Below are 57,671 nucleotides of genomic sequence, written 5' to 3'. Positions count from 1 at the left end.
GTTTTCCATTTGTGGGCTATTATTGATGCTGCTAAGTATACGCCGCCTAGGTATTAACGGTTATACCAAAAAGTATAACCAACCAGTCAGGCTGATCATACTCAGCACAGTAGACAGCACAACGGTAGCCGCAAGCGTTGCTTGTTGGCTGTCAAGCTGTCTAGCAACAAGATAGGCATTAACGCCTAAAGGAGAGGCACTCATTAAAGTCACCACCTGAACTTGTTGAGCTGCCAACCCTAAATAAGTAGCAAAGAGATAAACCAATCCCGGTAGTAGTATCAGTTTTACTGCACTTAGCCATATTGCCCCCTGTAACTTTCCCCGCACGCCATACTGTACCAAGCTTGCACCCAGAATAAATAGCGCCCCTGGAATGGAGGGTTTTGCCAACCAACTAAAGCTTTCAAGTATTAAGCTTGGTAGTTTTAACCCAGCAACGTTTAATATCAAACCACTCGTAATACTTATCACTATTGGGTTTAACAGCAGGGGTTTCACAATATCCACCTTATTTTTGTGTCTTGCTGCCAGTAAAAATGTCATAAAAAACAGCATCGCACTATGGAATGTAATAATCATAAATACCATGGCAGCGGCTTGCTCACCGAGTGCCATTAAGATAATCGGTAATCCGACTAACACGGTATTAGAGTAGGTGCCACTTAATGCCAATGCTGCGCTGTCTGCTTTTGAACGATGTTGTGCCTTGAAAAGAAATAGGTATAAGCTTACATAAGTCAGAGCGACTGGAAGATAAAAGGATAATAACAATGAGCCCGCCGCGAGGCTTTCCAGATCTGCTTGCAGCATACTGCTAAATAACAGCACAGGAATACATAAATTAAAGATAAAAGTACGCAAGCCATCAAGCTGATTGATGGCAATAAAGCCTATCTTTGCACTCAAAAACCCAGAAATAACGATAAAAATGAGAGGAAATAAGATCTCAACAGGCGACATGCGTTGACCAACAATCGAGTGGTTAAAAGGTAATTCTATCAATGAATGCTTAGCGGACGCTACTTAGGTATAATAAAACAAGGTGATTTAGTTAAGAAGTAAAGATGGAATACCAGTTTATTCGTGACCCACTGTCTGGGTTTCGAGCTCGCTTAAATGACGAGCACGCGTTGATAGGTCGGTGGCTGAGTGAGGAGCTTGCACATGAGCATATTGTCAGTCTGCTGACACAGCTTGAAAACCTGCCAAATCAAAAAGAAGAGCTTGTGTTGGCTGGTAAAGAGATCCGCGCCACATTCACGCCGCAAGAAGCATTATTTGAAAGCCACGCTCTGTTTCATGAAAGTGATGACATAGCGCAGTACCAAGAAGACGCACTGGCTTTAGATGAGTCGGGTATGATGGCGGTGTGTGGCTATGAAGACTTTTTACCAATGCTGGTAGAGTGGGCTGAATTTACCAAAGCTAAATAACCTGAGCTGCGGATAATTAATGCCTTTCTAGCAGCCAGTTTTAGCGCTAACTGCGTTGAATTCACTTCCAATAGCCAGCTATTGGAAGTGAATTCGCCTTGCCTACAAGGATGTAGGTACCTGGGCGGTAGCAGGACGCGAGAGCGGAGTTATCCCCAAAACTCTCTGGCTAGATAAGAAGATAGTTTAAGGTGATTAAAAAAAACAGTGAGTTAGCCCATTCCTTATCCAAGCCTCAGGTTAAATAAGTTCTGTGGGGGCTATTGATCTTACATGCTTGAGTTCAACAGCCCCTGAATTATAGAGATAGCTTATTTGGGCGTTCCATAGAGTTGCTCTGCTCTATTAAATAACACCCATGAAGTGAGTATATACTTATCATTAGAAACTGGAATGTTGCCTCTATGTGTATGTGTAAAATACCCTGGTGCTATCACCATAGAGCCTTTTACTGGGGCAATTTTACGCTGCTGATAATAAAACTCAGTCTCGCCACCTTCCTTGACATCGTTAAGGTAGAACATAAATAACAGCACTCGGTGTAAAGCTTCATTATGGTCATGTTGAGGGTAGACTTCGCTATGCCAATAGGGATAGCCGCCTTTATTTATCTGATAACGTTGAGCTTGGATAGCACCCAAGCGAAACAGCTGCTGAGCAAGGACCGGGAGTTGTGGCTTGCCGACTTCTTCAAAGTTATCCACAGTGAGGTCGACAGGCCCACCAGTTTTGGGGTGATACACTTTAAGTCCAAATGCACCGATGATCATAAAGAAATGTTCTTCAAGGTATTCAAATAAGTGCTTTGCCGTAACTTGTTGAATGTGCTGTAACTGTTTGGCATAGTCAGGGTAGGAATTTAAATAAAGGTCGTGACTGACTTTTTTACTCAAGTCGACACCACCAGACGTAGTCCCCTGTTTTAAATGTGGGCTTTGATCGAAGGTCTTTACGAATTCATCGCAAAAGTCTGAACTGAGTGCGTTATCGTAAACGCGAATAAAATCACTCATGTTTTTCCCTAGTTTTTATTGGAGTTATTATGCTGTCTGAAAAGCTTATGCCGCGTTTTTGTGATACAGACGTGCTTGGACATATCAACAATACCGTACTCCCAGTGTGGTTTGAAGCCGCGCGCACACCTATTTTCAAAATATTTACACCAGATTTAAATCCAAAAGAGTGGAAATTGATTGTTGCCAAAGTCGAAGTCACCTTTAAAGGGGAGCTGTTTTATGGTCAGGAAGTCGAAATAAAAACGGCTGTTGAACATATTGGCAACAGCTCATTTGTCATTTTGCAGCAGGCTTGGCAGCATGGAGAGTGCTGTGCTGAAGGTAAAACTATTATGGTGCGATATGACTTTGCGGTTAAGCAATCTCAACCGCTGAGTCAGCAAGAGCACGATGCGCTAGGTACTTTTATGGTTTCTGCGGTTTAAACTGATGACCAATTGCCGCTGAAATACAAGGTTTTACTGTATAAGTGAAACCATATTCTGCGGTGTTATCCGGCATGATCTCCAAGATCTCATAATCGTTTAATTCAACAATATTACTGCCTTCGCTGTGCTCGCAACGTGAGTTTCCGTCAGATTCAAAGCGAAAGATAAAGTAAGCTAATATTTGGTTAAGCACATCGTTATAGTTTTTGCCTTGCTCATGCAAATCTGGATTGGGATCGTTATTAATAGATACCGTTAACGACTCCGGCTCATCTGTGGTGGACTGCACTTCATCTTGTTGTGGAGTATCACCACTCATGTCGGCCACTTGTGGTTGAGTTTCCGATGCTCCTTCGTTTTTTTCTTCGGAGTCTGCTGAGCGTGATTCTTTCGCGTTGGCATGGAAAGAAATTCCGTCCTCATCTATTTTGAAATCAGAAGAAAACTCAGTAAATGCGGTTGAAGCACCTGATTTAGCGATGCCAAGCACCAAGAAAGCCAATAAAACAAAGCACATGATCAACCTGATGATTGCTGTTGTTGCCGGATAACGATAGTGATTCTGATGCCAAAAAGGCTTTATTCGTAATGGTTTAAGTAGGAAAAGTACAACGACATAGCATGTCATAAAGAGTTGCGCGAGAACTAACAAGAAGGTGCTGGTAATAAAAAACCAAGTAGGTAACGACAGCAACACACTCAAATTATGTGTGTAAGGGAAATTATCTGTGCTGACCCCAGTTAAATCATTGATACGGCCATCAGCTTGCACTAACACAAAGTTAGCAATAAAGGCGTAAAATAATAGTATTAGTGCTTTGCCTGGCACACTTTCCCAAAAGGTCATGATCCTTGGCCAGAATTCATAACATAGCGCCGTTACTGTGGTTATTAAGATCAAAAAAGCGGTGAAATTATCATCTTCAGTTTCACTCAAGCTGAACATAAAAATGATAAAACTGACTAAATAATAGCGTTGAGCCAGTGTTAGGCTTTGCCAAAATTGGCCGATGGAAAAGCGCAGCCTTGCTAGGTATGCGGTTAAGTTTTTTGGCGCGAGAAGTTGGTGCATAATAAGTGAATTTGTAATTATTATGCACCAATAATAGAGACTTTTAGAAATTAAGACAATAAGGGCTTAAGGTACTTACCCGTATGCGAAGCCGCAAAGTCAGCCACCGTTTCAGGTGTACCTGAGACGAGTATTTGACCACCTCCTGCTCCTCCCTCTGGGCCTAAGTCCACAATCCAGTCCGCGGTTTTGATGACATCCAGGTTATGCTCGATAACCAGCACCGTATTACCATGATCGCGTAGACGATGTAACACCGCGAGTAGCTGCTGAATATCATGGAAGTGCAGACCTGTGGTTGGCTCATCGAGAATGTAGAGTGTTTTGCCGGTATCTCGTTTTGATAGTTCACGAGCGAGCTTAACACGCTGTGCTTCACCACCGGACAAAGTCGTGGCGGCTTGCCCTAAACGAATGTAGGAGAGGCCAACGTCCATTAAAGTTTGTAGTTTGCGATTGATTGCGGGAATCTTATCAAAAAATTCTCGGGCGTCCTCAACTGTCATTTCCAACACTTCGTGGATATTTTTACCTTTATACAGTACTTCCAGTGTTTCACGGTTATAGCGCTTACCAGTACAGACATCACAAGGAACATAGACATCCGGCAGGAAGTGCATCTCTACCTTGATAACTCCATCGCCTTGACAGGCCTCACAGCGACCCCCTTTAACATTAAAACTAAAGCGGCCAACCTTATAACCGCGTGAACGCGATTCTTGTGTTCCTGCAAATAATTCGCGGATAGCGGTAAAGATCCCGGTATAAGTTGCTGGGTTCGAACGTGGTGTGCGGCCGATTGGGCTTTGATCAATATCGATAACTTTATCGAAGTGATCTAGCCCATGAATTGACTCATACGGTGCAGCTTCTTGCGTTGTTGCACCGTTTAATTCCTGATGAGCAAGTTTGAATAGGGTGTCATTAATGAGGGTAGATTTACCCGAACCAGATACCCCAGTTACGCAGGTCATGAGACCTACAGGCACTTTTAAATCGACACTTTTTAGATTGTTGCCCGTCGCGCCTTTCAGCTCAAGCCACTTGTCATCACATTGATGACGTTGTGCTGGAACTTCAATGCGTTTTTCGCCACTGAGATATTGACCCGTTAATGAGTCTTTACTTTGCATTATCTCATCGCGAGTTCCCTCAGCGACGACATAGCCGCCGTGTACGCCAGCGCCTGGACCGATATCTATGATGTGATCGGCTGCACGAATGGCATCTTCGTCGTGCTCTACCACAATCACGGTGTTGCCAAGATCTCTTAAGTGCGTGAGTGTTTTAAGTAAACGGTCGTTATCGCGCTGATGTAGACCAATTGAAGGCTCATCCAATACGTACATTACCCCCACGAGGCCGGCACCAATTTGGCTTGCAAGACGGATCCGCTGAGCTTCACCGCCAGATAAAGTATCAGCGCTACGCTCCAAAGAGAGATAGTTTAGGCCAACATTGATCAAGAAAGATAAACGGTCGCGGATCTCTTTGAGTATTTTGTCCGCAATTTGTGCTTTTTGGCCTGTGAGTGCTAAGTCGATAAAAAATTGACTGGCTTCGCCGATACTCATCGTTGTTACAGTTGGCAGGTTGGTCGAGCCGATAAACACATGGCGAGCTTCTTCGCGCAGTCGTGAGCCATGGCAACTTGGGCACGCTTGGCTGGTTTGATATTTGGTGAGCTCTTCTCTTACTGAACTGGACTCCGTTTCCCGATAACGGCGATTCATGTTGTTTAACACGCCTTCGAACTCGTGATTGCGGGTGATAAGATCGCCTCTGTCATTACGATACTTAAACGCGATTTTAGTTTTGCCTGAGCCTTCTAAAACCACTTTTTGAAATTTACTCGGCAGATCCTGAAATGGCGTTTCTAAATCAAATCCATATTGCTCGGCAACCGAGCTTAGCATCTGAAAATAGTAAAAACTGCGTTTATCCCATCCTTTGATTGCACCGCCAGACAAGCTTAGTTCTGGGTTTTGCACCACACGTTTGGGATCAAAATACTGCATTACCCCTAAACCATCACAGCTTTGGCACGCACCTGCTGGGTTATTGAAAGAAAACAATCGTGGTTCAAGTTCGCTCATGGCATAGCCACAAGTTGGACAGGCAAAGTTGGCCGAAAAGATCAGTTCGTCTGCGTCGCTATCATCCATATAGGCGATTTGCGCAATGCCATCAGCCAAATCAAGCGCGGTTTCAAAAGATTCGGCTAACCGTTGCTCAAGTCCTGCTTTGACTTTAAAACGATCCACCACGACTTCTATGGTATGTTTTTTCTGTAACTCTAGCGTCGGTGGATCTGAGAGATCGCATACCTCGCCATCAATACGCGCACGAATAAAACCTTGGCTCGCAAGCTCTTCTAACAGTTTTACGTGCTCACCTTTACGGTTTTTCACCACCGGTGCAAGTAGCATGAGTTTGCTACCCTCAGGTAGCGCCAATACAGTATCAACCATTTGGCTGATAGTTTGTGCGGCTAACGGTAAATCATGCGTAGGGCATCTTGGTTCACCCACTCGGGCAAAGAGTAATCTTAAATAGTCGTATATTTCGGTAATGGTTCCCACGGTTGAGCGTGGGTTATGAGAAGTCGACTTCTGTTCAATGGAAATCGCGGGAGACAAGCCCTCAATGTGATCCACATCTGGTTTTTCCATCAGCGATAAAAATTGCCTCGCGTACGCAGATAAAGACTCAACATAACGACGCTGGCCTTCTGCGTACAAGGTGTCAAATGCTAAAGACGACTTCCCTGAGCCAGAAAGACCCGTGATCACTATCAACTTGTCTCTTGGAATAGTGAGTGAAATGTCTTTTAAATTGTGGGTGCGGGCACCCCTAACTTCTATTTTATCCATACGACCCTTGTGTTTTTTCGTGCGCTGTACTGAGTACGCGATACTAATCCACTAAATTGAAACTTGGATCAGCCAAAGCATGATGTGAAGTGACAGATTACCGCATCCCGAATACAAAATTAAGTTATCTCTGCTAAACGAACTAAACTTATTAGACCGATCAACTTGGGATATTGATTTTGTATCGACTTTTATTGCTTTTGACGCTGCTTTGCCAAAACGTCTTCGCTTGTGAGCTGGTGGTGCGGTTTGAGAATTATGCTGCGCAGTCTAAGTTAAATGACGACCTTGTTTGGCATGGTATGGACGTTGATTTTGCAAAAGCCTTGTTAGATGAAGCTGGGTGTAGTTATCGTTTCGTAAGTATTCCTTGGGGTCGGGCGCTGAAGCTATTAGAGGAAGGTGATATCGATCTTATTTTGAGCGTTACAAAAACACCAATACGTGAACAGTTTGCGTATTTTATTGGTCCTCAACGAATGGAAACCATTGTTTTTGCAATGAGCTCAGGAGAGCCTTATCAGCTTGACTCACTTGAGTCGCTATTCCATCTGTCAAAGCCCATCGCTATTCAGCGTAATGCTTATTACGGTGAGGCGTTCACAGCTCGCCTCGAGCGTCGTACTGAAAATGAAACGCAATTTATTTATGTACCCGACAATCAGGTAAAATTGAATTTGCTCAAAAAAGGACGGATCGCAGGATTTTTAGAAGAAAAATTCAACATCCTGTATCAGAGTAAAAATAACCCTGATTTTGAAAAGTTTGCGATTAGTCCGTTGGTTATTAACGAAAATCCAGTATATTTTGCCTTTAGCAAGGCACGCACTACGAGCGAGCGTTTGCAGCGTTTGAGTCAAGCATTTGAACGGGTAAAACGTAGCGGAAAATTAGATCAGATCACGGCCAAGTACGGCGTCAACTAGCGCTTTTTTCTCTCGAAGTGAGCCGCTCAAATTCATGATGGTAACAATCGCATTGCAAAGATCTGTTCGCGCTAGTGTAAGTTAAGAAAAGAGTTTGTTAAACTTGCGCGTGATTTTCGATAGTGATGAATACCGCCTTATGTCTAATGACTCTTTAAACCCAACAGAAAAGCGCGCCGCGATTTCTCTTGCTGGTGTTTTCGCTTTCCGCATGCTCGGTTTGTTCATGCTAATGCCTGTGTTGGCTATTTATGGCCAATCTTTACAGGATGTTTCACCATTGTGGATTGGTTTGGCGATTGGTGCTTATGGTTTGACTCAAGCTATATTGCAGATACCTATGGGTTGGTTATCTGATAAGTTCGGTCGTAAGCCAATCATTATAGGTGGGTTATTAGTGTTTGCCTTGGGGTCTGTTATTGCAGCCTTAGCGGATTCAATCTATTGGGTGACGTTTGGTAGAGCCCTGCAGGGAATGGGCGCGATTGCAAGTGCTCTACTTGCGCTTGCTGCGGATTTGAGCCGTGACGAGCAGCGTCCGAAGGTAATGGCGGTCATTGGCATGTGTATTGGTATGAGCTTTGCTGTAGCCATGTTATTAGGACCAATGATTGCGGCGTCTTTTGGTATCGCTGGGATCTTCTGGCTGACGGCGGTATTGGCAATTGTAGGTATCGCTATCATTATTTTTATGGTGCCAAATGCGGTAAATAAAGCCCCAAAAGGCGACACAATTGCAAGCTTTGCAGATATTTGTCGTTTGGTGCAAAACCCGCAGCTACTGAGGCTTGATCTTGGGGTGTTGCTATTACATTTGACGCTGACTACAATTTTTGTAGCCTTGCCCGGTCAGCTGATCCGTGACGGCCTTGCTGCAGATAGCCACTGGCAACTCTATATTCCGGTATTTTTACTCGCCTTCATTTTGATGGCACCGATGATGATAGTGGCGATCCGCAAACAAAAAGAAAAGCAGGCATTCTTGCTGTCTATTGCAATGTTGGTGGTAAGCTCAGTTACTTTGTATTGCTTTATAGATTCCCTCTGGGTGATAGCAGGTGCAATGCTGGTCTATTTTATAGCCTTTAATTTTCTCGAAGCAACTATGCCTGCGTTGGTTTCTCGCATCGCTCCAGCAAACCAAAAGGGATCGGCGATGGGAGTATTTTCATCTGGTCAGTTTCTAGGTGCATTTATAGGCGGTGCTTTGGGTGGTATTTTGGCGCAAAATTTTGCGGTCGATACGGTATTTGCCGCAACGGCTATTATTGGGGTAATATGGTTTGTTATCGCATGGGGTATGCAAGTGCCACCTAAGAGCAAAGCGATCAGCTTAGTTTCTGCTGTAGAAAATGAGCAACAAGCGACGGAATTGGCAGACCAATTGGTTTCATTACCAGGGGTACTCGAGGCCACGGTAGTAAGCGATGAAAATCGCAGCTACCTAAAAGTAGATGATAAAATTTTTGATTTGAAGCAAGCCAAGCAAGTGCTGGGCTTGTCATAGTGTGAGGAGACAATGCCATGGCACGTGGTGTTAATAAAGTAATTTTGGTAGGTAATCTGGGCCAAGATCCTGAAGTTCGCTATATGCCAAACGGTAACGGCGTGGCTAACATCAGCATTGCAACTACGGATAGCTGGAAAGATAAAAACACCGGTCAATTGCAAGAGCGCACAGAATGGCACCGTGTGGTGTTGTTTGGCAAACTTGCGGAAGTGGCGGGTGAGTATTTAAGAAAAGGCTCGCAGGTTTACATTGAAGGTCGTCTACAGACTCGTAAGTGGACCGATCAAAGCGGCCAAGAAAAGTACACAACGGAAATCGTGGTGGACATGGGTGGCCAAATGCAAATGCTAGGTGGTCGTGGCGAGCAGCAGGGTCAAGGTGGCGGCCAGTACCAAGGTGGTCAACAGCAGCAAAATAATTATGGCCAGCAAAGCTATAATCAAGCGCCTCAGCAGCAATATTCGCAGCCACAGCAAAGCCAGTCAAACCAACAGCAAGGTGGATTCGCACCACAGCAATCGCAACAGAATTCTCAGCAGTCTTCTGGATTCGGTGGCCAGTCTCAAGGTGGCTTTGCACCACAACAGAACCAAAACAATGGTCAATCAGGTGGTAGTTCAAATCCTATGGAGCCACCAATTGACTTTGATGATGACATTCCGTTCTAATTTCTGGTGTAGCATCTAAGAAAACCCCAGCATCATGCTGGGGTTTTTGTTTTTAGTGGTATAAATATTTCTAAGAGAATAGTGAAGGGTAAGTTTAGATAAAGCTTGCTCTCTTGTACGATTAATAAACTTAACGCATTTCTAGTTTTGGCTCAGTTGCTTATCCTTTCTGTACAATTAAAAGCCGCATCTCGCTTGAGTTTTGCACTATTTTGAACAACACTTCAGTTATCTTTCCACCCAATAAAAACATTATGCCAATTCAGCTGTTAGATGGATTTAGTCGTCAGTATCAAAAAAAGCTAGTCGCGGTAAGTTTGGCGGTGTTGTTGTGTCTAAATTTCCTTCTTAATCATTTATTGCACCTTCAGGTTCACACGCAAGGCGAAGAAGCCGCAGCTGAAATTTCTCAGCTATCAGCTGAAGCTTTTGCTACGGGAGTAAGTGATATAGCTACCAAGTATGGTTTTTCGTTGTTACCAGTGGCGAATGCAGAAGAACATCAATTTGTTGTCAGTGACCAAACTGTTACCTTGTACCATGAATCCATATGGATAAGTCATGGATATATATTGATATTTTTCAATTTGTTGTCGATTGGGCTGGTGTTATTCGTACATCGATGGTGGTTTTTATACGGCAAGGCAGAGTCTATCTCAAATGCGCAGAAGCCTGTGGCTTTACCGGCCCCCGCTCCAGAAGGGCAGTATGCATTATTTGCGTTAATCCATTGGCAGTGCAGCACGCCTAAAGAAGTTGATCTGCAGTTACATTTTCAGCTAGCGCTGGTTAAAGGCGTTGGAGAGTTTGGGACGGTGGCTGTTAAATATCTAGCTTCTGGGGCATTAGCCGTGACAGTAAAGCAGATAGGGGCGACTAAAGGTATGGATTTGGTAAAGCAAATGCACGAAATCGTTTATCGAGTGCTGTTAGAGTTTCGGGGGGATTTATCTCGCAGCAAAGTGAAGCTTGGCGCTTGCTTTTATCAGGAAAATAAACAACAAACACAGGTTTATCAGAGCGCAAAATCAGCGCTCTCAATTGCGCAAAATCAAGTGTGGCAACATACTCATCTAGTGCATCTCACAGAGTTATTGGCAAAACGCCTTAACGAAGACGGTGAAGCTTTGCTGAGTTATTTGAAAGCCGGACAGTTTTCCTTATTCTTCCAGCCGTTGTTCGACTTTTTAGCCGAAGACGTAATTGTAAGCGAAGCGCTACTAAGAGTGACTCACAAAGAAATGGGGCGAATTTCGGCCAAGCAGGTGATGCAACACCTTTATACTCCAGAGCAATTTCAGTTTCTAGATAGAGCGATAGTGAAGCAGGTGTTGTCTGTTTATGAGCAGGAAAGGAGTTTTGGTAAGGTAAGCATTAACTTACACATCTCGAGCTGGGTGGATAGCCAGTTTATTGATTGGCTAGAGGGACAGCTCATTGCGTCTCATAGCGGGGCGGCAATTGGGTTTGAACTTAGCATAGAAGAGGTCTATCAACATGGAGAGCGGTTATTAGCGGCTTTTGATAGGTTGAATCGACTTGGGTGCGATATTTATTTGGATAACGTTACGCAGGCTCTGACGCTAGGGCGCTCACCGCTTGCCGAGTTGGTAAAAGCTATCAAACTCAGCTATGAGCTGGTACACGGCATTGAAAAATCTGCGTATCGTAAACGAACAGTAAAGCAAATAGTCGCTCAAGCGAGAAGCTTGGGTATTCCCGTGTATGCAGTGGGGGTTGAAACCGTTGCTGAATTGAGTTGCATCAAAGGGCTTGGGGTGAAAGGGGCCCAAGGGCATTATTTTTCCGCACCATTACAACAACTCGCTGATATTCACTAAAACGCTAACTGCATGAGCTGATTAGGCCGATTTTTTATTATCCAGATATCTCAAACCATCTAATCCTTGTAAACCGCCGGTATGGATTGCGGTGATCACACTGCCTCTTTTGAAGTATCCTTGTTTAGCCAAAGTGAAAATAGCGTAAAACAGTTTACCAGTGTAAATAGGCTCTAGAGGCAAACGATATTTCACCTTCATTTCATGACAAAATCTCAGCAATTCAGGTGTAGTCTTGGCGTAACCTCCGTGATGAAAATCATGGAGTAGCTGCCATGTCGCGCAGCGCTGAACAGTGATTAATTCATGTATTTCCTGTGCTAGGTATTCAGCACCTTTTAGTACCGTAACACCTAAAACCTGCGTGTGATTAGGCAATCCCGAGATTAGTCCTGCCACTGTGCCGCCACTGCCCACAGCCGTCATGACATAATCACTTTGAGGCAAGGAATGCGCTAACTCTTCAACACCTTGCAGTGCAAGTGCATTAGTGCCGCCTTCTGGTATGAGATAAGCATTATTAAACTTGGCTTGCAGAGTTTGAATGTATTCGGGTTGATTTCTTTGCCGGTATTCGGCTCGACTCACTGGGTGAAGTGCTAGCCCGCAAGCGCTTGCCATTTTTAGCGTTGGGTTGTGCCGGTCAACCTCTGGGCCTCTAACAATTAAGTGACCTTTGATTGCGAAAAGTTTGCACGCCATGCTGGTGGCATATAAGTGATTGGAAAATGCTCCGCCAAAAGTGACTAACTCTTCAAGGCCTGCTTGCTTTAGGTGGAGGATGTTGTACTTTAGCTTACGCCATTTGTTTCCTTGGATCACAGGATGAAGCAAATCATCACGCTTAACCTGCAAAGTTAAACCGTATTTATCCAATGTCGGGTGGTGAATAGTTTGGATTGGTGACTCGGCGATATTTGTGATGGTTTGCATAATGAAATTAGTCTGATATTTTGCGCACTATAATAAATAACCCGAGCGCTTCACTCCAGAAGTTATCATACATCCTTAATTGTCTAACCACTATTTTGGACTCGAATTAGTAACATATCGCGATGTTAGAGAAAAATAGACAAAATCTCAGCTAAAAACTGGCAAGACGCTGGTTAATAGTTGTAAACTCAGATATTAATTGTGCAAAGCTTGTGTTTTACTTTGTAAGTACATAGCATAGAGCCCTAACTATAAGAAATAACAAGACCAAACAATTGCCGCTGTTGGGAATGGAACATATGCGAATTGCTCCTTTAACTTTTATTGTCTCGGCCTCGATCCTGGCCATGGGTACTGTTGCTCAAAGCGCTATGGCGCAAGATACTGCAACAGTCACTGCCATCGAGTCAGAATTATCTAATAAGCAAAGCGAATTAGACAGATACTCGGTCGTTTTAGAGAAACACCTAGCAGAGGAAACGCGTCTGCAGTCTCAACTTGAGTTATTGAGAAAACGTTCAGGTGAGTTAGACAAAGAAAAAAACCAGGCCTTAGATGCAATGAATGAGTTGTATCGTCGGCTAATTGATGATCCTTCCATTGATATTTCTTCTGCGCAAACGCGTTATCAACAAGCAGTGGCAGATCACAAACAGAATAAAGAAGACATTGCGATGCAAATTGCGGCGATTGCATCACAGCGTAAAGATATTGAGCAAGTCCGTGTAACTAAGCACACCTTAGTAAATACGCTTGAAAATTTAAAAGATCAGCTTGGTACAGCACGAGTAGAGCGACTACGTAATGAGTTTACTCGTGAAGGTACGCTAGAGGTAGACCACACGATTAACTGTAAGCGCACAGAAACCTTGGCAGCTTGTGAACAGCGTGGTCAGCAAATGGGGCTTCAAAAAGCAACCAAGCGTTTTATTGATCAGATTTTTGCAAACCTAACTGAGAACCGTGTTGTCGAGCCAAAACGCAATATGGCTGGCGCACAGGTTCAAGTGGTTAGCAGCCATGTTGTAAATAGTGGATTTAGTGGACAAGGCAACTACAACGTTAATCTCAGCGTGACGATGCGTGGTGACGTAAATAGCAGTCGCTTATGTAACTTGCTGAGCTTAGACAATCGTTATTGCGCTGAATATGGCACACCGCTTGCCGTAAATTATCAGTCGAACTACTCAACAGTCTACAGTGATAATCAACTGACTTTTTCGGACACGCAAAGTGAGCCGGTTGAAGTTGCGACTATTACTAAGCAACCCGTCGTGGAGACCCCTCTTGTAAAAAAGTCACAAACGGCTGATAAAACAGTCGAGTTAACTTTAAGATCAAATGTTTACGACGACGAAGTATTCATTAATGGAGTCAGTTACGGCGCGACAAAAACGACAGTAGCAATTCCTGCTGGATTTTATGATGTTGAGATCCGTAAATTAGGTTATGAACCTTATAAAGCACGTATTAACCTACGAGCTGCGCAAACCATTAATGCGAAATTGGTGAAGAAACGCCAATCGGTAACGTCTGTTGTAACGAAAAAGCCTGAGCCTGAAGCGCAACAAATGCAGGTAGTCGCCGTAGCAGCCACTAAGAATGAACTGGCTATTATCCCTGCTGGCACTTTCAAAATGGGCGACCTGACGGGTAATGGTTTACCAAATGAGCGTCCGGTTGTTGAAAAAGTGTTGAGTCATTCATATGCCATGCAGAGCACAGAAGTTACAGTCGAAGCTTTTCGCCGTTTTGCACAAAGCACTGGATATAAAACCTTAGCTGAGCAAGGTAAAGGCTGCGCATACTATAAAAATGGCGAACCAGTTTGGGAGCTTGAATATAATTGGGAAAACCCAGGTTACGAGCAATCAGATAACTTTCCCGTTGTGTGTGTGGCCTATGACGATGCCAAAGCGTATGCCAACTGGTTATCTGGCGAAAAAGGACAGCAATTTAGATTACCCAATGAAGTAGAATGGGAATATGCGGCGCGTGCAGGCACTGCATCTGAGTATCCTTGGGGTAATGAAATCGGAAGAAACCTAGCTAATTGTGGTTGGTGTGGCAGTGAGTGGTCTAATAAAAGTCCTTCACCAGTTGCCCAATTTTCACCAAATAGCTATGGCTTATATGATACTGTAGGAAACGTTTGGGAGTGGACGCAAAAGCGTGCTTCTCAGAGCGATGTTACAGTGCGTGGCGGTGCATGGAACTTCGCACCGAGTTTGGCTCGAGTGTCAACTCGCTTAGCGTTAGCGCCAGATTTTAGAGCGAATTATATAGGTTTTCGACTTGTTCGAGAGCGATAAGTAGTAAATTAAGAGCAGCAGGTGATGCTGCTTTGTTTGACAGAATTCTGAAAGGTCACCCAGCCTCATGTTTAAAAAATTACGCGGATTATTTTCTAACGATCTCTCTATCGATTTAGGGACGGCAAACACACTTATTTATGTAAAAGAAGAAGGCATCGTACTGAATGAGCCATCGGTAGTGGCAATTCGTCAGGAGCGAGCTGGTGGCCCAAAAAGCGTTGCATCAGTGGGTACTGCGGCCAAGCAAATGTTAGGTCGAACGCCGGGTAACATCAAAGCTATTCGCCCGATGAAAGATGGGGTGATTGCAGACTTCTATGTAACAGAAAAAATGTTACAGCACTTTATTAAACAGGTGCACAATAATAACTTTATGCGTCCAAGCCCTCGTGTACTTATTTGCGTACCTTGTGGTGCAACACAAGTTGAAAAGCGCGCAATCCGTGAATCTGCAATGGGTGCCGGTGCGCGTGAAGTGTACTTAATTGAAGAGCCAATGGCGGCTGCAATTGGTGCTGGCCTACCAGTATCTGAAGCGACGGGTTCAATGGTTGTTGATATTGGTGGTGGTACGACGGAAGTGGCGATTATCTCACTGAATGGTGTTGTTTACTCGTCTTCGGTACGTATCGGTGGTGATAAGTTTGATGAAGCGATTATCAACTATGTACGTCGTAACTTCGGAAGCCTAATTGGTGAAGCGACGGCTGAGCATATCAAACATGAAATAGGCTCTGCATTTAAGAGTGAAACGCCGATTGAGATTGAGGTTCGCGGCCGTAATTTAGCTGAAGGGGTACCACGCTCTTTCACACTCAACTCACATGAAATCTTAGAAGCGTTACAAGAACCTTTGATGGGAATTGTAAGTGCAGTAATGGTTGCGCTAGAGCAGTCGCCACCAGAGCTTGCCTCTGATATTTCTGCCCACGGCATGGTATTAACAGGTGGTGGCGCATTACTCAAAGACTTAGACCGTTTGTTGATGGAAGAAACTGGTATTCCAGTGGTGGTTGCCGATGACCCATTAACTTGTGTGGCAAGAGGTGGTGGTAAGGCGTTAGAGATGATAGACATGCACGGTGGTGACGTATTTAGTTACGACTGATGAATTTATTATTTGGCCGAACCGTTCCTTTACAACTGCGACTTACTGTCGCAGTTGTGCTTAGTATTATTCTGATCATTGGTGACCGCTACACGGTTGGTGGGACTATGGTGCGAACCAGTTTAAACACTTTGGTTAGCCCGCTACTGTACGTTGCTAACATTCCTTATGAAGCGTTCAACTTGGGCCTGAAAAGTCTCAATACCAGAGAAAAGCTGCAACAAGAAAACCAAGCACTCAGAGAAAAACAATTAATACAGAGTGAGCAATTACAGCAACTTCAGTTTTTGCAAAAAGAAAATCAAGAATTGCGCGCCTTATTAGGTGCTTCGGCTAGGGAAACCAATCAACGTTTAATATCTCAAGTGTTGTCTGTTCATTCGAACCCTTATAGTCATCAGGTGGTGATCAATCGCGGTACTATTGATGGGATCAGCGAAGGACAGGCTGTTATTGACGAAATGGGTATTGTTGGGCAGTTAACTCAAGTCGGTACAACGACCTCAAGAGTGCTGTTGATGACAGATACCACCCATGCGACACCGGTCAGAATATTGCGTAATGACGTTCGCACTGTGGTAGAGGGGACGGGTAAAATCAATAATGTTCGCCTTGCCCATGTACCGCATAGCATGGATATTCGTATTGGTGATGTGTTGGTCACTTCCGGGCTTGGTGGTACTTTCCCTGAAGGCTATCCGGTGGCTGTAGTTACTGAGATAGACAGAGACGAAGGCCTACCGTTTGCACAAGTACAGGCAGAGCCGATTGCACAACTAGATCGCATTCGCTTACTCGTGGTGTTAGGTAAACGTAGCCAAGAGGCAATTAATCATGAGTAAACATAGCAACTTATTGATTGCATTGAGTGTCTTTGTTGCGTTAATCATGGCACTTATGCCATTGCCTTTTTCACTTGAACCATTTCGTCCTGACTGGGTATTATTGGTGTTGATGTACTGGTCTTTGGCCGTTCCTCACCGTGTGAATATTGGCTGGGCTTGGATGACTGGCCTGATAATAGATTTAGCGATGGGCGCGCCACTTGGGGTGAACTCGTTGACCTATTCCATTTGTATTTATATTACCGCCAGCAACTTTCAGAAAATTCGTAATTTCTCCATCTGGCAGCAAGCAGTGCTGATCGGGCTATTTCTCGCGCTCTATCATTTGTTACAATTTTGGCTTAATCATTTCTTGCTTGATATCTACTTTAACCCGCATTATCTGTGGCCTGCGGTTACGGGCATGGTGTGCTGGCTGTGGATATTCCCACTGCTGAGAAAATATCGTAGACAGTTTAGGATCAGATAATGTCTATCTCTTTATATTTAGCTTCGGCTTCTCCGCGTCGCAAAGCGCTACTCTCTCAGCTTGGCTATTCGTTCGAGCAATTTAGTGTTGATGCAGATGAAAGTCCACTAGACGATGAAAGCGCATTACAGCTTGTGGAGCGTTTAGCGTGTTTAAAAGCACAATCAGGTGTGGCGCTAGGGTATACCGACAAGCCGGTTCTTGGCAGTGACACTGTGGTTGTCATTGACGGAGAAGCGCTTGGTAAGCCTCGTGATAAAGCGGATTTCAAAGCGATGATGCAGCGCCTTTCTGGTCATACGCATCAGGTGATGACGGCGATTGCACTTGCTGATACAAGCAAAGTATTGAGCAATGTGATTGTGACCAATGTGACTTTTAAAACGCTTAGCGAAACTGAAATTGATGCCTACTGGGACACCAATGAGCCACAAGATAAAGCGGGTGGCTATGGGATCCAAGGGGTAGGTGGACGCTTTGTAACTGAGATCCAAGGTAGCTATTTTGCAGTTGTCGGCTTACCTTTATATGAGACAGACGAATTAATTCAACGGTTTTTAAAATAAAATATGAGTAGCGAACTACTAATCAACGTCACCCCAAGTGAAAGTCGCGTAGCCTTAATCGAAAATGGGGTGCTGCAAGAAGTTCAAGTTGAACGGATCGGTAACCTAGGCATCGTCGGTAATATTTATCTTGGCAAAGTAAGCCGAGTTCTTCCTGGTATGCAGGCTGCTTTTGTGGACATCGGCTTGGAAAAAGCGGCATTTCTACATGCGTCAGATATCGTGAACAGCGCTTCTATCGAAGAGGGGGTGGCCGAGTCCCCAGTTAAGAAAGTGCAGGACATTCGTGAGCTGGTTAAACAAGGCCAGTTCATTATGGTACAAGTAGTCAAAGATCCGCTTGGCACAAAAGGCGCTAGACTGACAACGGATATCACTATTCCCTCACGTTATTTGGTGTTTATGCCTGATGCGACGCATGTGGGAGTGAGTCAACGTATTGAAACCGAACAAGAGCGTGACCGGTTAAAAGAGATCGTTGCACAATATAATGACGAAAACGGTGGTTTTATCGTTCGTACCGCTGCTGAAGGCGCTTCGGAAGCAGAGTTACAGCATGATGCGGAGTTTTTGAAAAAGCTTTGGCAGAAAATTGTAACTCGCCGCCGCAAAACGAGCAAAGCAAAAATTTTGCATGAGGATCTTACCTTAGCATTTCGCACCTTGCGTGATTATGTTGGTGAGGACATGGAGCGTATCCGTGTTGACTCAAAGTTAACTTACCAAGAGCTAAAGCTTTTCACTGAAGAGTTTGTTCCCCAACTTGCAAGTGCACTTGAGTATTACCCAGGTGAGCGCCCCATTTTTGACTTGTTTGATGTTGAAACTGAGATCCAAAAAGCACTGCATCGAAAGGTTGAGTTAAAGTCTGGTGGCTACCTTATCATTGACCAAACAGAAGCAATGACAACGGTTGATGTCAATACTGGCGCGTTCGTTGGCCATCGTAACCTCGAAGAGACGATTTTTAATACCAATATTGAAGCAACGTCAGCAATTGCGAGACAACTAAGGTTACGAAACCTTGGTGGTATCATTATTATCGACTTTATTGACATGGTATCTGACGAGCATAAACGCCGAGTATTGCACTCTTTAGAAACGGCGTTGTCTAAAGACCGAGCGAAAGCCAATATTAATGGACTCTCTGCTCTTGGGCTTGTAGAAATGACCCGCAAGCGCACGCGTGAGAGCCTCGAACATATTCTTTGTGATGTGTGTCCATCTTGCTCGGGTCGTGGTTCACTAAAAACGGTGGAAACCGTTTGCTATGAGATCCTGCGGGAAATCGTGCGTGTGAATCGTGCTTATGATGCTGACAAGTTTATGGTTTATGCCTCGCCAGCGGTGAGCGAAGCCTTGATCAACGACGAGTATCATAATTTAGCTGAGCTTGAACTATTTATTGGTAAGCAGGTTAGCATTCAAACTGAGAGCTTATACAGCCAAGAGCAGTTTGACGTAGTAATGATGTAAAGGGTAGCGGTACATGCAGGCTAAGACCGTCTGTTTTTTCTGCCTGCGTAAAGCGTGGCAAATCTTTGCGATCACTTTAGTGACACTCGCGGTGCTGGTGTCTGCGCTAAAGTACGCCTTACCCTATGCAAATGATTATAGAAGTAACATCGAAGCGCTGATCCAAAAGCAACTGAACGTTGATATTAGTATTGGCCAGATCAGTGCGAGTTGGGAGGGCAATGGGCCTGCTCTGGTGTTGGAATCACTCTCTTTTAAAGATAATAAAGACTCGCCAATTTCCATTAATATTGCCAAAACCTCTTTGCAGCTCAATGTATTTGAGTCTGTACGACAAATGCAGATCGCATCTAACTATTTTGTACTGGAAGGGTTTGAAGCTGATATAGATCTGAGCAAGTTAAACGCAGCTCAAGATCAAGGTGCTTTTGAGCAGCAAGCATTAATTGAAAGCCTTTTCTTAGGCGATGTTGGGCATTTTTCGGTGCAAAACAGTCACCTTAATATCACCTTTTCTAGTGGTAAGACCCACAGTTTACTATTGAAAGATTTAGTGTGGCAAAACTCTAGCGCATTACATGAAGGTGCGGGCGAAATCGCATTACCTGGGTTTTCTCAAGGCCAGTTTAACGCTCGTCTTTCTTTGTCAGGACGAAAGCTACGTGAATTGGCGGGTAATATCTATGTATCTGCAGATAAGGTTAATCCGGTTGATTGGTTAGAAGAACTTATTACCCTAGCGCATCCAGACCTAAAAGCAGACATCAATGCTCAGCTATGGTTAGGTTTTGAGCAAGGTACATTGCAAGATATCACAGTGGATATCAAACCCAGTACCTTGACTTGGCAAGAAAATGAAAATCAGCGCACGTTAGCATTAGATGATGCTCAATTTCTATTAAAGCCGGACCAGCAGGGGTGGTGGGTGCAAAGTAGTGGTATCCAGTTTAGTCGCAATCAAGAAGCGCTTGCTCCTATTTTATTTGAAGCGAAATGGCATAAAGATAACAAGACCTTTTGGTTAAAGGATATTAACGCCAACTTTTTAGCTGAGTTAGCGCAACTTGCTAAATTCCCTGGGCGAGATTTGCTTTATGGCATGAATCCCAATGGCCAACTGAGCGCAGCGACATTCAGCCTAGGCACTAATAATGCTTTTGCGGCATGGGGAGTTATTGAAGAGATTGCTTTTGAGCCATTTCATGGGATCCCGGGAATTTATGGCACCAGATTAGAGGTGACTGCGACTGATGAGCAAGTTAGGCTCGATTTAAGTGCTGAGCAAACTGAACTGCTATCAAAAGAGACCTTCAAAGATAATATCACGCTCCAGCAGCTCAGTGGTGATGTCTATATTCGCAATCAACAAGCCCAAGGCTGGCAAGTTTCTAGTCCCAACTTTTGGCTTAGCAATCAAGATGTAGCGTTAGCCACAGAGTTTTCCTTGCAGTTATCTGATGACCCCCGACTTGATTTATATGCGGAACTACTCGGTGGGCGTGGTGAAATCGCTTCACATTACTTTCCTGTCAGTATTATGCGTAAAAGCTTAGTCGATTATTTAGAAGCAGGGATCCAAGGTGGCCAGCACTTGCAGACACAAGTCTTACTGAGTGGGCCGCTTTCACAATTTCCTTTCGCTGATAAGCAAGGTCAGTTTGAAGTTAAATCACGTTTGAATGATGTTACTTTTGGTTTTGCACCGGATTGGCCTAGCGTTACTTCTGGTGATGTCACACTACATTTCGAAAACGAAAGAATGGATATCTACGCACACCGTGGTGAACTTGTTAATCAAAGTATTGATGAGGGGGTTGTTGTTAGTATTGCGGATTTAAATCACGCTGATGTGCTGACTGTTGATATTAATCACACCACAGAAGCAAGCACGTTACAGCCTTTCTTTGCAGCAACGCCACTCGCAGATCCGCTCGCGAATATATTAGATATTGTTCAAGGTAAAGGTGATGCAAGAGGGGATGTGCAATTGGCCGTCGACCTGCACTCAGGTGCCGTACATACTAAAGGTGACATCTACCTAGACAACAATCCTGTTTTCTTGGCAAAGCCTGGCATGCAATTACAGCAAGTGAAAGGTGTCGTTAGCTTCGATGATGACAATATCGAAGTGAATGATTTGTCTGCTAAGTGGTTGGACATGCCCTTGTCGTTGGACTTATCTGGAAGCGGAGATAAGCAAAATTATCAAGTAACGACCAAGGTCAGTCTTGAAGCAGGGATAGAACAATTGCAACCGCACGCAAATGGAATTATTGACGGCTACTTTGAAGGCAATAGCATGCTAAGTACAGAGCTTGTCCTTAATTTTGCCGAGGCTGGGTTTAACTATAGAGCTAAATTTGCGAGTGATTTACGGGGAATGACAAGTCACTTACCCGATCAATTCGGTAAACCCGCTGATCAAGCTAAGCTGCTAAGCGGCACGGTATTAGGGGATGATATTTCAAATCTTGTTACGGCAAGCCTAGATAATCAGTTGTATTTTAATGGCATTATTGAAAATGGGTCCGGTGCGATGCGTAATGCACACCTGATAATTGGCAGTAAAGATGAAGGCTTAAATGCATCCGGTTTTGATATCACAATCAAACAACAGGAAGTCGAGTTGCTGCCTTGGTTACCACTGATCAACCGTATTATCAAAGCGCCAAGCTCTGGCTCCGATCCTGTATTTCTACCGGCACTGAATCAGGTAAATGGCTCTTTCTCAAAAGTAACATTCTCAGAGATCCCTTTCCATGATGTTGACTTTACGATGGCTGCGATTGATGGTGCGATGCAGCTTAAAATCAATAGTAAAGAAATGCGCTCACAAGTCGCTATTCCAGCATCAAGTTCAAGTCGGCCTATTCACATTAATAGTGATTATTTACGTCTAAATTTACCTAAGTCAGAACCGCAAGCGCAAGAGACAGTGGAAAACGACATTCACTCGTTAGATTGGTTGTTGAGCTTACCTGCAACCGAGTTTGTGTGCGGTGACTGTAAAGTCAGTGAATATCAGTTAGATCAGGTTAATATGTCGTTGTTTGGAGATGGTAATAGACTCAATATTTCAGAGCTAGTGATTGACAAAAAAGATCATAAACTCAATGCTAGTGGCCGCTTTGAACAAGGTAAAACGACGCTAAGTGGCGCGTTAAACAGCGATGATTTTGGTGAACTAACGGATGAGTTTGATATTACTTCGACTATTAAAGACTCCCGCGCCAACATTGATTTTGCCCTCAATTGGCAAGGCGCCCCATACGAAATGGATTTACCTAGCTTAGGAGGCGAGTTGGCTTGGCGCTTAGGTGAAGGTCATTTGGCAGAAATAAGTGATAAAGGGGCGCGCGTCTTTTCGCTACTGAGTTTGGACTCTTTGATCAGAAAGCTACGCTTGGACTTTAGAGATGTGTTTTCTAAAGGATTTTTCTATAACAGTATGAGTGGTTCGGTACAACTAACGAATGGTATTGCGATCACCGAAGATTCAAAGCTCGATGGTGTGCCAGCTGATCTAACGATACGTGGCTATGCCGACCTCAATACTCACGAAATTAATTATGATTTGGCCGTCGCACCACAAGTCACGTCGAGTTTACCTGTGATTATGGCATGGGCAGTGAATCCAGTGACGGGATTAGCTGCGCTGGCGTTGGATAAGGTGATCCACTCCGCGCGAGTGATCTCCGAGATTAATTTTAAAATCACCGGAACGATGCAAGAGCCAGTGGTTACCGAGGTTGATCGTAAGAGTAAAGAAATTGAGTTACCTAAACCGGTTGTGCCTCCTAGTGAAGAAGCGACGCCAGATGGAGCTGATGAGAATACCAGTAAAGAAGCACCAGCATTGAATTCAGAATCACAACCAAGTGCTACACTTAAGCATAGTGAGCAACCTCTTGTGCCGCAAAATAAGGAAAGTGGTAATGGCTAAGGTGATTGCACTACCAATGTGTTCGGCGAAAGTACCCCAAACAAATATAGCTTACCTTAAAAACCAGCTGGCTAAGTTAGTGGTGGAAGAGCCAACCTTAGTCTGTTTACCTGAAACTTGGTTGGCATTTTGCGACAATGCGCAACAGGCTTGGGAATACGCGCAGCATAATGAAGCACTGCTCCAACAGCTCTCAGCGCTTTGTCAACAACATAGCATTTGGTTGGCGGCAGGTACCATCGCGATACCAAATCAGAACGATAAATATCTGGCTGCGAGTTACTTATTTAATTCGAATGGTGAAATCGTAGCACGCTATAATAAGATCCATCTGTTTGACGCCGATGTGAGTGACAAAACTAAACAATACCGAGAGTCTGAGCGAACAGAGCCTGGACAGGATGTCGTGGTAGTGGATAGTCCATTTGGCAGAATTGGATTAAGCGTGTGTTATGATCTGCGTTTTCCCGGTTTGTTCCAAATGATGAGAGCGAAGGGAGCTGAGCTATTTTTAGTCCCGAGTGCTTTTACCTGTGCAACGGGCAAGGCACACTGGCAGCCATTATTACAGGCAAGGGCGATAGAAAATCAATGCTACGTAGTTGCAGCCGCGCAAGTAGGTCGTCATGAAAATGGCCGAGAAACCTATGGACACAGTTTAATTGTATCGCCTTGGGGTGAAGTCTTAATTGACTCTGGTGCGAATTTAGAACCCATTTCACAGCAGCTAGATAGCGCGTTTCTTGATTCGATCCGGCAAAAAATGCCGGTTGCGGATCATAACCGATTTAAAAGTGAGTTTTTATGAGTAATGTAGAGCAGAATTTACTGACCAATAGCCAGCTGACACGTGAGCAATTATCACAGACTCTCGAGTATATTCATCAGCACAAAGTAAATTATGCCGATCTGTATTTTCAATCAAGCTACCACGAAACTTGGGTGCTGGAAGACGGCATAGTCAAAGACGGCAGCTACAACATCGAACGTGGTGTTGGTGTGCGTGCAGTGAGTGGTGAGAAGACTGGCTTTAGTTATTCTGATGCCATCAATATTGAAGCGTTAACCAAAGCAGCAGAAGCTGCGCGTAGCATTGCGCAAGCTGGCGAAAGCAGTAAAGTTCAAGTATTTAGCGACGTAAAAGCACCCATTCAATTTCAACCAGCACAGCCAATTACCAGCATGAGTGATGCGGATAAAGTGGCTTTACTTAGAGAGCTTGAACAGTGCATTCGCGATTTAGCGCCTGAGGCGCAGCAAGTGGTAAGTTCGCTGTCGGCGGTGTATGAAGAAGTGTTAATTGCCGCAAGCGACGGTACATTTGCAACCGACATTCGCCCGTTAATACGTTTAAATTGTTCGGTACTCCTTGAGAAAAATGGTCGCAGAGAGCGTGGTAGTGCCGGTGGTGGTGCGCGTTTAGATTATGGTTACTTTAAAGAGTTAGTAGACGGTGCACCGAGATGGATGCAGTTTGCCAAAGAAGCTGTGCGCCAAGCACGCGTGAATCTTGAAGCCATTGATGCACCAGCAGGTGCGATGCCTGTGGTGCTCGGTTCTGGTTGGCCGGGCGTTTTGTTACACGAAGCTGTTGGACATGGCCTAGAAGGTGATTTTAACCGTAAAGGTGCCTCTGCATTCAGTGGCAAAATAGGTGAACAAGTCGCTTCGAGTCTTTGTACTGTGGTGGATGATGGCACAATAGCCGACCGTCGCGGCTCTTTGAATGTGGACGATGAAGGTACGCCAGCGGCATACAACGTACTGATTGAAAATGGTATTTTGAAAGGCTATATGCAAGATAAGCAAAACGCGAGCTTAATGGGCGTGGCGCCTACAGGTAATGCGCGTCGTGAGTCTTATGCCCACTTGCCGATGCCGAGAATGACAAATACCTACATGCTTGCGGGTGAGCACAGTCAAGAAGAGATCATTCGTAGCGTAGATAAAGGCATTTTTGCTAGTAACTTTGGCGGTGGTCAAGTGGATATTACCTCCGGTAAATTTGTATTCTCAGCGTCTGAAGCCTACTTAATTGAGAATGGTAAAATAACCCAACCAATTAAAGGTGCAACGCTTATAGGCAATGGTCCAGAGGTGATGAAAAAGGTCTCTATGGTAGGCAATGACCTTGCGCTTGATAGAGGCGTTGGGGTATGTGGTAAAGATGGTCAAAGCGTCCCTGTGGGAGTCGGTCAACCGAGTTTGAAGATTGACGAAATTACTGTCGGTGGCACAGCGTAATACTACCTGCGATAACTATTCATAAGCAAAAAGTAATAAGCAAAAGGCGCATCAGCGCCTTTTTATGTTGTATCAGAGCCACAACACTGCGTTACGGCATAATCGCTTCTTTTAAATACTGGAACAGCTCTTTGTAGGCTTTGCCTGGCTTCTCAGCTTTTACTTCTTTACTTGCTTGGCGCGCCATCTGGCGCATTTTTTGACGCTCAAGTTCAGGATACTTATCCAATAGCTCATTAATCTTGCTATCTCCTTTGGCAATCACTTCATCGCGAATAAGCTCAATCTTATTCAGTAATACGTCTGCTTTATTGTTCTTATTTAGCATCAAATCCATCGCAGCCTGAATATCTTCGACATTTGGAGTACTACGCAATGTCTTTGCAATGTAGTTCATATGACGACGGTAAGCATCTGTTTTAGCACGGATCCTATCCGCAACAGTCATGGCCTCTTTAAGCTCGTCCGTTAGAGGTAACTTCTCACGCTGTTTCTTGCCAAGCCCTGCAATTTCACAGCCTAGTTCATGCAACTCTAGCGCTTCGCGCTTAAGCTCGCTTTTTGAAACGTAAATAATCTCTTCTTCGGTCGTTTGCTCGTGTTTAGCCATTGGTCTTGTCTATACTAGTAAATATTAAAGTCTCTAACATTAGAGTATACCACAATTGATCACTACAATAGTTAGTAGCTGTGATAGCATATTAACTAATATATTTTAGTTAGACGAGCGAGCGGATAAGGTATCTATGACTCAACCTCAACAACACCCTATATATAATCAAATTGATGATGTGAAAAATGCAGTTGCCGATGTGTTAGCACATGCTAAAAAACTAGGTGCAACCTCAGCAGAAGCGGCGATGTCTAGCACCTCAGGTCTGTCTGTAAGTACACGAATGGGAGAGGTTGAAACCATTGAGTTTAATCAAGATGGTGGTCTAGGTATCAGCGTTTATGTGGGCAATCATAAAGGCTCTGCATCAACCGCGGATCTGAGCCCTGAAGCTCTGCGCTCTGTGGTTGAAAAGGCCGTAGATATTGCTCGATTTACCTCGAATGACCCTTGTAATGGTGTGGCGGATAAAGCTTTGCTAGAGATGTCACCAGCAGATTTAGATCTTTTCCACCCTTGGCAAGTTTCTCCTGATGAAGCCATTGAGCAATGTATTGCTGCGGAAAAAGCTGCGTTAGAATTCGATCCTCGAATCGTGAATTCTGATGGCGCGAGCTTATCGAGCCACCAAGGGATCCGTGTATATGGTAATAGCTATGGCTTAATTGCAGGGTTCCCACGTACCAGACACAGCCTGAGTACCATGGTGATTGGTAAAGAAGGCGAGCAAATGCAGCGTGACTCTGCATATGCGTTATCTCGTGTACACATGGAACTAAAATCTCCTGAACAGGTTGGCTTAGAAGCAGCACAGTCTACGCTGGCAAAACTAGGCAGTCGAAAAGTATCAACGCGTAAAGTGCCTGTTATTTTTCGAGCGGATATTGCTAACAGCTTATTTGGGCACTTAGTGTCAGGTATCGGTGGCGGCGCGCTATATCGTAAGTCTAGTTTCTTGTTGGATTCTTTAGACACACAAATTTTTAATCGCTGCGTTAACATTGAAGAGAAGCCACATTTATTAAGAGGGCTTGCTTCGAGTCCTTTCGATAGCGAAGGTGTAAAAACCATCGACCGTGAAATTATCACAGATGGTATACTTCATACTTACTTATTGGCAAGCTATGCCGCACGTAGAATGAATATGCAAGCGACAGGTCACGCTGGTGGGATCCATAACTGGTTAGTAAAACCAACACACGAAGATTTAACCAGCCTACTTGCGTCGATGGGCACTGGTTTGTTAGTCACTGAACTAATGGGGCAAGGTGTTAATACAGTAACCGGTGATTATTCAAGGGGCGCTGCTGGCTTTTGGGTCGAGAATGGTGAGCTGCAATATCCTGTGAGTGAAATTACGATTGCTGGCAATTTAAAAGATATGTTTATGGGGATTGAAGGCATTGGCGGTGATATTGAATGTCGAGGCGCAGTACAAACCGGCTCTATACTACTCAATAATATGCAAATAGCGGGCGAATAACTCCCTCTCTCAGCTCGAGAAATGCTGGTTTTGACCAGCATTTCTCGCTATTTCGACACTGTTATTACTACACTAATAACCAAGTTGCGGTGCCAAGGAATGCAAAGATCCCGACGATATCAGTAACTGTTGTTAGTACCACACTACCAGCTAGCGCTGGGTCGATATTCATTTTCTTTAGCATAATTGGAATACTGGCACCTGCGATACCCGCTGCGACTAAGTTCATAAACATCGCGAAGGCAATAACAGCACCGAGTGTAAAATCCCACTGCCATACAGCGATAACCCCAGCGATCAAGACAGACCACAGGACACCGTTTAGGGCGCCGATCGCCAGCTCTTTACCCATTAAAAACTTTTGGTTAGTCTGGTTAATATGGCCAAGGGCAATACCACGGATAACTAGGGTTAGCGTTTGGCTACCGGCAACGCCGCCCATACTTGGTACTATGCCATTTAACACCGCAAGAATAGGTAAAATATCTAGAGTACCTTCGAAGAAGCTTGCAACAAACGCAGCCATCAAGGCGGTTAGCAGGTTAATTCCAAGCCAAATAGATCGGCGCTGGCTACTTTTTAGAACTGGCGCAAAGGTGTCTTCTTCATCTTCAAGACCTGCCATACTTAACAGGCTGTGCTCAGCATCTTCACGGATGACGTCAACAACGTCATCAATGGTGACACGACCAAGCAAATGGGCGTTATCGTCAACGACAGGAGCTGAGATCCAGTTATGACGCTCAAAAAGCTGCGCCACTTCAGACTCATCCATGGAGATAGGGATCGTTTCCTTATCTTCATCCATCAAGTCTCGAACCATACTGTCAGGAGACTTAGTTAATAAGGTATTGACAGGCAGCGTGCCTAAAAAGCAGTTGTCTTTATCAACTACATACAACTCGTCCGTACCGTCTGGCAATTCGCCTTTAAGACGAAGATATCTAAATACAACTTCTAAGGTAACATCGGGTCGAATAGTAACCGTGTCGGTGCTCATCAGTGCACCGGCCGAGTGTTCCTTGTAGGACAATGCTTGTGTCGCACGTTCTCTATCTTGGCTATCCATCGCACCGATAACGTCTTGGTAGACGGTATCAGGCAGGCTTCTTAGGACATCACCAAGGTCATCGTCGTCCATGTCTTCTGTAGCGGCAGCAATTAGCTCAGGTTCCATCTGGGCGATGATCCCAAGTCTTACGTCTTCCGACAGCTCCTCTAGGACATCCCCTTGGATATCAGGATCAACGAGTTGCCACAACATAGAGCGAACTTTATGAGGAGATGACTCTAAAAGCAGTGCTGTGTCACAGGGGGCAGTCTCTGCGAGCATACGCCTAACTTGAACAAACTGACCACTGTTTAAGGCATTAGTTACCTTTTGGAGTTGTTCCAGTGTGTAGTCTTGTTCAAATACTTCAGGCATAGGCATCCTTTTTGATAATAATGGCGGCTAACGTGATTAAGTAAGTTAACCCTATTCATTTATTTTATCGCAGAAATCAATTTCTTAATTTGAATTTTACTCGTGTTATTTCTGCTGGTGGGTTGCTATCGTTAATACACGCTAAAGATGTAGGCAACGATAAAGTAGGATTTTCTCGGCAACTCGCTTCACGGCACGAAAGAAACCTAAATTGGTATTACAGTGTAACTCAGTTTATTAGGAACTACCAAGGTTTACGCTTAATTATGAGAGACTTATTAAACCACTTTGGTTACGGAGGAGGGGAGATTAGCTGGGAGTAAATGAATCAGGCCTTATTGTTTTACTGACGATTACTCGGATTCATTAAATTTATTTTCTATTAGTCCACCAATGGCGTCTAGTGCATACTGAGCATCAGGACCTTCGCAAACCACTCGTACTTCTTTTCCTTGGCTGCTTTCAAGTAACAGCAGTGCTAGAACGCTATCAGCAGCAGCACTTCTGTCTCCTTGATATAAGGTCACTTCGGCATCAAATTGGGTCGCTAATTGTGCAAGAACCGTCGCTGCTCGAGCGTGCAGGCCGAGTTTATTCTGGATTAAAAACGTATCTTCTAACATTTAACCCTCTTGTTCTCGGTGACGAATTTTGACGTTGGGATGGGTTTTTGCAAATCGCTCGCCAATGGTTTGCGCTAAGTATACCGAGCGATGTTGCCCGCCTGTACATCCTATTGCGATCGTTAGATAACTGCGATTGTTACGCTCTAAGTGTGGTAACCAAGTTTGTACAAAGGTTTGGATCTGCCAAGTAAACTTTTGCACTATGCTATGACTCGATAAATAGTCTTTGACTGGCTGATCTAGGCCAGTTAGCGGCTTAAGCTCAGGCTCCCAATGTGGGTTGGGCAAAAAGCGTGCATCAAAAACGTAATCCGCTTGTTTTGGGATGCCGTGTTTAAAGCCGAAAGATTCAAAGGTAATAATGAGTTGTTTGTCTTTTTTACCTAAGATTTTTTCGCGGATATCTTCTGCAAGTTGATGAACGCTCAGGCCTGTAGTATCAATGAGAAAATCGGCGCGAGTGATCAACACGTCTAACAATTCCCGTTCTTTCTTTATCGCAACATCTAATGGAAGATTATGCAGTGAAAGCGGGTGCAAACGGCGTGTTTCTGAGAAGCGTTTTATCAGGGTTTGATCGTCACTGTCTAAATAAAACAGGGTAGGTTTGGCAAAGCCTGGTAAGTATTCAAGAATGTCATTAAATTCGTCCTGCTCTTTAGGCAAGTTTCTAACATCAATACTGACTGCAATTTTATTATAATTGTCGGAAACACTGCGGACTAAAGACGGCAGCAAATTGACTGGAATGTTATCTACACAATAGTAGCCTAAGTCTTCCAATACTCGAAGCGCTACAGATTTACCAGAGCCTGAGCGGCCACTGATAATGATAAGCTCGAGTCCTTTTTCTTCATCACTCATCAAGTTCACCTTGGATCACTGCATATAACTCATCGTCACTTTTTGCTTGCCTAAGCATTTTGCAAAAAGACTTGTCTTTGAGTGTATCAGCAATCGCCGCTAAGGTCTTCAGGTGCTGTTGATTATCACCTTCGGGTACGATGAACGCGACAAAAATATCGACAGGCTGCTTATCTATAGCTTCAAACTGGATCCCTTGCTCGCTGACGAGCACCATTGCAAGGATTTTATCCAAACCTTCAAGTCGGCCATGGGGAATGGCAATGCCTTTACCGATCCCGGTGCTGCCTAATTTCTCTCGCGCCATTAAGGCATCCAAGATAGCATGCTGACTGGTATTTGGAATTTGGCTATGAGCCAGTTCGCTGATGTATTCTAAAATACGTTTTTTGCTATTAAAAAGGACCGCAGCTTTGCTGCAGTCCTTGTTCACTAATTCACTTAATTTCATCTTAGTGTCGAGTGAGCTTCTCTTTGTGTTTAATAACTTGACGATCTAGCTTGTCGATAAGGCCATCAATTGCGGCATACATATCTTGATGCTCTGTTGATGCAAATAGCTCGCCGCCGTTTACGTGTAATGTTGCTTCTGCTTTTTGTACTAGCTTCTCGACATCAAGGATCACATGCACGTTATTGATATGATCAAAATGTCTTTCTAGCTTCGCAAACTTGTTGGTGACATAGTCTCTTAATGAGTCAGTAATTTCTACATGGCGACCAGTTAGATTTAGTTGCATAAGCATTTTTCCTTCTTGGGTTTTACGTCTTATATCAAGCTTTTACGCTGATTTGACGGTGGAATGGCTAGGGATTCACGATATTTTGCAATCGTACGTCTCGCTACCTTAATTCCTTGCTCAGCTAAGATATCTGCAATTTTGCTATCACTCAATGGCTTCGCGGTATTTTCTGCAGCTATCAGCTTTTTGATAAGTGCTCTAATTGCTGTAGAAGAGCACTCACCTCCATTTTCCGTACTTACATGGCTAGAGAAGAAATACTTCAGCTCAAATATACCCCGAGGTGTATGCATGTACTTTTGTGTTGTCACACGGGAAATTGTGGACTCATGCATCTCAACCATTTCAGCAACATCATTTAGCACCATAGGGCGCATTGCTTCGGGGCCATGTTCAAAGAATGCCTGTTGTTGTTGCACAATGCAATTGGTAACTTTTAATAAAGTATCATTTCGGCTTTCTAAGCTTTTAATAAACCACTTTGCTTCTTGTAAATGTGAGCGAATAAACTGACTATCCGTACTGGATTTCGCCGTTCTAGACATCGCAGCGTAATGGTCATTTACTCTTATTTTAGGCATAGCATCAGGATTTAGCTCTACGACCCAACGACCTTTTACTTTTTTCACGGATACGTCAGGGATCACATACTCAGGCTCTTCATGAATAATGCTTGCCGCAGGTTTTGGGTTAAGGCTATGAATTAACGTCATGACCTCTTTGAGCTCGGCTTCTTTAAGGCGCGTTTTCTTAGCCAAAGTTCGATAGTCACGGCTGGCAAGCAAGTCGATATGTTCTGTCAGGATCATTTTCGTTTCGGCAATCCATGGCGTATCTGGGGCGAACTGATTTAGCTGAATACACAAGCATTCTTGTAAACTACGCGCTGCGATACCGACAGGGTCAAAAAGCTGAATACGTTTGAGTACGGCTTCGACTTCATCGAGCTCAATAGGCTCTTCGCTATCTTCGTCATTAATGCTTTCTAAAATGTCTTCGCAAGAGAGTGTTAAAATGCCTGACAGGTCGACCGCTTCAATAATCGCAATCGCAATAGCTCTATCTGTTGGGCTAAATGGGGTCAACTCAAGTTGCCACATGAGATAATCGTGGAGAGATTCAGAGGTTTCCCCTTGATAAACATTATCGTCATCAGGGAGTGGACCTGAGCTGGCGGCCGGCGCAGCGCTCATATACTCGTCCCAAGTGACATCCATGGCGAGGTCATCGCTCACTGTGTCTTTGCTCATAGCGGTATCTGAGTCTATTTCATAGTCACTAACCTGTGCTTCATCGCCAGAATCTTGATTGTCGTCAGCACTGTTCTTTTCTTGGCCGTGTTGGTCAGCGTTTTCGCTGTCAGTATTATCACCTTCTTCCACTTCCAACAATGGATTGCTGTCTAATGCTTCTTGTATTTCTTGCTGCAGATCCAATGTACTAAGCTGCAACAAGCGAATGGCTTGTTGCAGTTGCGGAGTCATTGTAAGTTGCTGCCCCATGCGCAGCTGTAATGATTGCCTCATGTATCTCTAACAATCCTTTTTAACAGTTATTAATACTACGTCTTAACTATAGCTTGAATTGTTCGCCTAGGTAGACATCTCTTACGGTTTGATCTGCCAAAACATGTTCTGGCGTGCCTGCAGCGATTAACTCACCATGTGAAACGATGTAGGCCTTTTCACATACGTCCAGTGTTTCTCTAACGTTATGATCGGTGATTAGCACACCGATACCGCGGTTTTTTAGGTGCTCTATGATTGCCTTTATATCTAACACTGAAATAGGATCAACACCAGCAAAAGGTTCATCTAACAGGATAAACTTAGGGTTTGCGGCTAAAGCGCGAGCAATTTCGACTCGTCTTCTTTCGCCTCCCGACAATGCCATGCCCTGTGAGTCGCGAATGTGTTGAATATTAAACTCATCCAGTAACTCATTTAGTTCAGCTTCTCTGTCAACTTTAGATAAGTCTTTTCGAGTTTCTAAAATCGCCATCAAATTTTGATAGACCGTGAGTTTTCTAAAGATTGAAGACTCTTGCGGTAGATAGCCAATACCAAGTCGTGCACGGCTGTGCATCGGTAGCAAAGTGATATCTTCGTCATCAATCTGAATAAAACCTTTGTCGCTTGGTACTAACCCTACAATCATATAAAAAGTGGTGGTTTTACCTGCGCCATTTGGACCCAATAAGCCTACAACACTGCCAGCTTGAACACTCAAGCTAACATTTTTGACGACCTGACGACCTTTATAACTCTTTGCTAGACCAGTTGCTTTGAGCTCGCTCATTAATTGTTACCTTCTTCCTGTGCTTTTTTATCTTTTGTGTCTTTCTTGTCATCTACAGGAACAAGGATGGTTCTTACCCGAGAATTTTCTTGGTCTGAGCGCTCAGCACTGATCAGTTGCTTTTCAATATCATAGATGATGACTTGTGCACTACTTTTTTGGCCTGCTTGCGATATTTCAGCATTGCCAGTTAGTACCAATTTTAATTCAGCAACATCATAGCGAATTTCATTTGCCGCTGCGCGTAAGGTTGTACCATCCGCTTGAGCCTCTTCAAAAACAGCAGGGTTGCCAGTGGCAATTAGTAGCTGCTTATTTGAACCAAGTTCAGCGCGGCGGTGGACTTCTAGGCGATCGGCATTTATTTTTCTGTTGTCATGAATAATAACAACATTCTGTTCAAAAATACCGATGTTGCTTTGCAGTTGAGCTTGCTGACGGCCAGCATCAATAATGACTTCATTTTGTTCTGCAGCAATTGCGAGAGTAGAACTTGCAAGCAAGCCGATGAAAACTAGTTTGTTAATGATTTTACTGGTCATAATAAATTGTCTTTGTGTGGTTGATGAGTTCGATCACTTGCTTTTGTAGATCCGCATGCAGTCCTTTACCTGTGATCCTAAGACTAGGGCCGTTGATAACGACAGGGTGTTCTGACTTCATCAATTTTTGCTTAATTTCAACTCTTACATTATCGGCATTGATATCCGTGATCATGGCGTTAAGCGTTAAATTCTTTGCCAGCACATTGCCCTCTAATATCAAGGTGTTGTTTTCGTATAGGGTTGCTTCTAATGCACTTATTTGCCAATTCTGCTCACCGTTATATAAGGTAAAAATAGGCTTTTCAAAGTGACTAAAGCCAAGATCTTGATACAACTCCATCTTATCAGCAGTTACCTGATAGTTTAATAAGCCATTTTCACTATAGGTCGTTTGCTGAAGCGTGGTCGCAACATAATCGGGCTTAGCTAACGGTTCATCTTCTTTTGCTGGATCCGCCTCTGATGGATTAAACATGGGCGACCACATCCATACCATTAAAGAAGCGAAAACAATGAGTAAGATGACACGTAATACGGTCATGTGCTTGATCCTTTGGAAGTCAATAAGTGATTTTGGCTGAGCATTAGAAGATCAGTCAGTTCTCTCACAGCACCAAAACCACCAGGCATTAAGGTCGTGTAATGGGCGATATGTTTAACAAGAGGATGTGCATCATTGACAGCAACGGCAAAACCGACTTGTTCCATTACGGGTAGGTCTGGACCATCATCACCGATATACGCAATTTCGTCATCACTAAGGTTGAGCTTAGTCTTTAGTTCATCATATGCCACTAACTTGTTTTCTTGGCCTTGGTAAATATAAGTTACATTTAAACTAGTCATGCGTTGCTGAACTATTTGTGAATGCCTACCTGTGATAACGGCGACTTCGATACCACTATCAATCAAGGCCTTAATACCAAATCCATCTTTGGTATTAAATGCTTTCAGTTCTTCACCATTATTACCAAGGTATATACGGCCATCTGAGAATACGCCATCAATATCGCAAATTAATAATTTGATTTGCTTTGCTTTTTCCCAAGCTTCAGTTGAAATCGTCTGATATAAATCTTCAAATTGCATTACAGCACCCCCGCTCTAAGTAAATCTTGCGTATTCAAGGCGCCAACCGGTATGTTGTTTTCGTTTACCACAATCAAGCCATTAATTCGTTTGGTTTCCATGATATTGAGTACCTCAGCTGCGAGCATATCGGCGCGTGCCGTCGTACTTTTAGCCGTCATTACTTGCGTGATTGGGGTGGTGTGAATATCGACCTTTTGTTCGATAATACGGCGCAAGTCACCATCGGTAAAAATACCTTGTAATTGCGAGCTTTCATCTACGATTGCCGTCATACCTAAACTTTTAGCAGACATTTCAAATAAAGCTTCTTTAACTGTGCAATGACTATTGACCATAGGGATTGCATCCCCTTGATGCATGACATCAGCAACGGTTAGTAGTAGACGCCTTCCTAAACTACCGCCAGGATGAGAAAGCGCAAAATCATCAGCCGTAAAGCCTCTGGCTTCAAGTAGCGCAACCGCGAGCGCATCACCCATCACTAGTGTAGCTGTGGTGCTAGCCGTGGGTGCAAGTCCTAATGGGCAGGCTTCTTTTGATACTTTAACACAAAGGTGAATCGTTGCATTACGAGCCATTGTAGAGCTCGGGTTGCCTGTCATGGAAATAACGGGGGCTCCTAAACGCTTTATCACAGGCAGGATTGAGATCACCTCTTGGGTTTCCCCTGAGTTGGAAATCATCAGTACCACATCATCTTTGGTGATCATACCCAAGTCGCCGTGACTTGCTTCACCTGGATGAACAAAAAATGCAGGGCTGCCAGTACTTGCGAGTGTCGCTGCGATTTTGTTACCAATGTGGCCTGATTTACCCATGCCAATCACGATGATGCGACCTTGGCAGCCAAACATAATTTCACAGGCTTTTACAAATTGTTGATCAACAAACTGTTGCACTTCTTCTATTGCTGCAAGTTCGGTAGCAAAAACTTGATTTGCAGAGTCAATAAATGGGTTCGTTGTCACAAGGCTTCCTTAAATGATGTAGTAAATATAACCGACGAAGCTTGCGACAAGTATGCCACCTTCCAAGCGGTTGATGCGGCGCTGACCTGTTAAGCTGAGGCTCATTAGGATAAGCAGTAGTGTCGCGCCAAGCATAATAAAGATATCACGTGACGCAATATTGGCGTCGAGGACGGATGGGTTAATGATCCCTGCAATTGATAGTACTGCCAATATATTAAAGATGTTCGAGCCAATAATATTGCCAAGCGCTAGATCGTCCTCCTTTTTAAGTACGCCAGCAACACAAGCTGCAAGTTCGGGTAAACTAGTACCAACGGCGATAATGGTTAATCCTATTAGCAGATCACTCATGCCAAAATATTTGGCGATATCAACCGCAGCGCCAACGAGATAATCCGCGCTAATAGGCAGTAAAATCATGCCCACGATTAACCAAAAAACGGCTTTTTGAGTTGGAATATTATTGGGCACTTCTTCACAGGCTTCACTGACGAATGGGTCATCATTATCTCCACCCCCACGCTTGGTGATAATGATAAGTGCAAGAAGAAAAGCGGCAAAACCGACTAATAACAAAACACCTTCTACGAAACTAAAGTGATTATCACTAACGATATACCAAGCTGCCAATGAAACGATGACCAACAGCGGCATTTCACGGCGCAAAATGCCAGAGCCAACGGAGAGTGGCCTTAATAACGCGGTGAGACCCAAAACGAGTAAGATATTGGCGATGTTAGAACCTATGGCATTGCCTACGGCGGTGTCTGTTTTATCTGCAAGAGCGGCTTGCGCAGCAACCATCATTTCTGGCGCTGAAGAACCCATGGCCACGATAGTTAAACCAACAATTAATGTTGGCACACCAAAGTTTCGTGCAAGAGCGGCCGCACCAAAAACAAAGCGGTCAGCACTCCAAACCAGTGCAATAAAGCCAAGAATGAGAATAACAAACGATAAAACCATGAACCTCTAGCCAATAGGATTAAAATTTCGATAGATACTATCAAAAGCGCTCTGGAAAGTATAAGCAAACCGTTACATTTCACTACTTACAAAATTTTACCAAAACGATTTTCCATCTTGTTTGAAAAAAAAGTATCATACTTGGATGAATATAGTCTGGATCTGGAGAGCGACTTGTCGCAGTCAATTGTAGAAATCAAGGATGTAACCTTCTCTCGGGGTGAAAGGATCATCTACAAAAACATGAGCTTTTCTGTACCAAAGGGCAAAATTACCGCAATAATGGGGCCGAGCGGCATTGGTAAAACCACTATGTTGCGATTGATCGGTGGGCAGCTAAAGCCTGATAGCGGTGATATTCTTTTTGCTGGAAACAGTATCCCTAACATGGCTCGAGCAGCGTTATATCAGGCTCGAACGCGCATGAGCATGTTATTTCAAAGTGGCGCTTTGTTTACTGATATGAGCGTGTTCGATAATGTGGCATTTCCTCTACGCGAGCATACTGAATTATCTGAAGAGTTAATCCGTTTAGTGGTGTTGATGAAACTCCAAGCGGTTGGCCTTCGTGGTGCAAAAGATTTAATGCCGGCAGAGCTTTCTGGCGGTATGGCAAGACGTGCTGCTTTAGCACGTTCTATTGCGCTTGATCCTGAACTAATTATGTACGATGAACCATTTGCAGGTCAGGATCCGATCTCTATGGGCGTTCTAGTTCGCTTGATTAAGTCGCTTAATGAAGTATTGGGATTGTCGTCACTGATTGTCACTCATGATGTTACCGAAGTGCTGAGCATTGCAGACCACGTTGTTATTATCGCTGAACAAGGTGTGATTGGTACAGGAACTCCTGAGCAGATGCTTGAACATGAATCGCCATTGGTGCAGCAATTCTTACAAGGCCTTGCGGATGGTCCTGTACCATTCCACTTTAAAGCGCCAGATTATCAGCAAGCGCTGTTGCAAGGAGAATGAGTAATGGTCGACTTTTTACAAAAACTAGGCCACAAAACCCTCAGCCGTTTTGCCGCACTTGGTCGTGCCACAACAATGCTTTTTGGAGCGCTATGTAGCTTACCTAATTTCCGAAAAGGCACGCCGCTGTTGATAAAGCAACTTTACATGGTTGGTCATCAATCATTGTTGATTATCATGGTGTCTGGTTTATTTATCGGCATGGTATTGGCATTACAAGGCTATACCGTGTTAGTTGGGTATGGCGCTGAAGATAGCCTTGGACCTTTGGTTGCTTTGAGTTTACTTAGAGAGCTGGGTCCAGTGGTAACTGCACTCTTATTTGCAGGACGTGCAGGCAGTGCGTTAACTGCCGAAATCGGTTTGATGAAGGCTACGGAACAATTATCTAGTTTAGAAATGATGGCGATAGACCCGCTGAAACGGGTGGTTGCTCCTCGTTTCTGGGCTGGTTTTATTAGTATGCCGTTACTCGCACTGATATTTTCTGCGATCGCTATTTTAGGCGCACACCTGGTGGGGGTTGATTGGTTAGGCGTAGATTCAGGTAGCTTCTGGTCAATTATGCAATCGCAAGTGTCGTTTCAACAAGATATATTAAATGGTCTTATTAAGAGTTTCGTATTTGCACTATTAGTAACTTGGATCGCGCTATACAAAGGCTATGACTGTATTCCTACTTCAGAAGGAATAAGTAAAGCGACGACAGAGACGGTAGTACATTCTTCACTGGCTGTACTTGGCTTTGACTTTGTATTAACAGCGGTTATGTTCTCAAGTTAAAAGGTTTTAAAAATGAATACACGGAAAATAGAAATTTTAGTTGGCTTGTTCGTGGCATTGGGCATTGCTGCATTTGTTATGTTGGCGTTAAAGGTGGCTAACTCAGGCTTAAGCGGCAATGGTGAGACTTACAATTTGCATGCTAAGTTCGAAAATATAGGCTCGTTAAAAACCCGTGCCCCAATTAAGGTAGGTGGGGTTGTGATTGGCCGTGTTGATGGAATTCACATCCACCCCCAAGAATTTGTACCTGTAGTTTCGATGAGTTTAGATAAAAACTACGAGTGTCAGTTTTCTGATACTTCGTCGGTTTCGATTTTGACATCGGGCATTTTGGGTGAGCAATATTTAGGTATTTCTCCTGTTATTGCTGCTGAATCTGCGAAGCAAAAATGTCTTGGTCAGGAAGTAACGAGTGAAGAGAGCGTTGATCTTGAGTCTCTTTTTGGTGTGGAAACAAGAGCATTGAAAGACGGTGATATGATCACAGATACAAAATCAGCACTGGTATTAGAAGAGCTAATTGGTCAGTTCCTATTTAATCAAGGGAGCGAGTAAATATGTTAAAAAACATCTATGCAAAATGTCTGATTTTGTTTGTAGCATTGATGGCTACCGCATTGGTTCAGGCGAAAGAGGTGGACTCAAGCGATCCTTATAAAATGGTGGAGCAAGTTGCGGCGCAAACTTTTCAGCGTGTTACGAAAGAGCAAAACATCATTGAAAAAGACAAAGAACACTTACGCGTTATCGTGGAAGAAGAGCTCTTGCCTTACATTGATCACAAATATGCTGCGTATCGTGTATTAGGCTCTTATATTCAAACGGTTCGCAACATTGAAAGTAAAGAGGAAAAAGCTGCTGCTATCAAGCATATTAAAGAGTTTATCGAGGTATTCAAAAATTACTTGGTAGCGACTTATGCTGGTGTGTTTACTCAATATAAAGACCAAAAGGTAGAGTTTGGTGAGCATCGCCCATTTGAGAATGAGGCTGTGGTTGTTGTTAAGACTAAAATTGTAGAGCCTGGTAAGCCTGATATCAAAATTGATTTTAAAGTTAGACGCGGTCAAGACGGTGACTGGCGTGCTTTTGACATGATGGCGGAAGGCATTAGTTTACTAGATGCCAAACAATCGGAGCTACATGGTATTTTGCGCCAGCAAGGTATTGAACATGTGATCCAACTGTTGGATAAGAAGAGCAAGCTACCAGTGCAATTTAGAGGGGATGATGGTGACGCCTAGTATTTCATTCACCGAAAGTAAAGGTGAAATCGTGTTAACTGGTGAACTTACGAGAGCGAGTTTACCAAGCGCACTGAAACAGTCGACCATCGTTCAAGTGTTGAAAAATGCGCAATCAACCGTCTATTTTAACCTTTCTGAGGTGACAAGGGTTGACACCGCGGGCTTAGCTTGGTTAATTCACTCTTTAGGTCAATTGAAACAGCGCGACATTTGTCTCGAGCTGAAAAATACGCCTGAACAACTGCAAAATTTAATGGAGTTGGGACAGGTGACAACCCTATTTGAGTGAGTCTAATGGAAACAAATCAAGTCGAAACTTTATTGAGAGATGCACTATCGCTTGACGAAATCATCGTCAAAGCTAATGGTAGTCACTACGAAGTCATTGCTGTTGGAACGTGTTTTGACGGATTAAGAAGGCTGAAAAGAGAACAGCTGATCTATGGCCCACTGATGGATACGATTAAAGACGGCACTATGCATGCTGTTAGTATTCGTGCATTCACACCTGATGAATGGCAAAAAGAGCGCAAATTTATTCTTCCACAATAACGGAGTGCCGCAATGGATCAGTTTGTTATCCAAGGTGGCACCACTTTAGCCGGTGAAGTCACTATTTCAGGGGCTAAAAATGCAGCCCTACCTATTTTATTCGCCGCTCTGCTTGGCGATGGCAAAAGCTGTTTTTCGAATGTACCGCATTTACGTGATATTGGTACCACTGAAGCCTTATTAAAAACACTGGGCGCTGAAGTTGAGTGGGATGGTGATATCTTAGAAATCAATGGTGCAACGGTAAATAGCGTACTTGCACCTTATGAACTCGTTAAGCAAATGCGTGCTTCGGTGTTGGCGTTGGGCCCATTAGTCGCTAGATTTGGTCAAGCGCAAGTTTCCCTACCGGGAGGCTGTGCTATTGGTGCTCGTCCAGTCGATCTGCATATTTCGGGCCTTGAGAAAATGGGCGCTAAGATCAAAGTTGAGAATGGTTATATCCATGCGGTAACTGAGGGCCGCCTTCGTGGCGCTGAGATCTTTATGGAAACCGTCAGCGTTGGTGCTACTGAAAACTTACTGATGGCTGCAACCCTCGCCGAGGGTAAAACTGTGATAGACAATGCTGCGAGAGAACCAGAGATTATTAACTTAGCTGAATGCTTAGTTGCCATGGGTGCCAAGATCAGCGGTGCAGGTTCGAGCCGAATTGAGATAGAAGGCGTTGAGCGTCTTAATGGTTGTGAGCATAAAATCCTTCCAGATCGTATCGAAACGGGGACCTTCTTGGTTGCTGCAGCAATGGCAAAAGGTGAAGTGCTGTGTAAAAACACGGACTATCATAGCCTTGAACCTGTGCTTGAAAAGCTACGCGCTGCCAATGCTATTGTTGAGGTAAATGAAGACAGTATTTATGTGGATATGCGTCAACGCGCTTTGAAAGCTGTTAATATCAAAACCATGCCACATCCAGGTTTTCCAACAGACATGCAAGCTCAGTTTACTGCATTAAATGTGGTGGCTGAAGGTAGTGCGACAATCACAGAAACTATCTTTGAAAACCGCTTTATGCATGTGCCAGAGCTGCAGCGTATGGGCGCGAATATTCGTTTAGAAGGCAACACGGCAATCTGTGGTGAGACTGAGTCGTTATCAGGTGCACAGGTAATGGCAACTGATTTACGCGCATCTGCGAGTCTTATCCTAACGGGTATTGTTGCAACAGGCGAAACCATAGTAGATCGCATCTATCATGTTGATAGGGGTTATCAGAAGATAGAAGATAAGCTAAGTCGTTTAGGTGCAAATATAAAACGCCGTAAAACCTGAGATTAATGATTCTAAATAAAAAACGAAAAAGCGTCCCTCTGGACGCTTTTTTCTTAATATAACCCTGTTTCGAGTTCAGCGACTTCCACTGTAATGGTGAGGCGTTGGCCACCTCTGAGTACTTCAAACTCGAGTTTAGTGCCAGGCGCGGTATTGCCTATCGTCTTCAGTGTCCTTTGCGGATTAGTCACAGGCTCTCCACCTACTTTAACTACAATATCGTGCTCTTTCATACCAGCTTGCCATGCGGGACCTAATGGGTCTAATTCGCTAACAGCAAGGCCGACAATTGGTGTGTAGAGATCTGTTACGCTTTTACCTGTGTTATCAACTGGCGTGCCTCTAAAACCGAGATAGCCTCGGATCACTCTGCCATCCATAATGAGTTTATGCATAACGTCCAGTGCAAGATCATAAGGGATCGCAAAAGAGATACCTTGGATATCAATATTCAAACGTGTGCGAAACTGCGCAGAAGTTATGCCAACTAGCGCGCCATTTGAATTGACAACGGCACCACCTGAGTTACCAACATTAATCGCGGCATCCATTTGCAGCAAATTATTAAATTGGCTTTCTGTGAGAGTCTGTTTGCCCGTTGCACTGATAATACCTTGCGTAATGGTTTGTCCAATGTTCAATGGGTTACCAATTGCGAGCACCACATCCCCAACACGTGGTGAGTAATCATGATCGATAGGAATGACAGGTAAATTCTCAGCTGGAATTTTTAATAAAGCTAAATCGGTGATGGTGTCATAGCCTATCAGTTGCGTATCGCTATACTGGCGGCCATCAGGAAGAAGCACAATGATTTGATCGGCGTTGTTCACTACATGATAGTTTGTCAGTATGTAGCCATCTCGGCTCATAATAACACCAGAGCCAAGTTCTCTAACCGTGCTTTGGCGCTGATATCTTGGCTGGTTGCTAAAGCCCTCGGAAAAAATCGTCACGACCGCTGGAGCCGTTTTTTCTACAGCGTCAGCAAAACTCATATGATGGGCCTGAATATGCGGGGCTTCAAGTTTTGGCAAGTTATCCCTCAGCTCAGGATTAAACCAAATGATAATGAAAGCGATCCCTAATCCGGCAAGAAGCGGTGGAAAAATGAANTTTAATTAATTTGAGCACAAGAGCTTATATTTATCGTTATCTAATACTGCTAATAATGACACNAAAAAAAAACACAGCGACAAGCTTCGCTGTGTTTCATTTTTAATATTTGTCGATTTCGTTACTGAATGAGGTAGAAAACCGTCTCGCGATCGCGTTTAATCCCTAGTACGATATTGCCTTTAATACCATTAATTAGTTTAGACATGTCTTTAACGCTAGTGACGCGTTGACGATTCACTTGCATGATCACATCGCCTTCTTCAAGGCCAACACGTGCTGCTGGTGAGCGAGGTTCTACTGAGGTAATGACGACACCTTCATTACCATTGCGCTCGCCACTCTCTAGTACCGCGCCTCGTAGGTTTGGATGTACGTCTTCAGCATTCGCCTGCTCTTCTTGCTTACCACCAAGTTCTACGTCGATAAACTTGGTTTTGCCATCACGGTAGACACCAAGTCGTACCTCACGACCTTCACCCATCGTAGCCACTTTACCGTGGAGTTCATTAAAGCTTTCAATGTCGTCGCCGTTTAGGCTGACAATGACATCATTGGCTTTCAGGCCCGCTTTGTCTGCTGCTGAATCTTCCACTACGCGCATGACATAAGCACCGCGCTTAACATCAAAGCCTTGTGCTTTAGCAAGACCTGCATCTAAGGTACGACCCAAAATACCCAATGAACCACGACGAACTTCTCCGTACTCAACAATTTGGTCCACTAGGTTTTTCATCATGTTTGACGGAATAGCAAAGCCGATCCCGACATTGCCGCCAGACGCACCTAAAATAGCGGTGTTGATACCAATGAGCTCACCGTTTAAGTTAACCAGTGCACCACCTGAATTACCTTGGTTGATCGCCGCATCTGTTTGGATAAAGTCTTCGTAGCCTTCGATATTTAAGCCGCTACGGCCTAGTGCACTGATTATTCCTGAGGTGACTGTATGACTTAAACCAAACGGGTTACCAATAGCAACGGAAAAGTCACCTACTCTCAGCTTGTCTGAATTAGCGAGTTTAATTTCTGTTAGGTCTTCGCCGTCGATTTGTAGCAATGCGATATCGGATTCGGCGTCGCTACCGATTAATTTAGCTTCGAACTCTCTGCCATCCTTTAAGGTGACCAGCATTTCGTCTGCATCATCAATAACGTGATTGTTTGTAACGACATAACCTTTATCTGCATCGATGATGACACCTGAGCCGAGGCCGCTAAAAGGGCGCTTTTGGCTACGAGGCTGCGGTTGTCCAAAGAAAAAGTCGAAAGGGTCGACACGGCGACGCACTTCCTTAGCACCTTTTACTTGGATACTAACAACGCCCGGGGTGACCTTTTCTAACATAGGTGCTAGCGTTGGTAATTGCTGGCCGTCTACGGCAACAGGAAGTTTGGCCATGCTTTGCTGCGGTAACAGCAATAAGCTAGAAGAAAGTAAAGCGGCCGATAACAAAGATAGTTTAAATTTCATAGTCGTGAAGTACTCCGCTATTAGCGTTAATATAAGTCATAAGGGGCTGATAATTAGCCCCTAGAATCAATAACTTCTTTTAAAGACTATGGGGTCAACAAAAAGTTTCATCAAGAGGCTTTAATTTGCTCACTTTCTTTTTTTTGACCAGAAAATAACCCAGTTTCACCTTCGGCATAGTCACTAGGTGGTGCCTCAAAGCTTGGGTCTTGTTTACGTCTTCTCTCTGGACGTGCTTGGAGAGAAGCTTGTAGTTGTTCTGTGGTTTCTTTTGAGAAAAAAGGATCAGCAGGATGAGATGGACGATCCTGTGTCAGTAGCTGGTTGGTTTCTTCCACATGGGTAAGCAGCTGTTGATAACTATCCTGCATTTTATTTACTAGCTTTTTGGTGCTAGCAAGATGATCTGATACGTCTTGACGATATTGCTCAAGGTCATGTTTAGCTTGTTGTGCTTGCACTTCCAGTTCGTCGTGTTTGAACTGCTTTTTCGTTACAAAGCCACCTAAAAAGAATGCAGCAATGGCAACAATGATCAGTAATCCAAGCCAAGTAACGGTAGTCATAGGTTTCTCCCTGTGTGCCTCAACGGCAAATAAAATTAAAACTCTGTTAGAGTTAAATATACGCTGTGAATACAGTCGTGTTAATATAACCCACAAACAAATCGTAAAAAAATATTTAAGTCGATGACGCCTTGGGAAAAATATCAGCAAGATCTACAACGTGATGATTTTCAATATGACAGCGCGCAAGAAAATGCCGTAAAGCATTTACAGCGATTGTATGACGATCTTATCAATCAGCCCCCGGTCAAACAAAACTTTTTCTCGCGCTTGTTTGGCAAAGCTGAGCAGCCAAAAGTGAAAGGGTTGTACTTTTGGGGTGGTGTAGGGCGCGGTAAAACCTATCTGGTTGATACTTTTTACGATGCGTTGCCGACAGAGCGTAAAATGCGGGTGCATTTTCACCGCTTTATGCATCGTGTTCATGCTGAGCTGAAAAAGCTTAATGAAGTGAAAAACCCTCTGGAAAGTATCGCTGATACGTTCAAATCTGAAACTGACATTATCTGCTTCGATGAATTTTTCGTTCAAGATATTACTGATGCCATGTTGCTGGGGGGATTAATGCAGGCGCTTTTTGCGCGCGGTATCGTGTTAGTTGCCACATCGAATATTGTGCCAGACGATTTGTATAGAAATGGCTTGCAGCGCGCGCGATTTTTACCCGCTATAGAGTTGGTAAAAGCCAATACCGAGGTTGTTAATGTAGACTCGGGTATTGACTATCGCTTGCGCACGTTGGAACAAGCGGAAATTTTTCACAGCCCACTTGATAAACAAGCGGATGAAAACTTATTCGACTACTTTAATAAACTCTCTCCGGAACCGGGTAAAGCTGGGCAAGCGATTGAGATTGAAGGTCGGATGATCCAAACCCGAATAGTGTCTGATTGTATTGTTATGTTTGATTTCCCAGCGCTATGTGAAACCGCTCGCTCGCAAGTGGATTACATGGAGATCAGTCGCTTATATAACACTGTGATACTATCTAATGTGAAGCAAATGGGTCAGCAAAACGATGATGCGGCAAGACGCTTTATTGCGCTCGTCGATGAGTTTTATGAGCGTAATGTGACGCTTATCATCTCGGCAGCAGCGCCTATTACCGAACTTTATACCGAAGGTACACTGAATTTTGAGTTCAAACGCTGCATTAGCCGCTTGCAAGAAATGCAATCCCATGAATATTTAGCAAAAGAGCATTTAGCCTAACGGCAATTACTTTTTTGCTAAGAGGACTTGTTCGGTGTGGGTGTTTGTAAACATCCTATTTGAACGAGTCCTTGTCACGCACACGTCATCATTTCGTTGGATTTTTTGCCTTTTCGATTTTTTTCGAAATTCTTCAGATTTTCTTGTAGAAAAAAGCACCAAGCGCTGGTTTTCGCCCAGAAGGCTTGCTATAATCCGCGGCCTGCCACGTTGCGTTCTATTGCCCTCGTCGGCTTAGCCACTGACTTGAGCGGCATAAAAGTCTTAAACTCGAAGGGGTTAAAGCAAATACAAGTAGAGCGGTAGTCCAAGGACTGCCTGTGGTTTTAAAATTGAAAACTTTGGATTTTTATAATGAAAACGTTTGTTGCTAAACCAGAAACTGTAAAACGTGACTGGTACGTAGTTGACGCTGAAGGTAAAACTTTAGGTCGCATCGCTACTGAAATCGCTCGTCGCCTTCGCGGTAAGCACAAAGCTGAGTATACTCCACACGTTGACACTGGTGATTACATCATCGTAATCAACGCTGAGAAAGTTACTGTAACTGGTAACAAAACTCAGGACAAAATGTACTATGCTCACTCTGGTTACCCAGGTGGACTTAAGTCTATCAACTTTGAGAAACTTCAAGCTAAAAAGCCTGAAATGATCATCGAGAAAGCGGTTAAAGGCATGTTACCTCGCGGTCCTCTAGGTCGTGAAATGTTCCGTAAACTTAAAGTTTACGCTGGTAACGAGCACAACCACGCTGCACAGCAGCCTCAGGTTCTAGACATTTAAGGAGCACTATCATGGCAAATCAATACTACGGTACAGGTCGTCGTAAAAGTTCAAGTGCTCGCGTATTCCTACGCCCAGGCACTGGCAACATCGTAATCAATAAGCGCTCTTTAGAAGAGTTCTTCGGTCGTGAAACTTCTCGCATGGTTGTTCGTCAGCCTCTAGAGCTAGTTGAAATGACAGAAAAGTTTGACCTATACATCACTGTTGCAGGTGGTGGTACAACTGGTCAAGCGGGTGCTATCCGTCACGGTATCACACGTGCACTAATGGAGTTTGACGAGTCTTTACGTCCAGCTCTACGTAAAGCTGGCTTTGTTACTCGCGATGCTCGTAAAGTTGAGCGTAAGAAAGTTGGTCTTAAGAAAGCACGTAAGAAGACACAGTTCTCTAAGCGTTAATTTATTACGTTTCAAGAATTCAAAAACCCAGCTTATGCTGGGTTTTTTGTTTTTAGCATCTCCTATGTGCACATCAATCTCTCGTATTTACGAGGTATCTAATTCGTTTTGTCCTACTTATTTGCTCAAAAATATCGCGTCGAGTTAAAAAAGTTCAATAAATATAATAATTAGTGCAATTCGAGCGGTAACTTGGCGGTTTTTTTTGCTACAATTGGCGAAGCAAGTAGAAAGGCCTGAGATCCAGTCACGCGATTTGGTGCGTATCCTTAGTCGAGGGGTTGATCTTAGTCAGTATATTGTTGTGTCAGATGCGATATCATAAATACTCGGTTTCATGCTCGAAGTAATCATAGATGATTTTCTGCGGGTTTATTCGGGCATGGATCTGGAATAACCTTGTTTTAATCAAGGTATTTATTTATGATCGCGTCTATTTTGTAATTTCTTAAATTAACCTGCTGTAACTGATGTTCTCAATATAGCAAGTGTTGGGAATCAAGTGGAGATAAGTGGATGAGCAATGCGCCTGTAGACAACAGCCGACGTCGCTTTTTAACTATCGCTACCTCTGTTGTAGGTGGCGTTGGTGCGGTTGGAGCTGCTGTTCCTTTTATTGCGTCCTGGAATCCAAGTGAGCGAGCTAAATCTGCAGGTGCGCCTGTAGAAGTAGATATCAGCAAACTTGAGTCTGGACAACTTATTCGTGTTGAGTGGCGAGGCAAACCAGTTTGGATTGTTAATCGTACACCAAAAATGCTAGAACAAATGAAGCAACACGAAGACCAACTTCGTGATCCTAACTCTGAAGAGCCACAGCAGTTGGCATCTGCGCAGAACGGTTTCCGTTCTAAGCGACCTGAGATTTTCGTCGCGGTTGGGATTTGTACTCACTTAGGGTGTTCACCATCTTTCCTTAACGGAAGCTTTGGTGAAAAAGTAGAAGGCACTGATAGTGGTTTCTTCTGTCCTTGTCACGGTTCGAAGTTTGATATGGCGGGGCGCGTATTCCAAAACGTACCTGCACCTCTAAACTTAGAGATCCCTCCGTATACCTTTATTGACGACACTACCATTTTGGTAGGTGAAGAAGAAGGGGTTGCATAATGTCTGTTAATGTAGATAAAGCAGCAAATACGGGCGTTGTGGGCAAAGTTGTTGATTGGATCGATGCTCGTATTCCGATGACTCGCGTCTGGAATATGCACATTGCTCAATACCCAGCGCCAAAAAACTTTAACTTCTGGTACTTGTTTGGTTCACTCGCCATTCTTGTACTGGTAAACCAGATTGTAACGGGTATCTGGCTAACCATGAACTTTGTACCTTCTGCTGAAGGTGCATTTGCATCAGTAGAATACATCATGCGTGATGTTGAATATGGTTGGTTATTGCGATACCTACACTCTACCGGCGCATCCGCATTCTTTATCGTGGTCTATCTCCACATGTTCCGCGGTATGATCTACGGTTCTTATCAAAAGCCACGTGAATTACTGTGGTTGTTCGGTATGTTTATCTTCTTAGCGCTAATGGCTGAAGCCTTCATGGGTTACTTATTACCATGGGGTCAGATGTCATTCTGGGGTGCTCAAGTAATCATTTCATTATTTGGTGCAATCCCGGTAATTGGTGATGACTTAACGCTTTGGATCCGTGGTGACTACGTTATTTCTGGTGCAACGCTTAACCGTTTCTTTGCACTACACGTTATTGCACTACCATTAGTACTGGTTATCTTAGTATTCCTTCACATTGTTGCACTGCACGAAGTCGGCTCAAATAACCCTGACGGTGTTGAGATCAAGCGCAAGAAAGGCTCTGTAGCTGAGGAAGACAAACCTAAGTTTAAATTCCATGAATACTACACTGATAAAAAAGATATTGTGGATGCAATTCCATTCCACCCTTACTACACAGTAAAAGATGTCTTAGGTGTTGCTGGCTTCTTAATTTTCTTCTGCGCAATAGTATTCTTTGCACCAGAAATGAACGGTTTCTTCCTTGAAGCGCCAAACTTTGAAGCAGCAAACCCGCTTAAAACGCCAGAGCACATTTTCCCAGTTTGGTACTTTACGCCATTCTACGCGATTCTTCGTGCTATTCCTGATAAGTTGATTGGTGTACTAGCAATGGGCGCTTCAATCGTAGCATTGGCACTACTGCCTTGGATTGATCGTGGTTCAGTTCGTTCAATTCGCTACCGTTGTGGTTTCCATAAGTTGAACATTGCTCAGTTTGTTGTCACTTTCGTTATCCTTGGTTGGATTGGTGCAACACCGCAAACTGACTTTAAAACGCTATTGTCGCAAATTACGACAGTAACTTACTTTATGTTCTTCGTGTTGCTATTCTTCTACAGTAAAAACGAGAAGACGAAGCCACTACCAACGAGGTTGACGAAATGATGAAAAAGCTAGTAATCGGTTTATTCGCATTGTTGCCAACGTTATCGATGGCGGCGGGTCCATCAGTGCCTTTGATGGAAGCAAATAATGACTTAACTGATAAAGCATCTCTACAGCGTGGCGCTAAGTTATTTATGAACTACTGCCTTGGCTGTCACCAAATGCAATATCAGCGTTATGAACGTACTTTCCGTGACATCGGTATTCCAACTGAAATTGGTCAAGAAACGCTTATTTTCGATGGCTCAAAAGTAGGTAGTCATATTAAAAACTCTATGGCTAAAGATGATGCAGCAAAATGGTTTGGTGCTGCGCCACCAGACTTAACACTTATCTCTCGTGTTAAGTCTCCAGACTACATCTATACTTACTTGAAGTCGTTCTACAAAGATGAGTCTCGCCCATTTGGTGTGAACAACGTTGTTTTCCCATTGGTGGGTATGCCTCACGTACTACAAGAGTTACAAGGTTTGCCAACACCGATCACTGAAGAAGTGGAAGAGCACGGTCACACAGTGACTAAAGTTGTTGGCACTGAAACAGATGGTACCGGTGAGATGAGTGTTGATGAATATGACCAAGCAGCACGTGACCTGACAAACTTCTTAGCTTATGTAGGTGAGCCTTCTCGCCTGGAGTCAGAAGCTTTAGGTATTAAGGTTATTGGTTTCTTAGTTATCTTCTTCATTCTGGCATTCTTCTTGAAGAAAGAATACTGGAGAGATGTTCATTAATTTGAATATTCAAAGGTAATTTTTGCAATAGGGGCGTTCGCCCCTTTTGCTGTTTAAAGTGATTTAATTACTTTTAGTTTTTTAATGGAGGTAGGCATGGCCGTTGCTGCCAATAAGCGCCCTGTAATGACACTTTTTTCTGGGTCAAACTGTATGTACAGTCACCAGGTACGTATTGTACTTGCTGAGAAAGGTGTAAGTGTTGATATTCACCAGGCTGAAAAGGACAACTTACCAGAAGCTCTACACGAGATTAATCCGTATGGCACTGTCCCTACGCTAATCGATCGTGAGCTTGGCTTGTACCAAGCGAATATCATTATGGAGTATCTAGACGAGCGCTTCCCGCATCCTCCTCTGATGCCTGTATATCCAGTAATGCGTGGCCGTAGTCGCTTGATGATGCACCGCATTGAAACTGACTGGTATTCACTTGCTGAAAAGGTTTCTGCGGGCGGTGATGAGGCTGCACAAGCTCGTAAAGAGTTAACCGAAGCACTACTAGCTGTAGCACCTATCTTCAATGAAGCACCTTACTTCATGAGTGAAGAGTTCAGCTTAGTGGATTGTTATTTAGCTCCACTACTTTGGCGTTTACCACAGCTTGGTATTGAGCTGAATGGCGCAGGTAGCAAAGAGCTAAAAGAATACATGCTGCGTTTATTTGAACGTGACTCATTCCAAGCATCGCTAACGGATGCTGAGCGTGAGATCAGATCGTAATGACGTCTAATCGTCCTTACTTACTACGCGCATTTTACGAGTGGATTGTCGATAACGAATGTACGCCGCATTTAGTGGTGAACGCAGACTTTCCCTCGGTACAGGTTCCAACACAATTTGTGCAAGAAGGGCAAATTGTGTTGAACGTGAGCCCCTCGGCTGTGACGAATTTCTCAATGGATAACCAAGCACTGAGCTTTAATGCTCGGTTTGGTGGTCAACCAATGCAGGTATACGTACCTAACGCTGCGGTATTAGCTATCTATGCCAGAGAAAATGGTGAAGGCACGGTATTCACACCTGAAGAAGAAGTCTTTGAAGATGATGAGTTAGATTTGGCAAAAGAGACTGAAGTCTCACAAGCGCCAGAGACTAAACCGGAATCTGAAAAGAAAAAAGGTTCTCACCTTCGAGTGATAAAATAAAAAAACCTGCGAATGCAGGTTTTTTTATGGTCATTGTTTATATGTACTCAAAGGCTTTGACCACACGTTTTACACCATTAATATTTCTGGCGATTTCTACCGCTGAGTTTGCTTCTTGCTTGGAGACTAAGCCCATCAAGAACACTTCTGCATTCTCGGTAACTACCTTAATATTTGCGCCGTTGATCTCGTCGGCCGCCAGTAGTTTGGTTTTTACTTTGGAGGTCAGCCAAGTATCATGTGTTTGAGTTGTAATACCTATATTCGAGCTTATTCTCAACTGATTATGTACTTGCTTAATCCCAGCAACGTTCTGTAGCGCACGCTCAGCTTCCGTTTTCATTTCTTGATTAGTGACCTGACCAATCATTAATACTACGCCATTAACACTCACCAGTGTGATATTGGTATGATCTGCAAGGCGCTTAATCTCTTTGATGGCAAGCGTACCCTTAATCTCGATATTGTTATCGTCAATTTGTGCACCGATAGTGCGTCTATCATTTGCAGCAGATACCGCACCGGCTGTACCAGCAACTACCGCAGCAGCACACCCTTGTAGTAACAAGATAGCGGCAAGTAAAGAGGTTATTCTCATCATCATACTTCTTCCTGAGGGAATAAAATTGCGTCGATTAGCTCACTTAAACAGTGAGTATTGAATAGTTGTGACTCGATTATCCGACTTGGGCGTTTACTTGGGATCCGGATTTCTACATCCTGTGGGCCCAACAGGCCGGTAATCTCACCACCATCATCGCCAACTAACGCGATGACTTTCATATCTCTAGTAAGGGCTGCTTCCACTGCGCCAATAACCGCCTTTTCTTGCCCGTTTATGGCATACGCCACCAGTAAGTCTCCTTGCTGCGCGAATGCGCGTATTTGCTTGGCAAATCGCTCTCTGGCTTTGCCATTTTCTGGTGACGCCAAATTATATTGCTCATTCGTTAGTGCAATCGCGGGCAGACACGGGCGTTCGGTTTCGTAAAAGTTGCTTAAGATGGTTGCGAAGTGGTGCGCCAACATATGATTACTTGGCGCGCCGCAGCAGATGATTTTATTGCCATTGATCAGGCTCTGAGCCATGGTCATAGCAGCGGTTTCTAAGGCTTTAGGTAATACTTCGCCCGCCGCTATTTGCGCTTGAATTGACTCTGTAAATATAGATTTTATAGATTCTTGCATGCTAAAAAATATTTCTAATCCAGTTTATTTCAGGGGGGTCGGCCCCTTGAATGGCAACAAAGTCGACTCTAAGTTGCGTATTATGCAAATTTTGCTGTGCTAAATAATTATAAATACTACGGTTTAATCTTTGAAGCTTAGTTTTCGATAGCGCGTTAATTGCGCCACCGAAGTGGCTACTATCGCGATACTTTACTTCGATAAACACTAAGGTTTGCGACTCTCGCATAATGAGATCTATCTCTCCGTATTTACAGAGATAGTTTCTGGTGATGGGGGTTAACCCTTGTTTTATCAAGAATTGCTCCGCAATCAACTCAAAATGCTCGCCTTTACTCCGTGTGTTGCTAAATAGTCCTTTAAACATCCAGATATCCTATCTGATCAAAGAGTCTCCCGCAGGTTTCTCTTGTTGCATAAATAATGGTAATGGAGGCTGTTCATCTAAGCTCACCAGCCTAATTTGTTTATTATGGTACTGTGCCCAACTGAGTTTTCGTACTACATCACTGCCACCACGGATGCTGAGCTGGCCGGTTAAGCCATCAAAACTTTTACCCGATAACCAAGCAAGTTGGCGCAGCTCGGGGACTAAATTCGTGGCGTCATATGCCATTGCAAACAAGCGCTGCTCTAAGTCGGCCTGCTCAGGCCATAAAGATTGATAGGCATCTCGAAGCGGTGCTTTTTCAACAGCACCCGGTAGCATCCAAGGCTGCTCGGTAAAATAAAGCCCTTCTAAATCGCCCTTATCAGTAACATCAATTTGTTTACTATAGCTGCGAGAGCTTGCATATAGAGGGATCCTGTCGGCAAATGTACTGACATTGACGTCTAAATAAGGTTTGAGCAGTCGAGTTTCCATTGCATCACCTAAAATATAGATGGCATCAATGTCGCGTCTAGAGCGTGTTTCGCTTTTGAGCTCTTTACGAAATAGACTTTTGATGACGCTAGTGCGTGACTTTGAAGCGTCCACCTCTAAAATATCGGTGATGACATCCGCCATATTTTTACTATTAGTGTAATAACCTACTTCTGGTGCGGTCTCACTGTAGCGTTTCCAGCCTTGATCAAAATACTCAATTAAACGCTTACCAGAGGCATTCGCTGGAGCCAGTAACATAGGCTTTTTATAGCCTTTAGCAAGAAAGTGCTTCATTGCTTGCTCGACTTCATGCTCAGGGTTAAGCGCAAAAAAGTACTGTTCACTGCTGCTAGGCGTAAGCGTTTCGCGTGCATTTAAAAACAAAGTTGGGTAAGCCGCAAAACCTTTATCTGCGAGTAGTTTTTCAACGTTGGATTTTAATAATGGACCAATGACAAAATCGACATTTGCCTCAGCAAGTTGCGTTACGATTTCAGACTCGGATGCCATTTCATCAATGAAGAAGACTTCTTCAATCGTCCCTTCGTCAGTGGCAGCCAAGAAACCATTTTTAAGCGCTGTACCGAGTCGCTCGCTCGCACCAGATTGTGGTAATAACACCGCAAGTCTTTTAACTTGGTAAGGTTCAAGCGCAACAGCGCCTTGTAAATCTTTAGGCAGCAAAGCAACCGCAGGGTGATTAGTAAAACGACGACGCCAATTATTCATGGCTTGGTCGAGCTGGACGCTCGAACCCAAATAAATTTGTTGATATTTAGCCAGTGTTACCCAACCACGTTGTAAAACAGAGCCAGAATCAAAGCGCTCTAGAGCGTAACTTGATAGCTGCTGTAGTGCGAGCCAAATCTCTTCGTGTAACCCGGCCACCGCTAAGTTATGTTCATTGGCAATATCGGCTGCTTTAAAGTATTCAACCAACGCTTTTTTTGGTAATTGTTGCGAGGCATAAATACTACCTAGTAAATACTCATACCAAGCTTGGTGTTCAGGGGTGTTGAGCCTACCCTCTAGTGTGTTTAGTATGGCTAACGCATTGGCATACTGCGACAATTCTTTGCGAGCAAGTGCGATGTATAATTTGTTTTGAATATGATCAACACTGGCTTTTGCTTCCATCGCTAAACCAATTTGCTCTAACATTTGCCAGTCTTTTTCTAAGATAGCAGCGTCTCTGGCTGCATATAGCAATTGGATTTTGGCAACGCCTTCTTTAGTCTGCGCCTTTGCAAATAACGACGCGGCATTGTCATCCGATTGGCTAACGGCTTTAGTTGTTTTAGTTTCTTGGGCGGATTTGGTGACATTTGTGCTTGTACTACAAGCGGATAACCCCGACAATATGGCAACTAAAAGCGCTATCTTTTTAAACTGCACAGGCAAACCTTCTTTTTCACGACTGAGTGGATATCTTACTGACTGATATTGGAGAGCTCAATGGCTAATCTTCACAACGAAAACAAAATCGGCACCCTACATATTGTAGCGACACCAATAGGTAATTTAGATGACATCAGTGAACGTGCACTGAAAGTGTTAAGTCAGGTCGATTTAATCGCTGCCGAAGATACGCGCCACACTGGTAAATTATTGAGCCACTTTAGCATTAAAGCAAAAACTTTTGCACTGCATGATCACAACGAGAAGCAAAAAGCGCAGCAAATTTTAGATTGGTTAAACGAAGGCAAAGACATCGCGCTAGTGTCTGATGCGGGTACGCCGCTTATCAGCGATCCAGGCTATGCCGTGGTAAACCTGTGCCGTGAAGCGGGTGCTACTGTGACTCCCGTTCCTGGCGCGTGTGCCGCCATTGCTGCGGTGAGTTGTTCAGGCTTACCGACAGATAAATTCCAATTCGTGGGATTTTCACCTGCAAAAAGCCAAGCGCGTCAGCAATTTTTTAAAGATGCAGTCGCCTCTGGCATCACCAGTATCTTGTACGAAAGCACCCACCGCATTATGGCAAGTCTAGAAGATATGAAAATCGTGCTGGGCGATACACAAAAAGTCGTTTTTGCTAAAGAACTGACCAAAACCTATGAAACCTTTTTCAGTGGCACGGTTACTGAGCTTATTGAGTTTTTAACCGCAACGCCTGAAAAGCAAAAAGGTGAACTGGTGTTGATGCTACCCGGTGAACAAAGAGATGAGCAAGCATTAACGCCAGAAGCGAAAAAGCTGATTGAGTTACTAGAGCCAGAAATGCCATTGAAAAAGGCCTGCGGCATGGCAGCTGAATATTTAGGGCTAAAAAAGAATGCTTTGTATAAGGCTATCATTGCTGAGCGAGAAGCGTAATACACGCAATTTATCGCGTGCGTTATTGCATTAAAGTGCGTATAATCGCCCGCCTGAGTCAGCCGGATAATCGCTGCCTGTGACGAAAATGATCAGGGGGAGGAAAGTCCGGGCTCCAATGGGCAGGGTGCCAGCTAACGGCTGGGGGGCGTGAGCCTACGACAAGTGCAGCAGAGAGAAGACCGCCTAAGTCCTTCGGGACCGGTAAGGGTGAAAGGGTGCGGTAAGAGCGCACCGGGCCACTGGTAACAGTTGGTTGCAAGGTAAACTCCACCTGGAGCAAGACCAAATAGGGTTCCTTATGGTGTGGCCCGCATCGGAACCGGGTAGGTTGCTCGAGCCTAGGAGCGATCCTAGGCCTAGACGAATGATTATCGATCTCCTTCGGGAGTGAACAGAACCCGGCTTATAGGCTGACTCACACCTCAAGCGTAAACATCCCAACATGAGATGTTTACGCTTGAGACTCCCACTTTATCACCTCACGATTACCTTGTTAAAAACGCCACTTATTTGTATATCTCACCACTTTTCGTTAATTTATTCACCAATGTTTACCCACTGAATTTATTTAAGTGACTGATAAAAATAATTTTTAAGGTTGGTACAATACTTGGACAGATAGAGCCATCTCTCAAGCGAAAATGAGTAATGGAACTATCATGTACAAGAACAACAAAGTTTTACTATCAACCCTGTTATGGTTTGGCACGCTTTTATGGTCGGCATTATTTTCATCCTTGGTGAAGGCTGAGTCGGTAGACAAGCTGATCAAAACCCTCATGAAAGAAAGACATATTCCCGGATTACAGTTGGCCGTGGTTAAAGACGATAAAATCATTAAGCAAGGAAGTTATGGTTTTGCAGACTTACAGCATCAAGTGCCTGTGACTGAGCAGACGTTATTCCCGATTAATTCGATGACAAAGGCGTTTACCGGTGTTGCAATTGTACAGCTCGCTGAGCAAGGTTATCTAAACATTGACGATGAAATTGGTAAGCACTTACCCGATTTACCAAAGGCTTGGCAGCAACTTAAAATTAATCAATTAATGGGTCACACCACAGGTTTGCCGCCGATCCTTGCATCAAATTATGCCCTAGAAACCATTGTACCGAACGATGTGGAAGCCTCATGGCAAGCTGTGCAAAAGCAGCCTCTTCAATTTACACCTAACTCGCGTTTTAGTTATAACCAAACCGGCTATGTGATTTTGGGTAAAATCATTGATAAATATGCACCTGAAGGGTTTCCTGCTTTTATTACCAAGATGCAGTTAGCACGTANCCAATATGCCGCAAACCGCGCAGGCAGGTTTTGATTATCTT

The 57,671-nt window shown here is 43.9% G+C and carries 58 protein-coding genes, 1 other RNA gene and 1 pseudogene (2 of these 60 running past the window's edge); 35 read left to right on the top strand and 25 right to left on the bottom strand.

All coding sequences use genetic code 11. The features are described from left to right. A protein-coding gene (locus CKO50_RS15645) for a hypothetical protein (protein WP_095728905.1) crosses the window boundary here: on the top strand, positions 1–57 show its 3' end. Its footprint begins 171 nt before the window's first position; the window shows 57 of its 228 coding nt (coding positions 172–228); its start codon lies off the left edge, out of view; it ends in the stop codon at positions 55–57. Between the two features lie 3 nt (positions 58–60). On the opposite strand, the gene CKO50_RS15640 is transcribed toward CKO50_RS15645, so the two are convergent. Further along, the gene (locus CKO50_RS15640) at positions 61–1,005 is read right to left on the bottom strand and encodes an AEC family transporter (protein ID WP_255230038.1); all 945 of its coding nucleotides are present in this window, start codon (positions 1,003–1,005) and stop codon (positions 61–63) included. Positions 1,006–1,067: 62 nt separating this feature from the next. Between CKO50_RS15640 and CKO50_RS15635 the strand changes: the two genes are divergently transcribed. After that, positions 1,068–1,436 (top strand): YacL family protein, encoded by a 369-nt coding sequence (locus CKO50_RS15635; RefSeq protein WP_095728903.1) that lies wholly within the window; start codon positions 1,068–1,070, stop codon positions 1,434–1,436. Between the two features lie 311 nt (positions 1,437–1,747). Here the strand turns inward: CKO50_RS15635 and CKO50_RS15630 are convergent, their stop codons facing one another. Then, positions 1,748–2,449 (bottom strand): 2OG-Fe(II) oxygenase, encoded by a 702-nt coding sequence (locus tag CKO50_RS15630; protein WP_095728902.1) that lies wholly within the window; start codon positions 2,447–2,449, stop codon positions 1,748–1,750. Between the two features lie 29 nt (positions 2,450–2,478). Between CKO50_RS15630 and CKO50_RS15625 the strand changes: the two genes are divergently transcribed. Beyond that, entirely contained in the window at positions 2,479–2,877 is a 399-nt protein-coding gene (locus tag CKO50_RS15625) for a thioesterase family protein (protein WP_095728901.1), read from the top strand. Here the strand turns inward: CKO50_RS15625 and CKO50_RS15620 are convergent. Further along, positions 2,858–3,952: a hypothetical protein gene (locus CKO50_RS15620; protein WP_095728900.1), complete on the bottom strand. Its 1,095-nt coding sequence runs from the start codon at positions 3,950–3,952 to the stop codon at positions 2,858–2,860. The genes CKO50_RS15625 and CKO50_RS15620 overlap by 20 nt on opposite strands. 50 nt (positions 3,953–4,002) lie before the next feature. Continuing rightward, a complete protein-coding gene (gene uvrA, locus CKO50_RS15615) occupies positions 4,003–6,825 on the bottom strand; it encodes an excinuclease ABC subunit UvrA (protein ID WP_095728899.1) in 2,823 nt (940 codons plus the stop codon). Positions 6,826–7,004: 179 nt separating this feature from the next. Here uvrA and CKO50_RS15610 point away from each other — a divergent pair, with 179 nt between their 5' ends. The 4 genes from CKO50_RS15610 to CKO50_RS15595 all read left to right on the top strand — a co-directional run bounded on the left by CKO50_RS15610 (position 7,005) and on the right by CKO50_RS15595 (position 11,770). Next, positions 7,005–7,751: an ABC transporter substrate-binding protein gene (locus tag CKO50_RS15610; RefSeq protein ID WP_095728898.1), complete on the top strand. Its 747-nt coding sequence runs from the start codon at positions 7,005–7,007 to the stop codon at positions 7,749–7,751. Between the two features lie 139 nt (positions 7,752–7,890). Further along, on the top strand, positions 7,891–9,258 hold the full coding sequence (locus CKO50_RS15605) for an MFS transporter (RefSeq protein WP_095728914.1): 1,368 nt from the start codon (positions 7,891–7,893) through the stop codon (positions 9,256–9,258). Between the two features lie 17 nt (positions 9,259–9,275). After that, positions 9,276–9,929, top strand: coding sequence for a single-stranded DNA-binding protein (gene ssb, locus CKO50_RS15600; protein ID WP_010376633.1), 654 nt, complete (start codon positions 9,276–9,278; stop codon positions 9,927–9,929). Between the two features lie 254 nt (positions 9,930–10,183). Continuing rightward, positions 10,184–11,770 carry an EAL domain-containing protein gene (locus tag CKO50_RS15595; RefSeq protein WP_095728897.1) on the top strand — a complete coding sequence of 529 codons (1,587 nt, stop codon included), beginning with the start codon at positions 10,184–10,186 and terminating at the stop codon, positions 11,768–11,770. A gap of 21 nt (positions 11,771–11,791) precedes the next feature. Here CKO50_RS15595 and CKO50_RS15590 read toward each other — a convergent pair whose 3' ends face one another. After that, on the bottom strand, positions 11,792–12,703 hold the full coding sequence (locus CKO50_RS15590; RefSeq protein WP_095728896.1) for a 1-aminocyclopropane-1-carboxylate deaminase/D-cysteine desulfhydrase: 912 nt from the start codon (positions 12,701–12,703) through the stop codon (positions 11,792–11,794). 299 nt (positions 12,704–13,002) lie between these two features. Here CKO50_RS15590 and CKO50_RS15585 point away from each other — a divergent pair, with 299 nt between their 5' ends. From CKO50_RS15585 to tldD, 9 genes are all read left to right on the top strand, one after another. Beyond that, positions 13,003–15,015, top strand: coding sequence for a formylglycine-generating enzyme family protein (locus CKO50_RS15585; protein WP_095728895.1), 2,013 nt, complete (start codon positions 13,003–13,005; stop codon positions 15,013–15,015). Positions 15,016–15,082: 67 nt separating this feature from the next. Next, a complete protein-coding gene (locus CKO50_RS15580) occupies positions 15,083–16,126 on the top strand; it encodes a rod shape-determining protein (protein ID WP_010376642.1) in 1,044 nt (347 codons plus the stop codon). Next, positions 16,126–16,968 (top strand): rod shape-determining protein MreC, encoded by an 843-nt coding sequence (gene mreC / locus CKO50_RS15575; protein ID WP_010376644.1) that lies wholly within the window; start codon positions 16,126–16,128, stop codon positions 16,966–16,968. Before CKO50_RS15580 ends, mreC begins: the two co-directional genes overlap by 1 nt. Next, on the top strand, positions 16,958–17,440 hold the full coding sequence (gene mreD, locus CKO50_RS15570; protein ID WP_026001073.1) for a rod shape-determining protein MreD: 483 nt from the start codon (positions 16,958–16,960) through the stop codon (positions 17,438–17,440). The genes mreC and mreD overlap by 11 nt, the downstream gene beginning before the upstream one ends. Continuing rightward, complete coding sequence (locus CKO50_RS15565; RefSeq protein ID WP_095728894.1) at positions 17,440–18,006, top strand: nucleoside triphosphate pyrophosphatase; 567 nt, start codon at positions 17,440–17,442, stop codon at positions 18,004–18,006. Before mreD ends, CKO50_RS15565 begins: the two co-directional genes overlap by 1 nt. Positions 18,007–18,009: 3 nt before the next feature. Then, on the top strand, positions 18,010–19,482 hold the full coding sequence (gene rng, locus CKO50_RS15560) for a ribonuclease G (RefSeq protein ID WP_095728893.1): 1,473 nt from the start codon (positions 18,010–18,012) through the stop codon (positions 19,480–19,482). A gap of 13 nt (positions 19,483–19,495) precedes the next feature. Continuing rightward, positions 19,496–23,425 (top strand): YhdP family protein, encoded by a 3,930-nt coding sequence (locus tag CKO50_RS15555; protein WP_095728892.1) that lies wholly within the window; start codon positions 19,496–19,498, stop codon positions 23,423–23,425. Further along, the gene (locus CKO50_RS15550) at positions 23,418–24,233 is read left to right on the top strand and encodes a carbon-nitrogen hydrolase family protein (RefSeq protein ID WP_095728891.1); all 816 of its coding nucleotides are present in this window, start codon (positions 23,418–23,420) and stop codon (positions 24,231–24,233) included. Before CKO50_RS15555 ends, CKO50_RS15550 begins: the two co-directional genes overlap by 8 nt. Next, positions 24,230–25,669 carry a metalloprotease TldD gene (gene tldD, locus CKO50_RS15545; protein WP_010605941.1) on the top strand — a complete coding sequence of 480 codons (1,440 nt, stop codon included), beginning with the start codon at positions 24,230–24,232 and terminating at the stop codon, positions 25,667–25,669. Before CKO50_RS15550 ends, tldD begins: the two co-directional genes overlap by 4 nt. Positions 25,670–25,760: 91 nt before the next feature. On the opposite strand, the gene yjgA is transcribed toward tldD, so the two are convergent. Continuing rightward, positions 25,761–26,279 (bottom strand): ribosome biogenesis factor YjgA, encoded by a 519-nt coding sequence (yjgA, locus tag CKO50_RS15540; RefSeq protein WP_010605940.1) that lies wholly within the window; start codon positions 26,277–26,279, stop codon positions 25,761–25,763. A 136-nt stretch (positions 26,280–26,415) separates the two neighbouring features. Between yjgA and pmbA the strand changes: the two genes are divergently transcribed. After that, entirely contained in the window at positions 26,416–27,765 is a 1,350-nt protein-coding gene (gene pmbA / locus CKO50_RS15535) for a metalloprotease PmbA (RefSeq protein ID WP_095728890.1), read from the top strand. 67 nt (positions 27,766–27,832) lie between these two features. Here the strand turns inward: pmbA and mgtE are convergent, their stop codons facing one another. From mgtE to CKO50_RS15475, 12 genes are all read right to left on the bottom strand, one after another. Then, positions 27,833–29,191: a magnesium transporter gene (gene mgtE / locus CKO50_RS15530; RefSeq protein WP_095728889.1), complete on the bottom strand. Its 1,359-nt coding sequence runs from the start codon at positions 29,189–29,191 to the stop codon at positions 27,833–27,835. Positions 29,192–29,544: 353 nt separating this feature from the next. After that, positions 29,545–29,814, bottom strand: a complete 270-nt coding sequence (locus tag CKO50_RS15525) for an HPr family phosphocarrier protein (RefSeq protein WP_095728888.1) — start codon at positions 29,812–29,814, stop codon at positions 29,545–29,547. Beyond that, positions 29,815–30,681, bottom strand: coding sequence for an RNase adapter RapZ (gene rapZ / locus CKO50_RS15520; RefSeq protein ID WP_010605937.1), 867 nt, complete (start codon positions 30,679–30,681; stop codon positions 29,815–29,817). Beyond that, on the bottom strand, positions 30,674–31,132 hold the full coding sequence (gene ptsN, locus CKO50_RS15515) for a PTS IIA-like nitrogen regulatory protein PtsN (protein WP_010605936.1): 459 nt from the start codon (positions 31,130–31,132) through the stop codon (positions 30,674–30,676). Before ptsN ends, rapZ begins: the two co-directional genes overlap by 8 nt. Position 31,133: 1 nt before the next feature. Next, the gene (gene hpf, locus CKO50_RS15510; protein ID WP_010376661.1) at positions 31,134–31,421 is read right to left on the bottom strand and encodes a ribosome hibernation promoting factor; all 288 of its coding nucleotides are present in this window, start codon (positions 31,419–31,421) and stop codon (positions 31,134–31,136) included. Positions 31,422–31,450: 29 nt separating this feature from the next. Next, positions 31,451–32,950: an RNA polymerase factor sigma-54 gene (locus tag CKO50_RS15505; protein ID WP_095728887.1), complete on the bottom strand. Its 1,500-nt coding sequence runs from the start codon at positions 32,948–32,950 to the stop codon at positions 31,451–31,453. A 46-nt stretch (positions 32,951–32,996) separates the two neighbouring features. Continuing rightward, positions 32,997–33,722, bottom strand: a complete 726-nt coding sequence (gene lptB / locus CKO50_RS15500) for an LPS export ABC transporter ATP-binding protein (protein WP_095728886.1) — start codon at positions 33,720–33,722, stop codon at positions 32,997–32,999. After that, entirely contained in the window at positions 33,722–34,264 is a 543-nt protein-coding gene (gene lptA / locus CKO50_RS15495) for a lipopolysaccharide transport periplasmic protein LptA (RefSeq protein WP_095728885.1), read from the bottom strand. Before lptA ends, lptB begins: the two co-directional genes overlap by 1 nt. Continuing rightward, entirely contained in the window at positions 34,254–34,808 is a 555-nt protein-coding gene (lptC, locus tag CKO50_RS15490; RefSeq protein WP_095728884.1) for an LPS export ABC transporter periplasmic protein LptC, read from the bottom strand. Before lptC ends, lptA begins: the two co-directional genes overlap by 11 nt. Continuing rightward, complete coding sequence (gene kdsC / locus CKO50_RS15485) at positions 34,805–35,356, bottom strand: 3-deoxy-manno-octulosonate-8-phosphatase KdsC (RefSeq protein ID WP_095728883.1); 552 nt, start codon at positions 35,354–35,356, stop codon at positions 34,805–34,807. The genes lptC and kdsC overlap by 4 nt, the downstream gene beginning before the upstream one ends. Beyond that, positions 35,356–36,327, bottom strand: coding sequence for a KpsF/GutQ family sugar-phosphate isomerase (locus CKO50_RS15480; RefSeq protein ID WP_095728882.1), 972 nt, complete (start codon positions 36,325–36,327; stop codon positions 35,356–35,358). Before CKO50_RS15480 ends, kdsC begins: the two co-directional genes overlap by 1 nt. Positions 36,328–36,336: 9 nt before the next feature. Further along, positions 36,337–37,296, bottom strand: a complete 960-nt coding sequence (locus CKO50_RS15475; RefSeq protein ID WP_010376669.1) for a calcium/sodium antiporter — start codon at positions 37,294–37,296, stop codon at positions 36,337–36,339. A gap of 174 nt (positions 37,297–37,470) precedes the next feature. Between CKO50_RS15475 and CKO50_RS15470 the strand changes: the two genes are divergently transcribed. The 7 genes from CKO50_RS15470 to murA are packed head-to-tail and all read left to right on the top strand — an operon-like array spanning position 37,471 to position 42,128. Further along, a complete protein-coding gene (locus CKO50_RS15470) occupies positions 37,471–38,271 on the top strand; it encodes an ATP-binding cassette domain-containing protein (protein WP_176474684.1) in 801 nt (266 codons plus the stop codon). A 3-nt stretch (positions 38,272–38,274) separates the two neighbouring features. After that, complete coding sequence (mlaE, locus tag CKO50_RS15465; RefSeq protein WP_010376675.1) at positions 38,275–39,054, top strand: lipid asymmetry maintenance ABC transporter permease subunit MlaE; 780 nt, start codon at positions 38,275–38,277, stop codon at positions 39,052–39,054. A gap of 12 nt (positions 39,055–39,066) precedes the next feature. Then, entirely contained in the window at positions 39,067–39,612 is a 546-nt protein-coding gene (mlaD, locus tag CKO50_RS15460) for an outer membrane lipid asymmetry maintenance protein MlaD (RefSeq protein WP_095728880.1), read from the top strand. 2 nt (positions 39,613–39,614) lie between these two features. Further along, positions 39,615–40,301 (top strand): phospholipid-binding protein MlaC, encoded by a 687-nt coding sequence (locus tag CKO50_RS15455; RefSeq protein WP_095728879.1) that lies wholly within the window; start codon positions 39,615–39,617, stop codon positions 40,299–40,301. Continuing rightward, entirely contained in the window at positions 40,288–40,593 is a 306-nt protein-coding gene (locus CKO50_RS15450) for a lipid asymmetry maintenance protein MlaB (RefSeq protein ID WP_095728878.1), read from the top strand. The genes CKO50_RS15455 and CKO50_RS15450 overlap by 14 nt, the downstream gene beginning before the upstream one ends. A 5-nt stretch (positions 40,594–40,598) precedes the next feature. Then, entirely contained in the window at positions 40,599–40,856 is a 258-nt protein-coding gene (locus CKO50_RS15445) for a BolA family protein (protein ID WP_010376682.1), read from the top strand. A gap of 12 nt (positions 40,857–40,868) precedes the next feature. After that, the gene (murA, locus tag CKO50_RS15440; protein WP_095728877.1) at positions 40,869–42,128 is read left to right on the top strand and encodes a UDP-N-acetylglucosamine 1-carboxyvinyltransferase; all 1,260 of its coding nucleotides are present in this window, start codon (positions 40,869–40,871) and stop codon (positions 42,126–42,128) included. A 53-nt stretch (positions 42,129–42,181) separates the two neighbouring features. On the opposite strand, the gene CKO50_RS15435 is transcribed toward murA, so the two are convergent. From CKO50_RS15435 to CKO50_RS15425, 3 genes are all read right to left on the bottom strand, one after another. Further along, complete coding sequence (locus CKO50_RS15435) at positions 42,182–43,165, bottom strand: trypsin-like peptidase domain-containing protein (RefSeq protein ID WP_255229997.1); 984 nt, start codon at positions 43,163–43,165, stop codon at positions 42,182–42,184. 200 nt (positions 43,166–43,365) lie between these two features. Beyond that, positions 43,366–44,718, bottom strand: a complete 1,353-nt coding sequence (locus CKO50_RS15430; protein WP_095728875.1) for a DegQ family serine endoprotease — start codon at positions 44,716–44,718, stop codon at positions 43,366–43,368. 110 nt (positions 44,719–44,828) lie between these two features. Further along, on the bottom strand, positions 44,829–45,284 hold the full coding sequence (locus CKO50_RS15425) for a YhcB family protein (RefSeq protein WP_010376689.1): 456 nt from the start codon (positions 45,282–45,284) through the stop codon (positions 44,829–44,831). 123 nt (positions 45,285–45,407) lie between these two features. Between CKO50_RS15425 and zapE the strand changes: the two genes are divergently transcribed. The 8 genes from zapE to CKO50_RS15385 all read left to right on the top strand — a co-directional run bounded on the left by zapE (position 45,408) and on the right by CKO50_RS15385 (position 51,970). After that, on the top strand, positions 45,408–46,496 hold the full coding sequence (zapE, locus tag CKO50_RS15420) for a cell division protein ZapE (RefSeq protein ID WP_095728874.1): 1,089 nt from the start codon (positions 45,408–45,410) through the stop codon (positions 46,494–46,496). Positions 46,497–46,850: 354 nt separating this feature from the next. Further along, entirely contained in the window at positions 46,851–47,279 is a 429-nt protein-coding gene (rplM, locus tag CKO50_RS15415) for a 50S ribosomal protein L13 (RefSeq protein WP_010376694.1), read from the top strand. Between the two features lie 8 nt (positions 47,280–47,287). Then, the gene (gene rpsI, locus CKO50_RS15410; protein ID WP_161796706.1) at positions 47,288–47,680 is read left to right on the top strand and encodes a 30S ribosomal protein S9; all 393 of its coding nucleotides are present in this window, start codon (positions 47,288–47,290) and stop codon (positions 47,678–47,680) included. 516 nt (positions 47,681–48,196) lie between these two features. Then, positions 48,197–48,787 (top strand): ubiquinol-cytochrome c reductase iron-sulfur subunit, encoded by a 591-nt coding sequence (gene petA / locus CKO50_RS15405; RefSeq protein ID WP_095728873.1) that lies wholly within the window; start codon positions 48,197–48,199, stop codon positions 48,785–48,787. Next, entirely contained in the window at positions 48,787–50,088 is a 1,302-nt protein-coding gene (locus CKO50_RS15400) for a cytochrome b N-terminal domain-containing protein (protein ID WP_017219050.1), read from the top strand. Before petA ends, CKO50_RS15400 begins: the two co-directional genes overlap by 1 nt. Further along, positions 50,085–50,822: a cytochrome c1 gene (locus CKO50_RS15395; protein ID WP_017219051.1), complete on the top strand. Its 738-nt coding sequence runs from the start codon at positions 50,085–50,087 to the stop codon at positions 50,820–50,822. The genes CKO50_RS15400 and CKO50_RS15395 overlap by 4 nt, the downstream gene beginning before the upstream one ends. A 96-nt stretch (positions 50,823–50,918) precedes the next feature. Then, positions 50,919–51,545 carry a stringent starvation protein SspA gene (gene sspA / locus CKO50_RS15390; RefSeq protein WP_095728872.1) on the top strand — a complete coding sequence of 209 codons (627 nt, stop codon included), beginning with the start codon at positions 50,919–50,921 and terminating at the stop codon, positions 51,543–51,545. Further along, positions 51,545–51,970, top strand: a complete 426-nt coding sequence (locus CKO50_RS15385; protein WP_095728871.1) for a ClpXP protease specificity-enhancing factor — start codon at positions 51,545–51,547, stop codon at positions 51,968–51,970. Before sspA ends, CKO50_RS15385 begins: the two co-directional genes overlap by 1 nt. A 37-nt stretch (positions 51,971–52,007) precedes the next feature. On the opposite strand, the gene dolP is transcribed toward CKO50_RS15385, so the two are convergent. The 4 genes from dolP to CKO50_RS15365 are packed head-to-tail and all read right to left on the bottom strand — an operon-like array spanning position 52,008 to position 55,421. Continuing rightward, positions 52,008–52,574, bottom strand: a complete 567-nt coding sequence (gene dolP, locus CKO50_RS15380; RefSeq protein ID WP_095728870.1) for a division/outer membrane stress-associated lipid-binding lipoprotein — start codon at positions 52,572–52,574, stop codon at positions 52,008–52,010. Next, a complete protein-coding gene (locus tag CKO50_RS15375) occupies positions 52,571–53,158 on the bottom strand; it encodes an SIS domain-containing protein (protein ID WP_095728869.1) in 588 nt (195 codons plus the stop codon). The genes dolP and CKO50_RS15375 overlap by 4 nt, the downstream gene beginning before the upstream one ends. Position 53,159: 1 nt before the next feature. Then, positions 53,160–53,525 carry a YraN family protein gene (locus tag CKO50_RS15370; RefSeq protein WP_095728868.1) on the bottom strand — a complete coding sequence of 122 codons (366 nt, stop codon included), beginning with the start codon at positions 53,523–53,525 and terminating at the stop codon, positions 53,160–53,162. A gap of 9 nt (positions 53,526–53,534) precedes the next feature. Continuing rightward, positions 53,535–55,421: a penicillin-binding protein activator gene (locus CKO50_RS15365; protein WP_095728867.1), complete on the bottom strand. Its 1,887-nt coding sequence runs from the start codon at positions 55,419–55,421 to the stop codon at positions 53,535–53,537. Between the two features lie 60 nt (positions 55,422–55,481). Between CKO50_RS15365 and rsmI the strand changes: the two genes are divergently transcribed. From rsmI to CKO50_RS15350, 3 genes and pseudogenes are all read left to right on the top strand, one after another. Then, positions 55,482–56,342, top strand: coding sequence for a 16S rRNA (cytidine(1402)-2'-O)-methyltransferase (gene rsmI, locus CKO50_RS15360; RefSeq protein WP_095728866.1), 861 nt, complete (start codon positions 55,482–55,484; stop codon positions 56,340–56,342). 54 nt (positions 56,343–56,396) lie between these two features. Next, positions 56,397–56,767, top strand: an RNA gene (gene rnpB / locus CKO50_RS15355) — RNase P RNA component class A. A gap of 219 nt (positions 56,768–56,986) precedes the next feature. Then, positions 56,987–57,671 (top strand): annotated as a pseudogene (locus CKO50_RS15350) (serine hydrolase domain-containing protein) (it continues 566 nt past the right edge of the window).

This window comes from Pseudoalteromonas sp. HM-SA03 (assembly GCF_002289345.1).
Taxonomy (GTDB): domain Bacteria; phylum Pseudomonadota; class Gammaproteobacteria; order Enterobacterales; family Alteromonadaceae; genus Pseudoalteromonas.
The sequence above is the reverse complement of the archived record's forward strand: the minus strand, read 5'-3'. Positions and strand labels throughout refer to the sequence as shown.

What these genes read in the sequence shown, in the direction of transcription:
- CKO50_RS15635 (WP_095728903.1), top strand. Translation starts at nt 1,068, where the DNA reads ATGGAATACCAGTTTATTCGTGACCCACTGTCTGGGTTTCGAGCTCGC.
- CKO50_RS15630 (WP_095728902.1), bottom strand. Translation starts at nt 2,449, where the DNA reads ATGAGTGATTTTATTCGCGTTTACGATAACGCACTCAGTTCAGACTTT.
- CKO50_RS15625 (WP_095728901.1), top strand. Translation starts at nt 2,479, where the DNA reads ATGCTGTCTGAAAAGCTTATGCCGCGTTTTTGTGATACAGACGTGCTT.
- CKO50_RS15620 (WP_095728900.1), bottom strand. Translation starts at nt 3,952, where the DNA reads ATGCACCAACTTCTCGCGCCAAAAAACTTAACCGCATACCTAGCAAGG.
- uvrA (WP_095728899.1), bottom strand. Translation starts at nt 6,825, where the DNA reads ATGGATAAAATAGAAGTTAGGGGTGCCCGCACCCACAATTTAAAAGAC.
- CKO50_RS15605 (WP_095728914.1), top strand. Translation starts at nt 7,891, where the DNA reads ATGTCTAATGACTCTTTAAACCCAACAGAAAAGCGCGCCGCGATTTCT.
- ssb (WP_010376633.1), top strand. Translation starts at nt 9,276, where the DNA reads ATGGCACGTGGTGTTAATAAAGTAATTTTGGTAGGTAATCTGGGCCAA.
- CKO50_RS15595 (WP_095728897.1), top strand. Translation starts at nt 10,184, where the DNA reads ATGCCAATTCAGCTGTTAGATGGATTTAGTCGTCAGTATCAAAAAAAG.
- CKO50_RS15590 (WP_095728896.1), bottom strand. Translation starts at nt 12,703, where the DNA reads ATGCAAACCATCACAAATATCGCCGAGTCACCAATCCAAACTATTCAC.
- CKO50_RS15585 (WP_095728895.1), top strand. Translation starts at nt 13,003, where the DNA reads ATGCGAATTGCTCCTTTAACTTTTATTGTCTCGGCCTCGATCCTGGCC.
- CKO50_RS15580 (WP_010376642.1), top strand. Translation starts at nt 15,083, where the DNA reads ATGTTTAAAAAATTACGCGGATTATTTTCTAACGATCTCTCTATCGAT.
- mreC (WP_010376644.1), top strand. Translation starts at nt 16,126, where the DNA reads ATGAATTTATTATTTGGCCGAACCGTTCCTTTACAACTGCGACTTACT.
- CKO50_RS15565 (WP_095728894.1), top strand. Translation starts at nt 17,440, where the DNA reads ATGTCTATCTCTTTATATTTAGCTTCGGCTTCTCCGCGTCGCAAAGCG.
- rng (WP_095728893.1), top strand. Translation starts at nt 18,010, where the DNA reads ATGAGTAGCGAACTACTAATCAACGTCACCCCAAGTGAAAGTCGCGTA.
- CKO50_RS15555 (WP_095728892.1), top strand. Translation starts at nt 19,496, where the DNA reads ATGCAGGCTAAGACCGTCTGTTTTTTCTGCCTGCGTAAAGCGTGGCAA.
- CKO50_RS15550 (WP_095728891.1), top strand. Translation starts at nt 23,418, where the DNA reads ATGGCTAAGGTGATTGCACTACCAATGTGTTCGGCGAAAGTACCCCAA.
- tldD (WP_010605941.1), top strand. Translation starts at nt 24,230, where the DNA reads ATGAGTAATGTAGAGCAGAATTTACTGACCAATAGCCAGCTGACACGT.
- yjgA (WP_010605940.1), bottom strand. Translation starts at nt 26,279, where the DNA reads ATGGCTAAACACGAGCAAACGACCGAAGAAGAGATTATTTACGTTTCA.
- pmbA (WP_095728890.1), top strand. Translation starts at nt 26,416, where the DNA reads ATGACTCAACCTCAACAACACCCTATATATAATCAAATTGATGATGTG.
- mgtE (WP_095728889.1), bottom strand. Translation starts at nt 29,191, where the DNA reads ATGCCTGAAGTATTTGAACAAGACTACACACTGGAACAACTCCAAAAG.
- CKO50_RS15525 (WP_095728888.1), bottom strand. Translation starts at nt 29,814, where the DNA reads ATGTTAGAAGATACGTTTTTAATCCAGAATAAACTCGGCCTGCACGCT.
- rapZ (WP_010605937.1), bottom strand. Translation starts at nt 30,681, where the DNA reads ATGAGTGATGAAGAAAAAGGACTCGAGCTTATCATTATCAGTGGCCGC.
- ptsN (WP_010605936.1), bottom strand. Translation starts at nt 31,132, where the DNA reads ATGAAATTAAGTGAATTAGTGAACAAGGACTGCAGCAAAGCTGCGGTC.
- hpf (WP_010376661.1), bottom strand. Translation starts at nt 31,421, where the DNA reads ATGCAACTAAATCTAACTGGTCGCCATGTAGAAATTACTGACTCATTA.
- CKO50_RS15505 (WP_095728887.1), bottom strand. Translation starts at nt 32,950, where the DNA reads ATGAGGCAATCATTACAGCTGCGCATGGGGCAGCAACTTACAATGACT.
- lptB (WP_095728886.1), bottom strand. Translation starts at nt 33,722, where the DNA reads ATGAGCGAGCTCAAAGCAACTGGTCTAGCAAAGAGTTATAAAGGTCGT.
- lptA (WP_095728885.1), bottom strand. Translation starts at nt 34,264, where the DNA reads ATGACCAGTAAAATCATTAACAAACTAGTTTTCATCGGCTTGCTTGCA.
- lptC (WP_095728884.1), bottom strand. Translation starts at nt 34,808, where the DNA reads ATGACCGTATTACGTGTCATCTTACTCATTGTTTTCGCTTCTTTAATG.
- kdsC (WP_095728883.1), bottom strand. Translation starts at nt 35,356, where the DNA reads ATGCAATTTGAAGATTTATATCAGACGATTTCAACTGAAGCTTGGGAA.
- CKO50_RS15475 (WP_010376669.1), bottom strand. Translation starts at nt 37,296, where the DNA reads ATGGTTTTATCGTTTGTTATTCTCATTCTTGGCTTTATTGCACTGGTT.
- mlaE (WP_010376675.1), top strand. Translation starts at nt 38,275, where the DNA reads ATGGTCGACTTTTTACAAAAACTAGGCCACAAAACCCTCAGCCGTTTT.
- mlaD (WP_095728880.1), top strand. Translation starts at nt 39,067, where the DNA reads ATGAATACACGGAAAATAGAAATTTTAGTTGGCTTGTTCGTGGCATTG.
- CKO50_RS15455 (WP_095728879.1), top strand. Translation starts at nt 39,615, where the DNA reads ATGTTAAAAAACATCTATGCAAAATGTCTGATTTTGTTTGTAGCATTG.
- CKO50_RS15450 (WP_095728878.1), top strand. Translation starts at nt 40,288, where the DNA reads ATGGTGACGCCTAGTATTTCATTCACCGAAAGTAAAGGTGAAATCGTG.
- CKO50_RS15445 (WP_010376682.1), top strand. Translation starts at nt 40,599, where the DNA reads ATGGAAACAAATCAAGTCGAAACTTTATTGAGAGATGCACTATCGCTT.
- murA (WP_095728877.1), top strand. Translation starts at nt 40,869, where the DNA reads ATGGATCAGTTTGTTATCCAAGGTGGCACCACTTTAGCCGGTGAAGTC.
- CKO50_RS15430 (WP_095728875.1), bottom strand. Translation starts at nt 44,718, where the DNA reads ATGAAATTTAAACTATCTTTGTTATCGGCCGCTTTACTTTCTTCTAGC.
- CKO50_RS15425 (WP_010376689.1), bottom strand. Translation starts at nt 45,284, where the DNA reads ATGACTACCGTTACTTGGCTTGGATTACTGATCATTGTTGCCATTGCT.
- zapE (WP_095728874.1), top strand. Translation starts at nt 45,408, where the DNA reads ATGACGCCTTGGGAAAAATATCAGCAAGATCTACAACGTGATGATTTT.
- rplM (WP_010376694.1), top strand. Translation starts at nt 46,851, where the DNA reads ATGAAAACGTTTGTTGCTAAACCAGAAACTGTAAAACGTGACTGGTAC.
- petA (WP_095728873.1), top strand. Translation starts at nt 48,197, where the DNA reads ATGAGCAATGCGCCTGTAGACAACAGCCGACGTCGCTTTTTAACTATC.
- CKO50_RS15400 (WP_017219050.1), top strand. Translation starts at nt 48,787, where the DNA reads ATGTCTGTTAATGTAGATAAAGCAGCAAATACGGGCGTTGTGGGCAAA.
- CKO50_RS15395 (WP_017219051.1), top strand. Translation starts at nt 50,085, where the DNA reads ATGATGAAAAAGCTAGTAATCGGTTTATTCGCATTGTTGCCAACGTTA.
- sspA (WP_095728872.1), top strand. Translation starts at nt 50,919, where the DNA reads ATGGCCGTTGCTGCCAATAAGCGCCCTGTAATGACACTTTTTTCTGGG.
- CKO50_RS15385 (WP_095728871.1), top strand. Translation starts at nt 51,545, where the DNA reads ATGACGTCTAATCGTCCTTACTTACTACGCGCATTTTACGAGTGGATT.
- dolP (WP_095728870.1), bottom strand. Translation starts at nt 52,574, where the DNA reads ATGATGATGAGAATAACCTCTTTACTTGCCGCTATCTTGTTACTACAA.
- CKO50_RS15375 (WP_095728869.1), bottom strand. Translation starts at nt 53,158, where the DNA reads ATGCAAGAATCTATAAAATCTATATTTACAGAGTCAATTCAAGCGCAA.
- CKO50_RS15370 (WP_095728868.1), bottom strand. Translation starts at nt 53,525, where the DNA reads ATGTTTAAAGGACTATTTAGCAACACACGGAGTAAAGGCGAGCATTTT.
- rsmI (WP_095728866.1), top strand. Translation starts at nt 55,482, where the DNA reads ATGGCTAATCTTCACAACGAAAACAAAATCGGCACCCTACATATTGTA.